General features: G+C 70.8%; 54 protein-coding genes and 3 tRNA genes (1 of these 57 running past the window's edge). 55 read left to right on the top strand and 2 right to left on the bottom strand.

The annotated features are described in order from the left end of the window. The 8 genes from GFJ45_RS01585 to GFJ45_RS01550 all read left to right on the top strand — a co-directional run. A partial coding sequence (locus GFJ45_RS01585; protein WP_228386335.1) for a MaoC/PaaZ C-terminal domain-containing protein occupies positions 1 to 918 on the top strand: 918 nt, incomplete at its 5' end. A 45-nt stretch (positions 919 to 963) separates the two neighbouring features. Then, a tRNA-Thr gene (locus GFJ45_RS01580) sits at positions 964 to 1036 on the top strand. A 38-nt stretch (positions 1037 to 1074) separates the two neighbouring features. Then, positions 1075 to 1148 (top strand) — tRNA-Met (locus GFJ45_RS01575). A 114-nt stretch (positions 1149 to 1262) separates the two neighbouring features. Further along, positions 1263 to 1433, top strand: a complete 171-nt coding sequence (rpmG, locus tag GFJ45_RS01570) for a 50S ribosomal protein L33 (protein ID WP_153393372.1) — start codon at positions 1263 to 1265, stop codon at positions 1431 to 1433. 101 nt (positions 1434 to 1534) lie between these two features. Beyond that, positions 1535 to 1981 carry an FAS1-like dehydratase domain-containing protein gene (locus GFJ45_RS01565; RefSeq protein ID WP_153393369.1) on the top strand — a complete coding sequence of 149 codons (447 nt, stop codon included), beginning with the start codon at positions 1535 to 1537 and terminating at the stop codon, positions 1979 to 1981. Then, a complete protein-coding gene (locus tag GFJ45_RS01560) occupies positions 1981 to 2412 on the top strand; it encodes a MaoC family dehydratase (protein WP_153393366.1) in 432 nt (143 codons plus the stop codon). The genes GFJ45_RS01565 and GFJ45_RS01560 overlap by 1 nt, the downstream gene beginning before the upstream one ends. Beyond that, positions 2405 to 3487: a UDP-N-acetylmuramate dehydrogenase gene (locus GFJ45_RS01555; protein WP_228386333.1), complete on the top strand. Its 1083-nt coding sequence runs from the start codon at positions 2405 to 2407 to the stop codon at positions 3485 to 3487. The genes GFJ45_RS01560 and GFJ45_RS01555 overlap by 8 nt, the downstream gene beginning before the upstream one ends. Positions 3488 to 3569: 82 nt before the next feature. Continuing rightward, positions 3570 to 4571 (top strand): hypothetical protein, encoded by a 1002-nt coding sequence (locus GFJ45_RS01550; RefSeq protein WP_153393363.1) that lies wholly within the window; start codon positions 3570 to 3572, stop codon positions 4569 to 4571. On the opposite strand, the gene GFJ45_RS01545 is transcribed toward GFJ45_RS01550, so the two are convergent. Continuing rightward, positions 4555 to 5604 carry an adenosine deaminase gene (locus GFJ45_RS01545; RefSeq protein ID WP_153393360.1) on the bottom strand — a complete coding sequence of 350 codons (1050 nt, stop codon included), beginning with the start codon at positions 5602 to 5604 and terminating at the stop codon, positions 4555 to 4557. The two genes, GFJ45_RS01550 and GFJ45_RS01545, sit on opposite strands and share 17 nt — an antisense overlap. A 113-nt stretch (positions 5605 to 5717) precedes the next feature. Here GFJ45_RS01545 and argG point away from each other — a divergent pair, with 113 nt between their 5' ends. Continuing rightward, positions 5718 to 7166: an argininosuccinate synthase gene (gene argG / locus GFJ45_RS01540; protein WP_153393357.1), complete on the top strand. Its 1449-nt coding sequence runs from the start codon at positions 5718 to 5720 to the stop codon at positions 7164 to 7166. Positions 7167 to 7200: 34 nt separating this feature from the next. On the opposite strand, the gene GFJ45_RS01535 is transcribed toward argG, so the two are convergent. Further along, positions 7201 to 8421, bottom strand: a complete 1221-nt coding sequence (locus tag GFJ45_RS01535) for a pyridoxal phosphate-dependent aminotransferase (protein WP_153393354.1) — start codon at positions 8419 to 8421, stop codon at positions 7201 to 7203. A 108-nt stretch (positions 8422 to 8529) separates the two neighbouring features. Between GFJ45_RS01535 and GFJ45_RS01530 the strand changes: the two genes are divergently transcribed. The 46 genes from GFJ45_RS01530 to rplQ form a co-directional block, all read left to right on the top strand. Then, positions 8530 to 8602: transfer RNA gene (locus GFJ45_RS01530), tRNA-Trp, on the top strand. A gap of 44 nt (positions 8603 to 8646) precedes the next feature. Next, a complete protein-coding gene (gene secE, locus GFJ45_RS01525; protein ID WP_153393351.1) occupies positions 8647 to 8895 on the top strand; it encodes a preprotein translocase subunit SecE in 249 nt (82 codons plus the stop codon). Positions 8896 to 8989: 94 nt separating this feature from the next. After that, positions 8990 to 9811: a transcription termination/antitermination protein NusG gene (nusG, locus tag GFJ45_RS01520; RefSeq protein WP_153393347.1), complete on the top strand. Its 822-nt coding sequence runs from the start codon at positions 8990 to 8992 to the stop codon at positions 9809 to 9811. Positions 9812 to 9939: 128 nt separating this feature from the next. Next, entirely contained in the window at positions 9940 to 10371 is a 432-nt protein-coding gene (gene rplK, locus GFJ45_RS01515) for a 50S ribosomal protein L11 (RefSeq protein WP_153393344.1), read from the top strand. Positions 10372 to 10462: 91 nt separating this feature from the next. Next, positions 10463 to 11161 (top strand): 50S ribosomal protein L1, encoded by a 699-nt coding sequence (gene rplA, locus GFJ45_RS01510; RefSeq protein WP_153393341.1) that lies wholly within the window; start codon positions 10463 to 10465, stop codon positions 11159 to 11161. 138 nt (positions 11162 to 11299) lie between these two features. Next, positions 11300 to 12232 (top strand): DUF817 domain-containing protein, encoded by a 933-nt coding sequence (locus GFJ45_RS01505; protein WP_153393338.1) that lies wholly within the window; start codon positions 11300 to 11302, stop codon positions 12230 to 12232. A 209-nt stretch (positions 12233 to 12441) separates the two neighbouring features. Beyond that, complete coding sequence (gene rplJ, locus GFJ45_RS01500) at positions 12442 to 13056, top strand: 50S ribosomal protein L10 (protein ID WP_153393335.1); 615 nt, start codon at positions 12442 to 12444, stop codon at positions 13054 to 13056. A 64-nt stretch (positions 13057 to 13120) separates the two neighbouring features. After that, complete coding sequence (gene rplL, locus GFJ45_RS01495) at positions 13121 to 13516, top strand: 50S ribosomal protein L7/L12 (protein ID WP_153393332.1); 396 nt, start codon at positions 13121 to 13123, stop codon at positions 13514 to 13516. A 413-nt stretch (positions 13517 to 13929) separates the two neighbouring features. Beyond that, a complete protein-coding gene (rpoB, locus tag GFJ45_RS01490) occupies positions 13930 to 17415 on the top strand; it encodes a DNA-directed RNA polymerase subunit beta (RefSeq protein WP_153393329.1) in 3486 nt (1161 codons plus the stop codon). 109 nt (positions 17416 to 17524) lie between these two features. Further along, on the top strand, positions 17525 to 21433 hold the full coding sequence (locus tag GFJ45_RS01485) for a DNA-directed RNA polymerase subunit beta' (protein WP_153393326.1): 3909 nt from the start codon (positions 17525 to 17527) through the stop codon (positions 21431 to 21433). A gap of 443 nt (positions 21434 to 21876) precedes the next feature. Next, a complete protein-coding gene (gene rpsL, locus GFJ45_RS01480) occupies positions 21877 to 22251 on the top strand; it encodes a 30S ribosomal protein S12 (RefSeq protein WP_153393324.1) in 375 nt (124 codons plus the stop codon). Further along, positions 22251 to 22721, top strand: coding sequence for a 30S ribosomal protein S7 (gene rpsG, locus GFJ45_RS01475; protein WP_153393322.1), 471 nt, complete (start codon positions 22251 to 22253; stop codon positions 22719 to 22721). The genes rpsL and rpsG overlap by 1 nt, the downstream gene beginning before the upstream one ends. 61 nt (positions 22722 to 22782) lie before the next feature. Then, the gene (fusA, locus tag GFJ45_RS01470) at positions 22783 to 24885 is read left to right on the top strand and encodes an elongation factor G (RefSeq protein WP_153393319.1); all 2103 of its coding nucleotides are present in this window, start codon (positions 22783 to 22785) and stop codon (positions 24883 to 24885) included. Positions 24886 to 25004: 119 nt separating this feature from the next. Continuing rightward, positions 25005 to 26201, top strand: coding sequence for an elongation factor Tu (gene tuf, locus GFJ45_RS01465; RefSeq protein ID WP_153393316.1), 1197 nt, complete (start codon positions 25005 to 25007; stop codon positions 26199 to 26201). Positions 26202 to 26469: 268 nt separating this feature from the next. Continuing rightward, positions 26470 to 27756: an MFS transporter gene (locus GFJ45_RS01460; protein ID WP_228386330.1), complete on the top strand. Its 1287-nt coding sequence runs from the start codon at positions 26470 to 26472 to the stop codon at positions 27754 to 27756. 312 nt (positions 27757 to 28068) lie between these two features. Next, positions 28069 to 28377: a 30S ribosomal protein S10 gene (gene rpsJ, locus GFJ45_RS01455; RefSeq protein ID WP_153393313.1), complete on the top strand. Its 309-nt coding sequence runs from the start codon at positions 28069 to 28071 to the stop codon at positions 28375 to 28377. A gap of 11 nt (positions 28378 to 28388) precedes the next feature. After that, positions 28389 to 29045, top strand: a complete 657-nt coding sequence (rplC, locus tag GFJ45_RS01450; protein ID WP_153393310.1) for a 50S ribosomal protein L3 — start codon at positions 28389 to 28391, stop codon at positions 29043 to 29045. A 4-nt stretch (positions 29046 to 29049) separates the two neighbouring features. Next, positions 29050 to 29709: a 50S ribosomal protein L4 gene (gene rplD / locus GFJ45_RS01445; protein ID WP_153393307.1), complete on the top strand. Its 660-nt coding sequence runs from the start codon at positions 29050 to 29052 to the stop codon at positions 29707 to 29709. Then, complete coding sequence (gene rplW / locus GFJ45_RS01440) at positions 29706 to 30005, top strand: 50S ribosomal protein L23 (RefSeq protein WP_153393304.1); 300 nt, start codon at positions 29706 to 29708, stop codon at positions 30003 to 30005. The genes rplD and rplW overlap by 4 nt, the downstream gene beginning before the upstream one ends. Before the next feature lie 41 nt (positions 30006 to 30046). Then, positions 30047 to 30883, top strand: a complete 837-nt coding sequence (rplB, locus tag GFJ45_RS01435) for a 50S ribosomal protein L2 (RefSeq protein ID WP_153393302.1) — start codon at positions 30047 to 30049, stop codon at positions 30881 to 30883. An 18-nt stretch (positions 30884 to 30901) separates the two neighbouring features. Further along, the gene (gene rpsS / locus GFJ45_RS01430) at positions 30902 to 31183 is read left to right on the top strand and encodes a 30S ribosomal protein S19 (protein ID WP_153393299.1); all 282 of its coding nucleotides are present in this window, start codon (positions 30902 to 30904) and stop codon (positions 31181 to 31183) included. A gap of 61 nt (positions 31184 to 31244) precedes the next feature. Continuing rightward, entirely contained in the window at positions 31245 to 31616 is a 372-nt protein-coding gene (gene rplV / locus GFJ45_RS01425; RefSeq protein ID WP_153393296.1) for a 50S ribosomal protein L22, read from the top strand. Beyond that, positions 31616 to 32452, top strand: a complete 837-nt coding sequence (gene rpsC, locus GFJ45_RS01420; RefSeq protein WP_153393293.1) for a 30S ribosomal protein S3 — start codon at positions 31616 to 31618, stop codon at positions 32450 to 32452. Before rplV ends, rpsC begins: the two co-directional genes overlap by 1 nt. Further along, entirely contained in the window at positions 32452 to 32871 is a 420-nt protein-coding gene (gene rplP / locus GFJ45_RS01415; protein WP_153393290.1) for a 50S ribosomal protein L16, read from the top strand. The genes rpsC and rplP overlap by 1 nt, the downstream gene beginning before the upstream one ends. Then, positions 32871 to 33155 (top strand): 50S ribosomal protein L29, encoded by a 285-nt coding sequence (gene rpmC / locus GFJ45_RS01410; RefSeq protein ID WP_153393287.1) that lies wholly within the window; start codon positions 32871 to 32873, stop codon positions 33153 to 33155. Before rplP ends, rpmC begins: the two co-directional genes overlap by 1 nt. A 1-nt stretch (position 33156) precedes the next feature. Then, complete coding sequence (gene rpsQ / locus GFJ45_RS01405; RefSeq protein WP_153393284.1) at positions 33157 to 33459, top strand: 30S ribosomal protein S17; 303 nt, start codon at positions 33157 to 33159, stop codon at positions 33457 to 33459. 80 nt (positions 33460 to 33539) lie between these two features. Beyond that, complete coding sequence (rplN, locus tag GFJ45_RS01400) at positions 33540 to 33908, top strand: 50S ribosomal protein L14 (RefSeq protein WP_153393280.1); 369 nt, start codon at positions 33540 to 33542, stop codon at positions 33906 to 33908. 2 nt (positions 33909 to 33910) lie between these two features. Beyond that, positions 33911 to 34279, top strand: a complete 369-nt coding sequence (rplX, locus tag GFJ45_RS01395; RefSeq protein WP_153393277.1) for a 50S ribosomal protein L24 — start codon at positions 33911 to 33913, stop codon at positions 34277 to 34279. A 5-nt stretch (positions 34280 to 34284) separates the two neighbouring features. Beyond that, positions 34285 to 34854, top strand: a complete 570-nt coding sequence (rplE, locus tag GFJ45_RS01390; RefSeq protein WP_153393274.1) for a 50S ribosomal protein L5 — start codon at positions 34285 to 34287, stop codon at positions 34852 to 34854. Positions 34855 to 34856: 2 nt separating this feature from the next. After that, entirely contained in the window at positions 34857 to 35042 is a 186-nt protein-coding gene (locus tag GFJ45_RS01385; RefSeq protein ID WP_153393270.1) for a type Z 30S ribosomal protein S14, read from the top strand. A gap of 93 nt (positions 35043 to 35135) precedes the next feature. Further along, positions 35136 to 35534: a 30S ribosomal protein S8 gene (rpsH, locus tag GFJ45_RS01380; RefSeq protein ID WP_153393267.1), complete on the top strand. Its 399-nt coding sequence runs from the start codon at positions 35136 to 35138 to the stop codon at positions 35532 to 35534. 19 nt (positions 35535 to 35553) lie between these two features. Beyond that, entirely contained in the window at positions 35554 to 36093 is a 540-nt protein-coding gene (rplF, locus tag GFJ45_RS01375; RefSeq protein WP_153393264.1) for a 50S ribosomal protein L6, read from the top strand. A 3-nt stretch (positions 36094 to 36096) separates the two neighbouring features. After that, on the top strand, positions 36097 to 36471 hold the full coding sequence (gene rplR / locus GFJ45_RS01370) for a 50S ribosomal protein L18 (RefSeq protein ID WP_153393261.1): 375 nt from the start codon (positions 36097 to 36099) through the stop codon (positions 36469 to 36471). Positions 36472 to 36508: 37 nt separating this feature from the next. Further along, positions 36509 to 37081 carry a 30S ribosomal protein S5 gene (rpsE, locus tag GFJ45_RS01365; protein ID WP_228386328.1) on the top strand — a complete coding sequence of 191 codons (573 nt, stop codon included), beginning with the start codon at positions 36509 to 36511 and terminating at the stop codon, positions 37079 to 37081. After that, entirely contained in the window at positions 37081 to 37263 is a 183-nt protein-coding gene (gene rpmD, locus GFJ45_RS01360) for a 50S ribosomal protein L30 (protein ID WP_153393256.1), read from the top strand. The genes rpsE and rpmD overlap by 1 nt, the downstream gene beginning before the upstream one ends. 2 nt (positions 37264 to 37265) lie before the next feature. After that, positions 37266 to 37751: a 50S ribosomal protein L15 gene (rplO, locus tag GFJ45_RS01355; RefSeq protein WP_153393253.1), complete on the top strand. Its 486-nt coding sequence runs from the start codon at positions 37266 to 37268 to the stop codon at positions 37749 to 37751. A gap of 166 nt (positions 37752 to 37917) precedes the next feature. Beyond that, positions 37918 to 39243 carry a preprotein translocase subunit SecY gene (secY, locus tag GFJ45_RS01350; RefSeq protein ID WP_153393250.1) on the top strand — a complete coding sequence of 442 codons (1326 nt, stop codon included), beginning with the start codon at positions 37918 to 37920 and terminating at the stop codon, positions 39241 to 39243. Next, positions 39243 to 39821, top strand: a complete 579-nt coding sequence (locus GFJ45_RS01345; protein ID WP_153393247.1) for an adenylate kinase — start codon at positions 39243 to 39245, stop codon at positions 39819 to 39821. Before secY ends, GFJ45_RS01345 begins: the two co-directional genes overlap by 1 nt. A gap of 11 nt (positions 39822 to 39832) precedes the next feature. Continuing rightward, positions 39833 to 40696 carry a type I methionyl aminopeptidase gene (map, locus tag GFJ45_RS01340; RefSeq protein WP_153393244.1) on the top strand — a complete coding sequence of 288 codons (864 nt, stop codon included), beginning with the start codon at positions 39833 to 39835 and terminating at the stop codon, positions 40694 to 40696. 195 nt (positions 40697 to 40891) lie between these two features. Continuing rightward, a complete protein-coding gene (gene infA / locus GFJ45_RS01335; RefSeq protein ID WP_153393241.1) occupies positions 40892 to 41113 on the top strand; it encodes a translation initiation factor IF-1 in 222 nt (73 codons plus the stop codon). Between the two features lie 83 nt (positions 41114 to 41196). Next, positions 41197 to 41310 (top strand): 50S ribosomal protein L36, encoded by a 114-nt coding sequence (gene rpmJ / locus GFJ45_RS01330; protein ID WP_153393239.1) that lies wholly within the window; start codon positions 41197 to 41199, stop codon positions 41308 to 41310. Positions 41311 to 41512: 202 nt separating this feature from the next. Next, positions 41513 to 41890, top strand: coding sequence for a 30S ribosomal protein S13 (gene rpsM / locus GFJ45_RS01325; protein WP_153393236.1), 378 nt, complete (start codon positions 41513 to 41515; stop codon positions 41888 to 41890). A 35-nt stretch (positions 41891 to 41925) separates the two neighbouring features. After that, complete coding sequence (rpsK, locus tag GFJ45_RS01320; RefSeq protein WP_153393233.1) at positions 41926 to 42333, top strand: 30S ribosomal protein S11; 408 nt, start codon at positions 41926 to 41928, stop codon at positions 42331 to 42333. A gap of 22 nt (positions 42334 to 42355) precedes the next feature. Next, entirely contained in the window at positions 42356 to 42964 is a 609-nt protein-coding gene (gene rpsD / locus GFJ45_RS01315; protein ID WP_153393230.1) for a 30S ribosomal protein S4, read from the top strand. Between the two features lie 152 nt (positions 42965 to 43116). Next, positions 43117 to 44145, top strand: a complete 1029-nt coding sequence (locus GFJ45_RS01310) for a DNA-directed RNA polymerase subunit alpha (protein WP_153393227.1) — start codon at positions 43117 to 43119, stop codon at positions 44143 to 44145. 23 nt (positions 44146 to 44168) lie between these two features. Then, a protein-coding gene (rplQ, locus tag GFJ45_RS01305) for a 50S ribosomal protein L17 (protein WP_153393224.1) crosses the window boundary here: on the top strand, positions 44169 to 44769 show its 5' portion. It continues 95 nt past the right edge of the window; only the first 601 of its 696 coding nucleotides appear in the window; the start codon lies at positions 44169 to 44171; the stop codon falls past the right edge of the window.

The following is a 44769-nucleotide window of genomic DNA, read 5'->3' as shown; positions in this document are numbered from 1 at the left end:
CCGAACGCGAAGCCGTTGACCAGCACCCGGTCGAACCAGCCCTTGAGGATCGCCGGGACGCTGCCCCGCGGCACCGGCGGCCTGCCGGAGCGCCGGGTGGTCGTCGTGGACCACGCCCAGGACCGGGACCGGCTGGCCGGCTACGACCGGGTGTGCGGCTTCCCGCTGCGCGACCAGGTCCCGCCGACCTGGCTGCACGTGCTGACCTTCCCGCTGCAGCTGCACCTGATGACCGCCGCCGACTTCCCCTACCCGGCGGTCGGCATGGTGCACGTGGCCAACGAGATGTCGTGGCAGCGCCCGGTGACCGCCGACGAGCGGCTCACGCTCTCCTGCTGGGCCGAGGGACCGCGCCCGCACCGCAAGGGCGTCACCGTCGACCTGTGCGGCACCGCCGGCGTCGGGGACGACCTCGCCTGGCAGGGCCGCAGCACCTACCTGGTGCGCGGTGCCCGGATGCCGGACGGCAGCCACGAGGCGGGGCAGCCGGTCGGCGACCCGGCACCGGAGACCACCGCCGAGCCCCCGTCCCCGCTGCCCGACGCGGCTGGTCTGCTGCCCCGGGCCCGGTGGCGGCTGCCCGCGGACCTGGGCCGCCGCTACGCGGCGGTGGCGGGTGACATCAACCCGATCCACCTGCACCCGCTGGCCGCGAGAGCGCTGGGCTTCCCGCGCGCGATCGCGCACGGAATGTGGGCGCACGCGCGGGTGCTGTCCGCTCTGGCCCCGGCGTCACAGCTGCCGGCGGGGCGGGTGCGGGTCGGCTTCCAGGCCCCGTTGCTGCTGCCCGGCACGGCGCAGCTGGCGGCCCGGCCGGACGGGTCGGCGTTCGCCGTGACCTCCGCAGCCGGGGAGCGGACCCACCTGGCCGGGACCCTCCAGCCCGCGGATTTCACGAACCGGCCGCCGGCCGTGTAATGTCTGCGAAGCGCTGCCCGCGGGGGAGCTCCCAGCGGCGGCCCAGCCCCTATAGCTCAGTCGGCAGAGCGTCTCCATGGTAAGGAGAAGGTCAACGGTTCGATTCCGTTTGGGGGCTCTGGTGGTGCCTCGGCCGCGGCCGGGGGCAACCCCCGAGGCGGGGTAGCTCAGATGGTTAGAGCGCACGACTCATAATCGTGAGGTCGCGGGATCGATGCCCGCCCCCGCTACGACCGCGATTCGGTCGCCGACCGCCGATCGCGTACCCTGGTATGTCGCTGCCTGCGCCCCGCGCGGGCGCGGCACGCACCGCACACCCGACCGTCCCGAGAGCAGGTTGCCCCGTGGCTACGAAGAGCGCCGACATCCGCCCGAAGATCACCCTGGCGTGCACGGTCTGCAAGGAGCGCAACTACATCACCAAGAAGAACCGGCGGAACAACCCCGACCGCGTCGAGTTCGCCAAGTTCTGCTCCCGCTGCGGCAAGCACACCGCCCACCGCGAGACCCGCTGAGGCCGGTCCCCGGACCCGCGGAGCGCAAGGCCGCCACCCCCCTGGGTGGCGGCCTTCGTCATGCCCGGACCGGCCGGACCACCCCGCTAGGGTGAGGCGCCATGGGTGTCAACACAGCGTTCCAGGGGCGCAGCTACCCGCCCACCGAGCCGTACCTGGTGGAGCGGTCCCACGTCGCGGCGTTCGCGGACGCGGTCGGGGCCGGCAGCGACCTGCACCGGGACCCGGAGGCGGCCCGGGCGGCCGGCTACGCCGACGTGGTGGCGCCCCCCACCTACGCCGTCGTCGTCGCCCAGCGCTGCGACGCCCAGCTGGTGCAGGACCCCGAGGCCGGGATCGACTTCTCCCGGGTGGTCCACGGCTCGCAGGCGTTCGCCCACCACCGTCCCCTCGTCGCCGGTGACCGGGTCGTCGGCACGCTCCACGTCGACACTGTCCGGGAGGCCGGTGGCCACGCGATGGTCACCACGCGCAGCGAGCTGGCCACGCCCGAGGGGGAGCCGCTGTGCACCGCGACCTCCACGATCGTCGTGAGGGGGCAGTCCTGATGCGCCCCGCCGCCGTCACCGCGGCCGACCTCCAGGCCGGCACCGAGCTCCCCGGCCGAAGCGTGCCCGTGGACCGGCAGCGGCTGCTGGACTACGCCGACGCCAGCGGTGACCAGAACCCGATCCACCAGGACGAGCAGGTCGCCCGCCGGGTGGGGCTGCCCGACGTCATCGCGCACGGCATGTGGACCATGGCCGCCGCCGTCGAGGTGGTCACCGACTGGGTGGGTGACCCCGGCCGGGTGGTGTCCTACCAGACGCGGTTCACCCAGCCGGTGGTCGTGCCCGCCGACGGCGGCGCGCTGGTGGAGGTGACCGGGCGGGTCACCGCCGTGGACCGCCAGGCCGCGCGCGCCACCGTCGAGCTGCAGGTCACCAGCGCCGGGCAGAGGGTGCTGGGCCGGGCGCTCGCCGTGGTCGACCTTGGCTAGGCCGCTGGCGTCGCTGACGACGATGCGGGTCGGCGGGCCGCCCCGCCGGATGCTGCGGGCCGAGACCGAGGAGGACCTGGTCGCCGCCGTCCGGGAGGCCGACGCCGCGGGGGAGCCGCTGCTGGTGCTCGGCGGCGGGTCCAACCTGGTCATCGCCGATGACGGCTTCCCGGGCACCGTCGTGGCGGTGGCCACGACCGGAGTCCACGTGGAGTCGGCCGACGACTGCGGAGGGGTCCTCGTCCGGGTCGCGGCCGGGGAGAGCTGGGATGACCTGGTCGCCCGGGCCGTCGCGGAGAGCTGGTCGGGGGTCGAGGCCCTCAGCGGCATCCCCGGCTCCACCGGCGCCACGCCCGTCCAGAACGTCGGCGCGTACGGCCAGGAGGTCGCCCAGACCATCGCCCGGGTCCGGGTGTGGGACCGGGAGGAGGGGCGGGTGCGCACCCTGGCCAACGCCGACTGCGCCTTCAGCTACCGGCACTCGCTGCTGAAGGAGTCGCTGCTGGCCGGGAGCGGCTACACCCCCCGCTACGTCGTCCTCGACGTGACCTTCCAGCTGCGGCCCACGGCGCTGTCCCAGCCGATCGGCTACGCCGACCTCGCCGCCGGGCTGGCCGTCGAGCTGGGTGAGCGGGTGCCGCTCGCCGACGCCCGGGAGGCGGTGCTGGCACAGCGCCGCCGGCGCGGCATGGTGCTGGAGCCGGCCGACCACGACACCTGGTCGTGCGGCTCCTTCTTCACCAACCCGGTGCTGACCGAGGCGGAGTTCGACCGGCTGCGCCAACGCGCCGCCGCCCGGCTCGGTCCGGAGGTGACGCCGCCGCGGTTCCCCGCCGGCGACGGCCGGGTGAAGACCTCGGCCGCCTGGCTCATCGACCGGGCCGGCTTCGGCAAGGGGCACGGGCTGCCCGGACCGGTGGCGCTGTCCACCAAGCACACCCTCGCCGTCACCAACCGCGGCGCGGCCCGGGCCGAGGACGTGGTCGCGCTGGCGCGGGAGGTCCGTGACGGAGTGGCCGAGGCGCTCGGGGTGCGGCTGGTCAACGAGCCGGTCCTGGTCGGTCTCCGGCTGTGACGGCAGGAACCTCTCGCGTCGCCACCGCGTCCCACGGGTATCCCCAGCGGCAGGACGCCGGGGGTGCACCGAGGAGGTGGCCATGACCGCACGCCAACCGGGCCCCGTGCGCGGGCGCACGTCGGGGCGTCGTGGCAGCACCCGGCCGCCGGCGCTCACCCTGGCGCTGGCGGTCGCCGGAGCACTGGCGCTCGCCGGATGCGGCACGGCGAGCGAACCCGGCACCGATCACGGCGCTGACCCCGGCGGCGACGCCCCGGTGAGCGACACCGGCCCGGGCGGCGGTACCACCGCCACCGCCGGAGCCGGCCTGCCCTCCTGGAGCGCCCGGGACCCCGACCTGCTGCTCACCGGGCACGGACTCGTGCTGCAGCAGGAGGGGCAGCCCCCCGAGCTCTGCGTCGGCGGCGTGGCCGAGTCCTACCCGCCCCAGTGCGGTGGCCCCGAGCTCGTGGGGTTCGAGTGGGCCGACGCGCCCGAGCACGAGTCGGCCTCCGGCGTCACCTGGGGCCACGCCACCGTCGTCGGCACCTTCGACGGCGCGCGGTTCCGCCTCACCGAGCCCGCCAGCCAGGAGCCGCCGGAGAGCCGGGGGGAGCCGGACCAGACCGGGTTCCCGCAGCTGTGCGACGACCCGTTCCGGGACGGGGACGAGGACTGGCGAGGCGGCCCGGGCGCCGAGCAGGCGATGGCCGACCTGGGCCGGGAGCTCGAGGCGCTGGACGGGTACGTGACCTCCTGGGTCTCCAACGGGCACGACCTCTACAACGTCGTCGTCACCGGTGACCCGGAGTCCGCTCACCGGCAGCTGCGCGAGGTCTGGGCCGGTGGGCTGTGCGTCGAGCAGCGCGACCTGCCCACGCAGCAGCAGCTGCGCGCCGGCCAGGCCGAGCTGCAGGCGGTCAGCGACGACCTGGGCGTGCTCAGCAGTGGCGGCGGCGGCGCGGACGGCCTGCTGCACGTGGGTGTGCTGGTGGCTGACGGGCCGACCGTGGCCGCGGTCCGGGAGGCGGTCGCGCCGCACCTGTCGCCCGAGCACGTCGTCGTCGAGGGGGCGCTGCGTCCCGTCACCGGCGAGCGGTGACGGCGTCCGCCGGGCTGGTCAGCCAGTCCTCGATGCCGGCCAGGAGCCGGCGCCGCACCGGCTCCGGTGCGGTGGACCCGTGCACCGAGTCCCGCGCCAGCTCGGCCAGCGCGGCGTCGTCCAGCCCGTGCGCGGCGCGGGCCGCGGCGTACTGGTCGGCCAGCCGGGTGCCGAACAGCAGCGGGTCGTCGGCCGACAGCGCCACCCGCGCCCCCGCGTCCCGCAGCCGGTCCAGCGGCACCTGCGGCAGGGTCGGGTAGACGCCGAGCGCCACGTTGCTTCCCGGGCAGATCTCCAGGGTGATGCCGCGCCGCACCACCTCGGCCAGCAGCTCCGGGTCCTCGACGACGCGCACGCCGTGCCCCAGCCGGTGCGGCTGCAGGTGGTCCAGGACCGTGCGCACGTGGCCGGGGCCGAGCAGCTCCCCGGCGTGCGGCACCAGCGCCAGGCCGGCCCCGGCGGCGATCTGGAAGGCGCGCGCGAACTCCGTGGAGTCGCCGTGCCGCTCGTCGTTGGAGAGCCCGAAGCCGACCACGGCGCCCGGGCCCTCGCCGGCGTACCGCGCCGCCAGCCGGGCCAGCGTCCTGGCCTCCAGCGGGTGGCGCATCCGGCTGGCCGCCACGACCACGGCGACGCCGGTACCCGTGGCCTCGGTCGCGGCGCGGGCCTCGTCCAGCACGATCTCCAGCGCCGGGCTCAGCCCGCCGACGTGCGGGGCGTAGGACGTGGGGTCGACCTGGATCTCCAGCCACCACGACCCCTCGGCGGCGTCGTCCTCGGCGGCCTCCCGCACCACCCGACGCATGTCCTCCTCGCCGCGCACGCAGTGCCGGGCGGCGTCGTAGAGGCGCTGGAACCGGAACCAGCCACGGGTGTCGGTGGCGGTCAGCCGGGGCGGCCACTCCTCGGTGAGCGACCGGGGCAGCCGCAGGCCGTGCCGGTCGGCCAGGTCGCGCAGCGTGCTGATCCGCATCGAGCCGGTGAAGTGCAGGTGCAGGTGCGCCTTGGGCAGCGCGGCCACCGGTCGCGTCATGGCCCAAGTCCTACCACCCCGGCCGGCCGGTGGCAGGCCCCCAGGCTCCGCCCGCCGGTGCTGCCGACCGCCCCAGTTTCGCATAACTATGCGTGACCCCGTATGATTTTCCCGTGTCCAAAGTCCTGACGAACCTGCCTGTCGGTGAGCGGGTCGGGGTCGCCTTCTCCGGCGGCCTCGACACCTCGGTCGCGGTCGCGTGGATGCGCGACAACGGCGCCGTCCCGTGCACCTACACCGCCCACCTCGGCCAGTACGACGAGTCCGACATCGACTCCGTGCCGGACCGCGCCCGCGAGTACGGCGCGGACATCGCGCGCCTGGTCGACTGCCGTCCCGCCCTGGTGGAGGAGGGGTTCGTGGCGCTCGCCTGCGGGGCCTTCCACATCCGTAGCGGCGGCCGCACCTACTTCAACACCACCCCGATCGGCCGGGCCGTGACCGGCACCATGCTGATCCGGGCGATGATGGAGGACGGCGTCGACATCTGGGGCGACGGGTCGACGTACAAGGGCAACGACATCGAGCGGTTCTACCGCTACGGCCTGCTGGCCAACCCGAACCTGCGCATCTACAAGCCGTGGCTGGACGAGGCGTTCGTGCACCAGCTGGGTGGCCGCGACGAGATGAGCCAGTGGCTGCAGGAGCGCAACCTCCCGTACCGGGCCAGCAAGGAGAAGGCCTACTCCACCGACGCCAACATCTGGGGGGCCACCCACGAGGCCAAGACGCTGGAGCACCTGGACACCTCCATCGAGGTGGTCGAGCCGATCATGGGGGTGCCGTTCTGGCGCGAGGACGTGGCCGTCCCGACCGAGGACGTCACGGTCCGGTTCGAGCGCGGCCGGCCGGTCGCGATCAACGGGGACGACTTCGGCGGCGACCCCGTCGCCCTGGTCATGGCCGCCAACGACATCGGCGGCCGCCACGGGCTGGGGATGTCGGACCAGATCGAGAACCGGATCATCGAGGCCAAGTCCCGCGGCATCTACGAGGCGCCCGGGATGGCGCTGCTGCACATCGGCTACGAGCGGCTGGTCAACGCCATCCACAACGAGGACACCGTGGCCGCCTACCACGAGCAGGGTCGGCGGCTGGGCCGGCTGATGTACGAGGGCCGGTGGCTGGACCCGCAGGCGCTCATGATCCGGGAGTCGCTGCAGCGGTGGGTGTCCTCGGCGGTCACCGGCCAGGTCGTGCTCCGGCTACGGCGCGGCGAGGACTACTCGATCGTCGCCACCGAGGGCGCCTCGTTCAGCTACCACCCGGACAAGCTGTCGATGGAGCGGGTCGACCACGCCGCGTTCGGGCCGACCGACCGGATCGGCCAGCTGACCATGCGCAACCTGGACATCGCCGACAGCCGGTCCCGGCTGGAGCAGTACGTCGCCCTGGGCCTGCTCGGCACCGGCGACGGCGCCGAGGCCAATGCCCTGGGCACCGCCAGCACCTCGCTGGTGGGCGAGCTCAGCCCCGGCGGCGCCGACCGGATCACCGCCGGCGGCGTCTCGGCCGAGGACGAGGCGCTGGACCGGGTGGCCATGGAGGCCGGCAACGACTGAGCCCGTCGCCGAGCCGACGCCCGCGGGCCCGGGGTCAGCGGGCCTCGGCGAGCAGCTGCTGGATCCGGCCCACGCCCTCCTCCAGCTCGGAGTCGCCGAGGGCGTAGGACAGCCGCAGGTAGCCGCTGGGCCCGAACGCCTCGCCGGGCACCACGGCCACCTCGACCTCCTCGAGGATGACCTCGGCCAGCTCGACCGAGGTGCGCGGGGTGCGGCCGCGGATGCTCCGGCCCAGCACCCCTTCGACGTTCGGGTAGGCGTAGAACGCCCCGTGCGGGGTCGGGCAGGTGACGCCCTCGATCTGCTGCAGCAGGCCGACCATCGTCTGCCGGCGCCGGTCGAACGCCGCCCGCATCTCGTCCACGACCTCCAGCGAGCCCTGCAGCGCGGCGACGGCAGCGCGCTGGGAGACGTTGGCGACGTTGCTGGTGGCGTGCGACTGCAGGTTCGTGGCGGCCTTGACCACGTCGGCCGGACCGACCATCCAGCCGACCCGCCAGCCGGTCATCGCGTAGGTCTTGGCCACGCCGTTGAGGACGACGCAGCGGTCGGCGAGCTCGGGCACGACGGCCGGCATCGGCGGGGCGCTGGCCCCGTCGTAGAGCAGGTGCTCGTAGATCTCGTCGGTGACCACCCACAGCCCGTGCTCGGCGGCCCAGCGGCCGATCGCGGCCACCTGCTCCGGCGGGTAGACCGAGCCGGTCGGGTTGGAGGGGGAGTTGAACAGCAGCACCTTGGTGCGGTCGGTGCGGGCGGCCTCCAGCTGCTCGACGGTGACCAGGTACTCCTGGTCGGCGCCGGCGAACACCTCGACCGGGGAGCCGCCGGCCAGCTTGATGGCCTCCGGGTACGTGGTCCAGTACGGCGAGGGCAGCAGCACCTCGTCGCCCGGGTCCAGCAGGGCGGCGAAGGTGTTGTAGACCGCCTGCTTGCCGCCGTTGGTGACCAGCACCTGGGCGGGCTCGACCTCGAGGCCGGAGTCGCGCCGGGTCTTCTCGACGATGGCCGACTTCAGCTCGGGCAGGCCGCCGGCCGGAGAGTACCGGTGGTTGACCGGGTCCTGGCAGGCCGCGACGGCGGCGGCGACGATGTAGTCGGGGGTGGGGAAGTCCGGCTCCCCGGCGCCGAAGCCGATGACCGGGCGGCCCTCGGCCTTCAGCGCCTTGGCCTTCGCGGAGACGGCCAGGGTGGCCGACTCGGCGATGGCGCCGACGCGGGTGGACAGGCGGGCAGGGGCTGCGGCTGTCTCAGTCACCCCCTTATTGAATCACCGGCCGGGTTTCGCCAACCTGCCCGCCGTCGCGTAGAGTGGACGCTCGGGTGTTGACGGCACCCATGCTGGCGCCTGCCCACCGGGCGCCGGAGGGCAATAGCTCAATTGGTAGAGCACTGGTCTCCAAAACCAGCGGTTGGGGGTTCGAGTCCCTCTTGCCCTGCGCGACCGGTCCGACCAGGACGACGAGCACGAGGAAGGCAACCCGTGGCGAACACCAGCGCGTCCGGCACCCACGGTGCCGAGCGCTCCCGCACCGGGAGCGGGCAGCCGGCCCGCCCGGGCACCTACATCGCGCAGGTCATGGCCGAGCTGCGCAAGGTTGTCCGTCCGACCCGGCGGGAGCTGGTGACCTACACCATCGTGGTGCTGGTCTTCGTCTCGGTGGTGATGGCCTACGTGTTCGGCCTCGACCAGGTGCTGCAGCAGCTGGTCGGGTTCGTCTTCGCCGGCTGAGCCGCCACCGGGTGGTGACGCCCCCGCGCCGGGGAGCCCGGCGTGCCGGACCGCGCACGCGGTCGAACATCTGCCAGAAGTGAGGAAGTAGGTCATGTCCGAGCAGTGGACCAGCCAGCCCGACGGGGCCGAGGACGAGAGCCTCGCCACCCCCGCGGCCGAGGAGGCTGTCCCCGCCCCCGAGGGCGGCGCCGAGGGCGAGGGCCTGCCGGAGGGGACCGGGCAGGCCGCCGACGAGCCGGCCGGCCCGGCGGACCAGGCCGGGGAGCCCGAGGTCGAGGAGGCCCCGGTCGACCCGGTCGAGGAGTTTCGGGAGACGTTGCGCGGCAAGGTCGGCGACTGGTACGTCGTGCACTCCTACGCCGGCTACGAGAACCGGGTGAAGCAGAACCTGGAGAGCCGGGCGACCAGCCTGCACATGGAGGACTACATCTTCGAGGTGCAGGTCCCCATGGAGGAGGTCACCGAGATCAAGGGCGGCCAGCGCAAGCAGGTCCGGCGGGTCCGGATGCCTGGCTACGTCCTGGTGCGCATGGACCTCACCGACGAGTCCTGGGGCGCGGTGCGGCACACCCCGGGCGTCACCGGCTTCGTCGGTAACGCCCACCAGCCGGTCCCGCTGAGTTTGGACGAGGTCATCTCGATGCTCGCGCCGACGCTGGAGCAGCCGGCCGCCGCGGCAGCCGGCTCCTCCCGGGGCGGCGAGGGCGGCCAGGCCGCGGCCGCGCAGACCGCCGCCCAGGAGGTCGACTTCGAGGTCGGCGAGTCGGTCACCGTCATGGAGGGCCCCTTCGAGACGCTGCCCGCCACGATCTCCGAGATCCTGCCCGAGCAGCAGAAGCTCAAGGTGCTGGTCTCGATCTTCGGCCGGGAGACGCCGGTCGAGCTGTCGTTCAACCAGGTCGCCAAGATCTGACCGCCCGAGGGGCGACCCGCCCCCCGTGCACCCGCCAGCCATCCGTTGAACCTCCCGAGGCTCCGCCTCGGGACTGCAACCGGGTCATCGCCCACGGCGTCGGCCCACACCACGAGAGAAGGACACGCATGCCCCCCAAGAAGAAGGTCGCCGGCTTCATCAAGCTGCAGATCCAGGCCGGCCAGGCCACCCCGGCGCCGCCCGTGGGCCCTGCCCTCGGTCAGCACGGCGTCAACATCATGGAGTTCGTCAAGGCCTACAACGCCGCGACGGAGAACCAGCGCGGCAACGTGATTCCGGTGGAGATCACGGTCTACGAGGACCGCTCCTTCACCTTCATCACCAAGACGCCACCGGCCGCCGAGCTGATCAAGAAGGCCGCCGGCGTCAGCAAGGGCTCCGGGGAGCCGCACAAGACCAAGGTCGGCACGCTCACCCAGGACCAGGTCCGCGAGATCGCCGAGCAGAAGATGGCCGACCTCAACGCCAACACGCTGGACCAGGCCTCCCGCATCGTCGCCGGCACCGCCCGGTCGATGGGTATCACCGTCGAGGCCTGACCGGTCCCGATCCAACCTCCCCCGACCGGGGGAGCGTGGCAGGGCCAAGCGCTGGCCCGTACCACACCTCCACCGCACAGCAAGGAGCATCATGAAGCGCAGCAAGGCCTACCGCACCGCCGCCGCCAAGATCGAGGAGGGCCGGCTCTACGGCCCGGCCGAGGCGGTGCGGCTCGCCAAGGAGACCGCCACCACCACCTACGACGCGACCGTCGAGGTCGCGCTGCGGCTGGGCGTCGACCCCCGCAAGGCCGACCAGCTCGTCCGCGGCACCGTCAACCTCCCGCACGGCACCGGCAAGACCGCCCGGGTCCTCGTCTTCGCCACCGGCGACAAGGCCGAGGCCGCCCGCGAGGCCGGCGCCGACCACGTCGGTTCCGACGACCTCATCGACCGGATCGCCGGCGGCTGGCTGGACTTCGACGCCGTCGTCGCCACCCCCGACCTGATGGGCAAGGTCGGCCGGCTGGGCAAGGTGCTGGGCCCCCGCGGCCTGATGCCGAACCCGAAGACGGGCACCGTGACGATGGACACCGCCAAGGCCGTCTCCGACATCAAGGGCGGCAAGATCGAGTTCCGGGTCGACAAGCACGCCAACCTCCACTTCATCATCGGCAAGGCCTCCTTCGACGAGCAGGCGCTGCTGGAGAACTACACGGTGGCGATGGACGAGATCCTGCGGCTGAAGCCCTCGGCCGCCAAGGGCCGCTACGTCACCAAGGCGACGATGTCGACCTCGATGGGCCCGGGCATCCCGCTGGACACCTCCAGCCGCGCCGCCGCCGCCTGACCCGGCTCCGGGCAGCAGCGGGGCCGTGACCGCCCGCACCGCGCCCCGCCGGTCCTCGGACCGGCGGGGCGTCGTGCTGCCGCGGGCCGGCGGGGCGTCATGCTGCCGTGGGCCGGCGGGACGGCGTAGGTTCATCGGGTGCGTAACGCCCTGACCCGCGTCGAGGCCGGTCTGCGGGCCTGGGCCGACGCCCGGCTGGCCGGCCGGCGCGGCCCGCTGGTGGAGCTGCTCGTGTTCGCGGTCAAGCAGGCCTGGGCCGCGATCTTCGGTGGGCTCCTGCTGGGGCTGTTCCTGCTGCTGCGCCACTACCCTGCGGACGCCGTCGTCAGCCGGCCCGACCTGCTGACCCTGCTCGCCGTGGTCATCCAGCTGGCGATGCTGGTGCTGGGCCTGGAGACGGTGCGCGAGCTGCGGGTGGTGCTGCTGTTCCACGTCGTCGGCACCGTCATGGAGCTGTTCAAGACCGCCGCCGGGTCCTGGGCCTACCCCGCCGAGGGGGTGCTGCGGGTCGGGGAGGTCCCGCTCTACAGCGGGTTCATGTATGCCGCGGTCGGCAGCTACATGGTGCGGGTGCACCGGCTGTTCGACCTGCGGTTCGACCGGTGGCCGCGGCGCTGGCTGACCGCGCTGCTCGCGGCCGCCATCTACGTCAACTTCTTCAGCCACCACTGGTGGTGGGACGCCCGCTGGGTGCTGGTGGCGCTGGTGGCCGTCACCTGGGGGCGGTCGGTGATGCACTACCGGGTGCACGACCGCGCCCACCGGATGCCGGTGCTGGTGTCCTTCCTGCTGGTGGCGCTGGTCATCTGGCTGGCCGAGAACGTCGCCACCTTCGCCGGCGCCTGGTTCTACCCCGGCCAGGAGCTGGCCTGGGAGCTGGTGCACCCGGCGAAGATCTCCTCCTGGTTCCTGCTCATGATCATCTCGGTGGTGCTGGTGACCTGGGTGTACCCGCCACGGGAGAGGGCCGTCGCGGCGGCGGCGCAGGAGGCGACCGGCCAGCAGCCGGCCAGGGGCGAGGCCGGCCCGGCCCCCGCCCGCGATTTGGGCGAAGGCGGGGGCGTGCCGTAGCCTGGGGCCACCAATGACCGCCGGTTGTCGGCGTGCCCACGGGCGCGGCGACCGAAGGTCTCGCCATGAGGCGGGCAGCCTGCGCAGGTGATCCTACGCAATCCGGGCGTGCCGACGTGCGCGCCCGCGAAGCCCCGGAGCGCCTGCGCCGGGGCCTTTCTCATGTTCGGGGCCCGTGCCTGCCGGCACCCACGAACGAAGGAGGCCCCATGGCGACTGCCGAGAAGGCTGCAGCCATTGCCGAGATCGCGGACCGGTTTCGCGGCTCGGGTGCGGCCGTGCTCACCGAGTACCGCGGACTGTCGGTGGCGCAGATCTCCCAGCTGCGCACCAACATCCGCGAGCACGCGTCCTACGCCGTGGTGAAGAACACGCTCACCAAGCGGGCTGCCGCCGAGGCCGGGGTCACCGGCGTCGACGAGCACCTGCAGGGCCCGACGGCCATCGCCTTCGTCACCGGGGACCCGGTCGAGGCGGCCAAGGGGCTGCGTGACTTCGCCAAGGCCAACCCCGCCCTGGTGATCAAGGCCGGCGTCGTCGACGGCAAGCCGATGACGGCAGAGGACCTCACCAAGCTCGCCGACCTGGAGTCCCGCGAGGTCCTGCTGTCCAAGCTGGCAGGCGCGCTGAACGCCTCGCTGAGCAACGCCGCGTCCCTGTTCGCCGCGCCGCTGTCGCAGACCGCGCGCGTCGTCGAGGCGCTGCGGGCCAAGGTCGAGGAGGAGGGCCCGGCGGCCGAGTCCGCCGAGCCCGCCGCGGCCCCGGCCGAGTCGGCTCCCGCCGACGAGTCCACCGACGTCGCCGAGGGTGGCGACGACAGCTGACGCCCCCGGCGTCGGCACACCCCACACACCGCCACTCACGGCACCACAAGGAAGGAACGCCACCATGGCGAAGCTGAGCACCGAAGAGCTCCTTGACGCGTTCAAGGAGATGACCCTGATCGAGCTGTCCGAGTTCGTCAAGGAGTTCGAGGACACCTTCAATGTCACCGCCGCCGCGCCCGTCGCGGTCGCTGGTGCCGCCCCCGCCGCCGGCGGCGGCGACGCCGGTGCGGCCGAGGCCGAGGAGCAGTCCGAGTTCGACGTCGTCCTCGAGTCGGCCGGCGACAAGAAGATCCAGGTCATCAAGGAGGTCCGCGCGCTGACCTCGCTCGGCCTGAAGGACGCCAAGGACCTGGTCGACGGCGCTCCGAAGCCGGTCCTGGAGAAGGTCGACAAGGAGGCCGCCGACAAGGCCAAGGAGGCCCTGGAGGGCGCGGGCGCCACCGTCACCGTCAAGTGACCTCCCCCGGGGCAACGCCCCGGACGGCTCGAGGAGCCACTCTCGCCGCGGGCGGGTCGGGCCAGCAGCAGCTGGACCGGCCCGCCCGCGGTCGTCCGTGACGGACACGCCCGTCCCGGGCTTGACGCGCGGCCCGCGAACGGCGATTCTGTCGGCCGGGCCTGCAGCAGGGCCCGCCCGTCCCGCGGGGGGAGCGGGTCGGCGCGGCGATGCCGCCGCTGGCTGCTGGCGTCCGCTGGAGGGTTTGGCGGATGCGGGCGGCTCGTGTATGCTGTTTCTTTGCGCTGCCCTGTACCCGCCTGCTGCCGCCGATGACGTGTCTATGCCTCCCTCCTGCGCTGGACACGCGTGCGCGCCAGGTGGTGCCGGGTTGCTGACCCTGCCACCTTGTTAGGCCCGTGGAAGGACCATCCTTGGCTGCCTCGCGCACTGCGAAGAAGACTGTGTCCACCGCTCGGACGGCTTCCGGCCGGCTGAGCTTCGCGAAGATCCGCGAACCCCTGGAGGTCCCCGACCTCCTCGCTCTGCAGACGGAGAGCTTCGACTGGCTCCTCGGCAACGAGGCCTGGCAGGCGCGTGTCGCCGCCGCCCAGGCCGAGGGCCGCCAGGACGTGCCGGACCGGTCCGGGCTGGAGGACATCTTCGAGGAGATCTCCCCCATCGAGGACTTCTCCGGCTCCATGTCGCTGTCGTTCCGCGACCACCGCTTCGAGGAGCAGAAGTACTCCATCGAGGAGTGCAAGGAGCGGGACATGACCTACTCCGCCCCGCTGTTCGTCACCGCGGAGTTCATCAACAACACCACCGGTGAGATCAAGAGCCAGACGGTGTTCATGGGCGACTTCCCGCTCATGACCGACCGCGGCACCTTCATCATCAACGGGACCGAGCGCGTCGTGGTCTCCCAGCTGGTCCGCAGCCCGGGCGTCTACTTCGAGCGCTCCCTGGACAAGACCTCCGACAAGGACGTCTTCGGCGCCAAGGTGATCCCCAGCCGCGGTGCCTGGCTGGAGTTCGAGGTCGACAAGCGCGACACCGTCGGCGTCCGTGTCGACCGCAAGCGCAAGCAGTCGGTCACCGTGCTGCTCAAGGCGCTGGGCTGGACCGAGGACCAGATCCTGGCGGAGTTCGGCGACTACGAGTCGATGCGGCTCACCCTGGAGAAGGACCACGTCGCCAACCAGGACGAGGCGCTGCTGGACATCTACCGCAAGCTGCGCCCGGGCGAGCCGCCGACCCGCGAGGCCGCGCAGACGCTGCTGGACAACCTCTACTTCAACCCCAAGCGGTACGACCTGGCCAAGGTGGGCCGGTACAAGATCAACAAGAAGCTGGGCCTGGAGGCCCCGCTGACCGAGTCGGTGCTGGGGGTCGACGACATCGTCGCGACCATCAGGTACCTGGTTGCGCTGCACGCCGGCGAGACCACCGTGCCGTCGGTGCAGGACGGCCAGCAGACCGAGGTGCCGGCCGAGGTCGACGACATCGACCACTTCGGCAACCGCCGGCTGCGTAGCGTCGGTGAGCTGATCCAGAACCAGGTGCGGACCGGGCTGTCCCGGATGGAGCGCGTGGTCCGGGAGCGGATGACGACCCAGGACGTCGAGGCGATCACGCCGCAGACGCTGATCAACATCCGGCCGGTCGTGGCCTCCATCAAGGAGTTCTTCGGGACCAGCCAGCTGTCCCAGTTCATGGACCAGAACAACCCGCTGGCCGGGCTCACCCACAAGCGCCGGCTCTCGGCGCTGGGCCCGGGCGGGCTGTCCCGCGACCGGGCGGGCATGGAGGTGCGGGACGTCCACCCGTCGCACTACGGCCGGATGTGCCCGATCGAGACCCCGGAGGGCCCGAACATCGGCCTGATCGGGTCGCTGGCCTCCTACGGCCGGATCAACGCGTTCGGCTTCGTGGAGACCCCCTACCGCAAGGTCGACAACGGCCGGGTCACCGACGAGGTGGTCTACCTGTCCGCTGACGAGGAGGACCGCCTCGTCATCGCGCAGGCCAACGCCAAGCTGACCGAGGACGGCACCTTCGCGACCGAGCGGGTGCTGGTCCGGGCCCGTGACGGCGAGGCCGTCGACGTGCCGGCCGGCGAGGTCGACTACATGGACGTCTCGGCCCGGCAGATGGTGTCCGCGGCGACCGCGATGATCCCGTTCCTGGAGCACGACGACGCCAACCGCGCGCTGATGGGCGCCAACATGCAGCGCCAGGCGGTGCCGCTGGTGCGGGCGGAGGCGCCGCTGGTGGGCACCGGGATGGAGCACCGCGCCGCGCTGGACTCCGGTGACGTGGTGCGGGCCGAGAAGGCCGGCGTGGTCCAGGAGGCCTCCGCCGACCTGGTCACCGTCGCCAACGACGACGGCACCTACCAGTCCTACCGGCTGGACAAGTTCACCCGGTCCAACCAGGGCAACTGCTACAACCAGCAGGTCCGGGTCGAGGAGGGCCAGCGCCTGGAGGAGGGTGACCTCATCGCCGACGGTCCCTCGACCGACGGGGGCGAGATGGCCCTGGGCCGCAACCTGCTGGTGGCGTTCATGCCGTGGGAGGGCTACAACTACGAGGACGCGATCATCCTCAGCCAGCGGATCGTCCAGGACGACGTGCTCTCCTCGATCCACATCGAGGAGCACGAGATCGACGCCCGCGACACCAAGCTGGGCCCGGAGGAGATCACCCGAGACATCCCCAACGTCTCCGAGGAGGTCCTGGCCGACCTCGACGAGCGCGGCATCATCCGCATCGGCGCCGAGGTCCGCGACGGTGACCTGCTGGTCGGCAAGGTCACGCCCAAGGGCGAGACCGAGCTGACCCCGGAGGAGCGGCTGCTGCGGGCGATCTTCGGCGAGAAGGCGCGGGAGGTCCGCGACACCTCGATGAAGGTCCCGCACGGCGAGACCGGCACCGTCATCGGCGTCAAGGTCTTCGACCGCGAGGAGGGCGACGAGCTCCCCCCCGGCGTCAATCAGCTGGTGCGCGTCTACGTCGCCTCCAAGCGCAAGATCACCGACGGTGACAAGCTCGCCGGCCGGCACGGCAACAAGGGCGTCATCTCCAAGATCGTCCCGGTCGAGGACATGCCGTTCCTCGAGGACGGCACCCCGGTCGACATCGTGCTCAACCCGCTGGGCGTGCCCGGCCGGATGAACATCGGCCAGATCCTGGAGCTGCACCTCGGCTGGGCCGCGGCGCAGGGCTGGGAGATCCAGGGGGAGCCCACCTGGGCGGAGAACTTCTCGGCAGAGGCCCGCTCGGTGCCGCCGGGGACCCGGGTCGCCAGCCCCGTCTTCGACGGTGCGCTGGAGGAGGAGATCGCCGGTCTGCTGGACTCCACCCGTCCCACCGACGACGGCGGCCGGCTGATCGACTCCTCCGGCAAGGCGCGGCTGCTCGACGGCCGCTCCGGCGAGCCGTACCCGGACCCGATCGCCGTGGGCTACATGTACATCCTCAAGCTGCACCACCTGGTGGACGACAAGATCCACGCGCGCAGCACCGGGCCGTACTCGATGATCACCCAGCAGCCGCTGGGCGGTAAGGCCCAGTTCGGTGGCCAGCGCTTCGGCGAGATGGAGGTCTGGGCGCTGGAGGCCTACGGCGCCGCCTACGCGCTGCAGGAGCTGCTGACGATCAAGTCCGACGACGTGACCGGACGGGTCAAGGTCTACGAGTCGATCGTCAAGGGCGACAACGTGCCCGAGCCGGGCATCCCCGAGTCGTTCAAGGTGCTCATCAAGGAGATGCAGTCGCTGTGCCTGAACGTCGAGGTGCTCTCCAGCGACGGCAGCCACATCGACCTGCGCGAGTCCGACCAGGAGGTCTTCCGCGCGGCCGAGGAGCTGGGTATCGACCTGTCGCGGCGGGAGCCGAGCAGCGTCGAGGAAGTCTGAGCGACCGCCCGCCCCGGCGCGGCAGCGGCGGGGCGGGCGGGCCGCTACCTGACCTATCGACCACACACCACATGAGACTTCACGGAATCTCACGGAGAGAAGGACCCACGTGCTCGACGTCAACTTCTTCGACGAGCTGAGGATCGGCCTGGCCACCGCGGAGGACATCCGCCGGTGGAGCCACGGCGAGGTCAAGAAGCCCGAGACCATCAACTACCGGACGCTGAAGCCGGAGAAGGACGGGCTGTTCTGCGAGAAGATCTTCGGTCCCACCCGGGACTGGGAGTGCTACTGCGGAAAGTACAAGCGCGTCCGCTTCAAGGGCATCATCTGCGAGCGCTGCGGCGTCGAGGTGACCCGCGCCGGCGTGCGCCGCGAGCGGATGGGCCACATTGAGCTGGCCGCTCCGGTCACCCACATCTGGTACTTCAAGGGCGTGCCCAGCCGGCTGGGCTACCTGCTGGACCTGGCGCCGAAGGACCTGGAGAAGGTCATCTACTTCGCCGCCTACATGATCACCTGGGTCGACGAGGAGGGCCGGCACGAGGACCTGCCCTCGCTGGAGAACCAGATCCAGGTCGAGCGCAAGGAGCTGGAGAACCGGCGCGACGCCGAGGTGGAGGCCCGCGCCCAGAAGCTCGAGGCCGACCTGGCCGAGCTGGAGGCTGAGGGCGCCAAGGGCGACGCGCGCCGCAAGGTGCGTGACTCGGCCGAGCGCGAGATGAACGCCATCCGCCGCCGGGCCGAGCAGCAGATCGAGCGGCTGGAGCAGGTGTGGGACCGCTTCAAGAACCTCAAGGTGCAGGACCTGGAGGGTGACGAGGTGCTGTACCGCGAGATGCGCGAGCGGTTCGGCATGTACTTCGAGGGCGGCATGGGCGCGGCAGCGCTGCAGAACCGGCTGCAGAACTTCGACCTGGAGGCCGAGGCCGCCTCGCTGCGCGAGGTCATCGCCACCGGCAAGGGCCAGCGCAAGACCCGGGCCATCAAGCGGCTGAAGGTCGTCACGTCTTTCATGAACACCACCAACACCCCGGCCGGGATGGTGCTGGACTGCGTGCCGGTCATCCCGCCGGACCTGCGCCCGATGGTGCAGCTGGACGGTGGCCGCTTCGCGACCTCGGACCTGAACGACCTCTACCGGCGCGTCATCAACCGGAACAACCGCCTCAAGCGGCTGCTGGACCTCGGCGCGCCCGAGATCATCGTCAACAACGAGAAGCGGATGCTGCAGGAGGCCGTGGACAGCCTGTTCGACAACGGCCGCCGCGGCCGGGCGGTGACCGGCCCGGGCAACCGGCCGCTGAAGTCGCTGTCCGACATGCTCAAGGGCAAGCAGGGCCGGTTCCGGCAGAACCTGCTGGGCAAGCGCGTCGACTACTCGGGCCGCTCGGTCATCGTGGTCGGCCCGCAGCTGAAGCTGCACCAGTGCGGCCTGCCCAAGCAGATGGCGCTGGAGCTGTTCAAGCCGTTCGTGATGAAGCGCCTGGTCGACCTCGACCACGCGCAGAACATCAAGTCGGCCAAGCGCATGGTCGAGCGGGGTCGCTCGGTGGTGTGGGACGTGCTCGAGGAGGTCATCAGTGACCACCCCGTGCTGCTGAACCGCGCGCCGACGCTGCACCGCCTCGGCATCCAGGCCTTCGAGCCGCAGCTGGTCGAGGGCAAGGCCATCCAGATCCACCCGCTGGTCTGCACCGCCTTCAACGCCGACTTCGACGGCGACCAGATGGCGGTCCACCTCCCGCTGTCCGCGGAGGCGCAGGCCGAGGCCCGGATCCTGATGCTGTCCAGCAACAACATCCTCAAGCCCGCCGACGGCCGCCCGGTGACCATGCCCACCCAGGACATGGTGATCGGCCTGTACCACCTGACCGCCGAGTCCGGGACGGTGCAGGTCAGCAACGGTGACGGCCAGGCCCACGACCGCAGTTTCGCCTCGGTCGCCGAGGCCCAGATGGCCTTCGACGCCGGGGAGATCAACATCGGCACCCCGATCGTGCTGCGAGTGCGGGACACCGCGCCGCCGCTGGGCCTGGAGCTGCCCGAGGGCGTCGAGGTGGGCGAGGACGGCACCGCCTCGGTGTTCAGCCTGCGCACCACCCTGGGCCGGGCGCTGTTCAACGACGCGCTGCCGCCGGACTACCCGTTCATCAACGACGTGGTGGACAAGAAGCGGCTCTCCGGCGTCGTCAACGACCTGGCCGAGCGCTACACCAAGGTCCAGGTCGCCACGTCGCTGGACGGGCTGAAGGACCTCGGCTTCTACTGGGCGACCCGGTCGGGCACCACGGTGGCGGTCTCGGACGTCTCCACGCCCGAGCGCAAGCCGGCGATCCTGGAGTCCTACGACGCCAAGGCCGCCAAGGTGCAGACCCAGTACGAGCGCGGGCTGATCACCGACGACGAGCGCCGGCAGGAGCTCATCGAGATCTGGACGCAGGCGACCAACGAGGTCGCCAAGGAGCTGGAGACCTCGATGCCGCGGGAGAACACCATCTACCGGATGGTCACCTCCGGGGCCCGAGGCAACTGGTTCCAGCTGCGGCAGATCGCCGGCATGCGCGGACTGATGGCCAACCCCAAGGGTGAGATCATCCCGCGTCCGATCAAGTCCAACTTCCGGGAGGGGCTGTCGGTGCTGGAGTTCTTCATCTCCACCCACGGCGCCCGGAAGGGCCTGGCCGACACCGCGCTGCGGACGGCCGACTCCGGCTACCTGACCCGCCGGCTGGTGGACGTCAGCCAGGACGTGATCGTGCGTGAGGCCGACTGCGGCAGCGACCGCGGCTTCGTCATGCCGATCGCGATCGAGAACGCCGACGGCTCGCTGCGCGAGCACGACGACGTCGAGACCGCGGTCTACGCCCGCACCCTGGCCCAGGACGTCGTCAAGGACGGCGAGGTGCTGGCCGAGGCCGGCCTGGACCTCGGTGACGTGGTCATCGACGGCCTGGTCTCCGCCGGCGTGCGCGAGGTCAAGGTGCGGTCGGTGCTCACCTGCGAATCCCTGGTCGGCACCTGCGCCAAGTGCTACGGCCGGTCGCTGGCCAGCGGCAAGCTGGTCGACATCGGCGAGGCCGTCGGCATCGTCGCCGCCCAGTCGATCGGTGAGCCCGGCACGCAGCTGACGATGCGGACCTTCCACACCGGCGGTGTGGCTGGTGACGACATCACCCAGGGCCTGCCGCGCGTGGTCGAGCTGTTCGAGGCGCGCACGCCCAAGGCGGTCGCCCCGATCGCCGAGGCCACCGGCCGCATCCAGGTGGAGGAGTCCGACCGGACCCGGCGCCTGGTGCTGGTGCCCGACGACGGCTCCGAGGAGCACGCCTACCCGGTCAGCCAGCGGGCCCGCCTGCTGGTGCGCGACGGCGACCACGTCGAGGTCGGGCGGCAGCTGGTGCAGGGCGCCATCGACCCCAAGCAGGTGCTGCGCATCCTCGGCCCGCGGGCCGCGCAGCAGCACCTCGTGGACGAGGTGCAGGGCGTCTACCGGCAGCAGGGCGTGTCGATCCACGACAAGCACATCGAGGTCATCGTGCGGCAGATGCTGCGCCGGATCACCATCATCGAGGCCGGCGACACCGAGCTGCTGCCCGGCGAGCTGGTCGAGCGCGGCCGGTTCGAGATGGAGAACCGTCGCGTGGTCGCCGAGGGCGGCAAGCCGGCCTCCGGTCGCCCGGAGCTGATGGGGATCACCAAGGCCTCGCTGGCCACCGACTCGTGGCTGTCAGCGGCCTCCTTCCAGGAGACCACCCGGGTGCTCACCGAGGCGGCCATGCAGGCCAAGTCGGACCCGCTGCTGGGGCTGAAGGAGAACGTCATCCTCGGCAAGCTGATCCCGGCCGGGACCGGGCTGCCGCGCTACCGCAACCTCACCGTGGAGCCCACGGAGGAGGCCAAGGCGGCCGCCTACGCCGTGCCGGAGTACGGCGAGTTCGAGTACCCGGCCTTCGGGCCGGGCAGCGGCGAGGCCGTGCAGCTGGACGACCTGGCCTTCGGGGAGGAGCGCTACTGAGCGCCCTGCCCGAGCGGACCCGATGACGAGGGCGGGGTCCGGCGCTCCGGCGCCGGCCCCGCCCTCCGTCGTCACCGAAGAATCCGTGGTGGTGAGCCGGCCGGCCGGGACGGACCGGTCGGACCCGGCCCCACCTCCGGGACGATTTGGCCCGCTGCTGGCCGGACCGGTAGTCTTGACCGTTGTGTGTGGCATGCCCACACACCGGCGTGCCCGGCAACTCGCGCGCTCCCGAGGGAGCAGCGGCCGGGCAGCAGCCACCCGCTCCCGCCGGGCGTCCCGGTCGACCACCTCGCGATCTGCAACGGTCCGCGGTGCCGACCCGGGGAGTGCAGGGGGGAGGTCCCCGGACGACCTGAGGGTCCGGCGGGGACGAACACCAAGGAGTGTGACGTCGCCGACGATGGCGGCCCACACGGACAACACCGACTGATGGAGTGTCAGTGCCCACGATCAACCAGCTGGTCCGCAAGGGGCGGCAGGACAAGGTTCAGAAGAAGAACAGTCCTGCCCTCAAGGGGAACCCCCAGCGACGCGGTGTGTGCACCCGCGTCTACACCACCACCCCGAAGAAGCCGAACTCCGCGCTGCGCAAGGTCGCGCGCGTCCGGCTGACCTCGGGCATCGAGGTCACCGCCTACATCCCGGGCGTGGGCCACAACCTGCAGGAGCACTCGATGGTGCTGGTGCGCGGCGGTCGCGTGAAGGACCTGCCCGGCGTGCGCTACAAGATCATCCGCGGCTCCCTCGACACCCAGGGCGTCAAGGGCCGCAACCAGTCCCGGTCCCGGTACGGCGCGAAGAAGGAGAAGAAGTAATGCCTCGCAAGGGCCCTGCTCCCAAGCGCCCGCTGATCTCGGACCCCGTCTACGGGTCCCCGCTGGTCACCCAGCTGGTCAACAAGATCCTGCAGGACGGCAAGAAGTCCGTCGCCGAGCGGATCGTCTACGGCGCCCTCGAGGGCTGCCGCGCCAAGACCGGCACCGACCCGGTGCAGACCCTCAAGCGCGCGCTGGACAACGTCAAGCCGTCGCTGGAGGTCAAGAGCCGCCGCGTCGGTGGTGCGACCTACCAGGTCCCCATCGAGGTCAAGCCCGGCCGCGGCACCACGCTGTCGCTGCGCTGGCTGGTCGGCTACGCCCGGCAGCGTCGTGAGAAGACGATGACCGAGCGCCTGATGAACGAGATCCTCGACGCCAGCAACGGCCTGGGCGCCGCGGTCAAGCGCCGCGAGGACACCCACAAGATGGCCGAGGCCAACAAGGCGTTCGCCCACTACCGCTGGTGACGACGGGCCCCGCCCCCACGTCAGCGACCCACGTAACGCGACTGAGCAGAGAAGAGAGACTGTGGCACTCGACGTCCTCACGGACCTGAGGAAGGTCCGCAACATCGGCATCATGGCTCACATCGATGCCGGCAAGACGACGACCACCGAGCGGGTCCTGTTCTACACCGGGATCAACTACAAGATCGGCGAGACCCACGACGGGGCCTCGACGATGGACTGGATGGAGCAGGAGCAGGAGCGCGGCATCACCATCACGTCGGCCGCGACGACCTGCTTCTGGAAGGACATCCAGATCAACATCATCGACACCCCCGGGCACGTCGACTTCACCGTCGAGGTGGAGCGGTCGCTGCGGGTGCTCGACGGTGCGGTGGCCGTCTTCGACGGCAAGGAGGGCGTCGAGCCCCAGTCCGAGACCGTGTGGCGCCAGGCCGACACCTACAACGTGCCGCGGGTCTGCTTCGTCAACAAGATGGACAAGCTGGGCGCTGACTTCTACTTCACCGTCCAGACCATCAAGGACCGGCTCGGGGCCACCCCGCTGGTGGTCCAGCTGCCCATCGGCGCCGAGAACGACTTCATCGGCGTCGTCGACCTGGTCCGGATGCGGGCGCTGACCTGGCGCGGCGAGGTCAAGAAGGGCGAGGACTACGCCGTCGAGGAGATCCCGGCCGACCTGCAGGAGAAGGCCGAGCAGTACCGCGAGCAGCTCATCGAGCAGGTCGCGGAGTCCGACGACGAGCTGATGGAGAAGTACCTCGGCGGCGAGGAGCTGACCGAGGAGGAGCTGGTCGCCGGCATCCGGCGGCTCACCGTCAACTCCGAGGCCTACCCGGTGCTGTGCGGCTCGGCGTTCAAGAACAAGGGTGTCCAGCCGATGCTGGATGCGGTGGTCAGCTACCTGCCCTCGCCGCTGGACGTGCCCCCGATGGTCGGGCACGACCCCAAGGACGAGAGCGTGGAGCTGAGCCGCAAGCCCTCCGCCGACGAGCCGTTCTCGGCGCTGGCCTACAAGGTCGCCACCCACCCGTTCTTCGGCACGCTCACCTACGTGCGCGTCTACTCGGGCCGGGTGCAGGCCGGCACCCAGGTCATGAACTCGACCAAGGGCAAGAAGGAGCGCATCGGCAAGCTGTTCCAGATGCACTCCAACAAGGAGAACCCGGTGGACTTCGCCACCGCCGGGCACATCTACGCCTTCATCGGGCTCAAGGACACCACCACCGGTGACACGCTCTCGGACATGAACCAGCAGATCGTGCTGGAGTCGATGAACTTCCCGGAGCCGGTCATCCACGTGGCGATCGAGCCCAAGACCAAGAGCGACCAGGAGAAGCTCTCCACCGCCATCCAGAAGCTGGCCCAGGAGGACCCCACCTTCACCGTCCGACTGGACGAGGAGACCGGCCAGACCGTCATCGGCGGGATGGGCGAGCTGCACCTGGACATCCTGGTCGACCGGATGAAGCGCGAGTTCAAGGTCGAGGCCAACGTGGGCGCCCCGCAGGTCGCCTACCGCGAGACCATCCGCAAGCCGGTCGAGAAGTACGACTACACCCACAAGAAGCAGACCGGCGGGTCCGGCCAGTTCGCCAAGGTGCAGGTCACCTTCGAGCCGCTGGACACCAGCGAGGGCCAGCTCTACGAGTTCGCCAACGTGGTCACTGGTGGCCGGGTCCCCAAGGAGTACATCCCCAGCGTGGACCAGGGCATCCAGGAGGCGATGCAGCTGGGCGTGATCGCCGGCTATCCGCTGGTGGGCATCAAGGCCACCCTTGTCGACGGCGCCTACCACGACGTCGACTCCTCCGAGATGGCGTTCAAGATCGCCGGCTCGATGGTCCTCAAGGAGGCCGTCCGCAAGGCCAGCCCCGTGCTGCTCGAGCCGATGATGTCCGTCGAGGTGCGCACGCCCGAGGAGTACATGGGCGACGTCATCGGCGACATCAATGCCCGTCGTGGACACATTCAGTCCATGGAGGAGGTCAGCGGCGCCAAGGTCGTCCGAGCCCTGGTGCCGCTGTCGGAGATGTTCGGGTACGTTGGCGACCTGCGGTCCAAGACCCAGGGTCGAGCCAACTACACGATGCAGTTCGACTCCTACGCCGAGGTTCCCAAGAACGTCGCCGAGGAGATCGTCAAGAAGATCCGTGGTGAGTGACAGCGGTAGACTCACCGCGGTGACCACAGACTCGATCCAGTAACCAGACCGACGTCGTCGCCCACGCCCGAGGGTATCCATGGGGGCGACACGCACAACCAGTCCCGAGGAGGACACCAGTGGCTAAGGCCAAGTTCGAACGGAGCAAGCCGCACGTCAACATCGGCACGATCGGTCACATCGACCACGGCAAGACGACGCTGACGGCTGCCATCTCCAAGGTCCTGCACGACAAGCTGCCGGAGCTCAACCAGGCGTCTCCGTTCGACTCGATCGACAAGGCGCCCGAGGAGAAGCAGCGCGGCATCACCATCTCCATCGCGCACATCGAGTACCAGACCGAGAGCCGGCACTACGCCCACGTCGACTGCCCCGGTCACGCGGACTACGTGAAGAACATGATCACGGGTGCCGCGCAGATGGACGGTGCGATCCTCGTGGTGGCCGCCACCGACGGCCCCATGCCGCAGACCAAGGAGCACGTCCTGCTGGCCCGCCAGGTCGGCGTCCCCTACATCGTGGTCGCGCTGAACAAGGCGGACATGGTCGACGACGAGGAGATCATGGAGCTCGTGGAGATGGAGGTCCGCGAGCTGCTGTCCTCCTACGAGTTCCCGGGTGACGACCTGCCGGTCGTGCAGGTCTCGGCGCTCAAGGCCCTCGAGGGCGACCCGCAGTGGTCCGAGAAGCTGATGGAGCTGCTCACCGCGGTCGACGAGTACATCCCCGAGCCGCAGCGCGACACCGACAAGCCGTTCCTGATGCCGGTGGAGGACGTCTTCACCATCACCGGCCGCGGCACCGTCGTCACCGGCCGCATCGAGCGCGGTGTGCTGAAGGTCAACGAGGACGTCGAGATCGTCGGCATCCACGAGGGCCCCGCCACCAAGACCACCGTCACCGGCATCGAGATGTTCCGCAAGCTGCTCGACGAGGGCCGCGCGGGCGAGAACGTCGGCCTGCTGCTGCGTGGCGTCAAGCGCGAGGACGTCGAGCGCGGCCAGGTGGTCTGCAAGCCGGGGTCGATCACCCCGCACACCGAGTTCGAGGCCAGCGTCTACATCCTGTCCAAGGACGAGGGCGGCCGGCACACGCCGTTCTACGACAACTACCGTCCGCAGTTCTACTTCCGGACCACGGACGTGACCGGCGTCGTGCACCTGCCCGAGGGCACCGAGATGGTCATGCCCGGCGACAACACCGAGATGCGCGTCGAGCTGATCCAGCCGATCGCCATGGAGGAGGGCCTGCAGTTCGCCATCCGCGAGGGTGGCCGGACCGTGGGCGCCGGGCGGGTCACCAAGATCATCAAGTGACCCCTCCCCGGGGCTGACCCGGGACCCACGCACGGGACCGAGCCCCCGCAGCCGACCGGCTGCGGGGGCTCGGTCGTTCCCGCTGCCCGGTCGCGGCCGGGGGCGCAGCCGGGCGCCGCCGCCGCTACGCTGGGCGGCCGGAGGAGCCCTCGCGGGGGAGCGAGGCTCCTCACCGAACCATGGCCCGAGGGCGTGCTGTGGCCCACCACCGCACCGACCCGTCTGCGAGGCCCTTGCCGTGTCCTGGACGCTCCGTCCCCGACCGCCCGTGCCCGCCACCGAGGCGCCGCCCGGCCGGCCGCCCGGTGCGCGGGAGCCCGGTGGCTTCTACGGGTGGCACGTGGTGGCGCTGGCCGCGGTGGCGCTGGCGATGACCGGTCCCGGTCAGACGGCCGGGGTCTCGGTCTTCATCGACCCGTTGGTGCGCGACCTCGGCGTCAGCCGGGAGACCATCTCCACCGCCTACCTCGTCGGCACCCTCGCGGGCACCCTCGTGGTGCCGTCCGTGGGCCGGCTGCTGGACCGGTGGGGCGTGCGCCGCACCATGCTGCTCATCGGGGCCCTGTTCGGGGCGGTGCTGGTCGCCTCCGCCACGGTCGCCGGCGTGGTCGGCGTCACGCTGGCCTTCGTCGGGATCCGCTCCCTGGGTCAGGGCGCGCTCGGGCTGTCGGCGACGACCGCCGCCGCCCGCTGGTTCGAGCGGCGGCGCGGCACCGCGATGGGCGTCGTGTCGGCTGCCGGGACCTGCGGGATCGCGCTGACCCCGCTGCTGGCCGACCTGCTCATCGCCGCCCGAGGGTGGCGCGTGGCCTGGGTGGTGCTGGGGCTGCTGGTGTGGGTGGTTGTGCTGCCGCTGGCGCGCTGGGGGCTGCGGGACGACCCCCGCGACCTGGGGCAGGTGCCCGACGGCCGCCCGGTTCCGGGGCAGCAGCCGGTCGAGCCGTGGGGGATGACGCGGCGCGAGGCGGTGCGGCAGCCGTGGTTCTGGGTGATCGTCGCCGGCGTCGCCGTCTCCGGGATGTTGTTCACGGCGGTGGCCTTCCACCAGGTGAGCCTGCTGGGGGAGCGGGGACTGAGCTCGACCGAGGCCGCGGCCAACTTCCTGCCGCAGTCGGTGGCCGGGGTGGTGGCCACGCTGGCCGCCGGCCGCATGATCGACCGGCTGAACCCGCGCTGGGTGGTGGTCTCCTCGATGCTGGTGCACGTGCTGGCCCTGGGGTGGGCCACCATGGTGAGCCCGGGCTGGAGCGCGGTCGGCTTCGGTGTCGCCATCGGCTCCGGTGGCGCGATGATCCGCGCCACCGAGGCCGCCGCCGTGCCGCACTACTTCGGCGTGCTGCACATCGGCGCGCTCCGGGGCGTGGTGGCCGCCGTCAGTGTCGGCTCCACCGCGTTCGGGCCGCTGCTGTTCGCCGCGGCGCACGGGGCGACCGGCAGCTACGCCCAGGTCCTCTGGCTCAGCACGCTGCTCCCGCTGGCGGTCGCCGCCGCGGCGGTCGCCGTGCGCCCGCCACGGGCTCGATTTGGGTCTGTCGAGGAGCGCGTGGCACACTAGAGCGGTTGCTTGACGCGCGGTGCCGTCCCCATGGCGGTGCCGCGGCCGATCGGGACCCACCGACACCGGTGGGACGCACCGGGGATTACCCCCGGGGCGGGTCGGGACCGGACGCTCGCGCGGCCGTCCCGAGGTTCTCGTGGCAGCGCAAGCCCCGGCCTCCCGCCGGGCTCGGACACCACGCCCAGATCGAAGCGGACCTGCGGTGTGCCTGGGGACAGGGCGACACGCCCGACCTCGGGGGTCAGAGCCCGCGCCGCAGGGCGCCGGGACTAACAGGCAGATGGACGACGAGAGAGAGTCAGACAAGCGATGGCGGGACAGAAGATCCGCATCCGGCTGAAGTCGTATGACCACGAGGTCATCGACAGCTCGGCGCGCAAGATCGTCGACACGGTGACCCGTGCCGGCGCGACCGTGGTCGGCCCGGTGCCGCTGCCGACGGAGAAGAACGTCTTCACTGTCATCCGGTCGCCTCACAAGTACAAGGACAGCCGCGAGGCCTTCGAGATGCGGACGCACAAGCGTCTCATCGACATCGTCGACCCGACCCCCAAGGCGGTCGACTCGTTGATGCGTCTCGACCTGCCCGCTGACGTCAACATCGAGATCAAGCTGTAAGGGCACCACCAATGACTGCTACCACTGAGCGCAGCGTCAAGGGAGTCCTCGGCGAGAAGCTCGGCATGACCCAGGTGTGGGACGCCGACAACCGCCTGGTCCCCGTGACCGTCATCAAGGCCGGCCCCTGCGTGGTCACCCAGGTCCGCAGCGACGAGAAGGACGGCTACAACGCCATCCAGATCGGCTTCGGGCAGGTCGACCCGCGCAAGGCGACCAAGCCGCTGAAGGGCCACTTCGAGGCCGCCGGCGTGACCCCGCGGCGTCACGTCGCCGAGGTGCGCACCAGCGACGCCGGCGACTACCAGCCGGGCCAGGAGCTGACCGCGGAGACCTTCGAGGCCGGGCAGACCGTCGACGTCACCGGCACCTCCAAGGGCAAGGGCTTCGCCGGGACCATGAAGCGGCACGGCTACGCCGGTGTCGGGGCCTCCCACGGCGCCCACCGCAACCACCGCAAGCCGGGCTCGATCGGTGGCGCGGCCACCCCGGGCCGGGTCTTCCGCGGGCACCGCATGGCCGGCCGGATGGGCGGCGTGCGTCACACCACCCAGAACCTCACGATCCACGCCGTGGACGCCGAGAAGGGCCTGCTGCTGGTCAAGGGCGCCGTCCCGGGGCCGCGCGGCAGCGTCCTGCTGGTCCGCACGGCGGCGAAGGGGGCCTGACGCCATGACGACCATCACCATCACCCAGCCCACCGGCGGCTCCGCCGGCACCGTCGAGCTGCCCGCCGAGATCTTCGACGTGCAGACCAACGTGCCGCTGATCCACCAGGTGGTCGTGGCCCAGCTCGCGGCCGCTCGGCAGGGCACGCACGCCACCAAGACCCGCGGCGACGTCCGCGGCGGTGGCCGCAAGCCCTACCGCCAGAAGGGCACCGGCCGCGCCCGGCAGGGCTCGGTGCGGGCGCCGCAGTTCGCCGGCGGTGGCACCGTCCACGGCCCGCAGCCGCGCAGCTACAGCCAGCGGACCCCGAAGAAGATGAAGGCCGCCGCACTGCGCGGTGCGCTGTCGGACCGGGCCCGCAACGGCCGCATCCACTGCCTGTCCAGCGTGGTCGAGGGCGAGAACCCCTCGACCAAGACCGCCGCCCAGCTGCTGGGCTCGCTCACCGAGCGGGCCAACCTGCTGGTCGTGCTCGACCGCGGCGACGAGCTGGCCCTGAAGAGCCTGCGCAACCTGGCGGACGTGCACGTGCTGTTCGTCGACCAGCTCAACACCTACGACGTGCTCTGCGCCGACGACGTGGTCTTCACCCAGCCGGCGCTGACCGCCTTCATCGAGGGCCGGCAGGCCGGCGAGCGGCAGACCGAGGAGGAGACCAAGTGAGCGCCACCACCGCCAAGGACCCGCGCGACGTGCTGCTGAAGCCGGTCGTCTCCGAGAAGTCCTACAACCTGCTGGACCAGGGCAAGTACACGTTCCTGGTGGACCCGCGGGCCAACAAGGCCGAGATCAAGCACGCCGTCGAGGACATCTTCGGCGTCAAGGTCTCCTCGGTGCACACGATGAACCGGCCCGGCAAGGCCCGCCGCACCCGGTTCGGCACCGGCCGCCGCAAGGACACCAAGCGGGCGATCGTCACGCTCCGTGAAGGCACCATCGACATCTTCGGCACGCTCTGAGCCGGTAGTCGAGACGACGAGAACCGAGGACTGTAACCACCATGGCAATCCGTAAGCACAAGCCGACAACGCCGGGCCGTCGCGGCTCGAGCGTGGCCGACTTCGTCGAGGTGACCCGCACCACGCCGGAGAAGTCGCTGGTTCGCCCGCTGTCCAAGTCCGGTGGCCGGAACGCCTCCGGTCGGATCACCACCCGGCACATCGGTGGTGGCCACAAGCGGGCCTACCGCGTCATCGACTTCCGCCGCGCGGACAAGGACGGCGTGCCGGCCAAGGTCGCCCACATCGAGTACGACCCCAACCGGACCGCCCGCATCGCGCTGCTGCACTACGCCGACGGCGAGAAGCGCTACATCATCGCGCCGAACCGGCTGCGGCAGGGTGCCACCGTCGAGAACGGCCCGTCCGCCGACATCAAGCCCGGCAACAACCTGCCGCTGCGCAACATCCCCACCGGCACCGTGGTGCACGCCATCGAGCTGCGCCCGGGCGGCGGGGCCAAGATCGCCCGGTCCGCGGGTGCGCGCGTGCAGCTGGTCGCCAAGGACGGTCCGAACGCCCAGCTGCGGATGCCCTCGGGCGAGATCCGCAACGTGGACGCCCGGTGCCGCGCCACCATCGGCGAGGTCGGCAACGCCGAGCAGACCAACATCAACTGGGGCAAGGCCGGCCGGTCGCGCTGGAAGGGGCGTCGCCCCACGGTCCGCGGTGTCGTCATGAACCCGGTCGACCACCCGCACGGTGGTGGCGAGGGCCGCACCTCCGGTGGTCGCCACCCGGTCAGCCCCTGGGGCCAGCCGGAGGGCCGTACCCGTCGTCCGAACAAGCCGAGCGACAAGCAGATCGTGCGTCGCCGCCGCACCGGCAAGAAGCGCTGAGTAGGGAGCTAGCGAAGCATGCCTCGTAGCCTCAAGAAGGGCCCCTTCGTCGACGACCACCTCGTCAAGAAGGTGGACGCCCAGAACGAAGCCGGCACCAAGTCCGTCATCAAGACCTGGTCCCGGCGGTCCATGATCACCCCCGAGATGCTCGGCCACACGCTGGCCGTGCACGACGGCCGCAAGCACGTCCCGGTCTTCGTGACCGAGTCGATGGTCGGCCACAAGCTCGGTGAGTTCGCCCCGACCCGGACCTTCAAGGGTCACGAGAAGGACGACCGGAAGGGCCGCCGCCGTTGAGGCGGCCGGCCGAGACGAGCCGATACATCCGATGAGTTCGCACGAAAGTAAAGGGACAGCGATGGAAGCCAAGGCGCAGGCGCGGTACGTCCGTGTCACGCCCATGAAGGCCCGCCGCGTCGTGGACCTGATCCGTGGCAAGCGCGTGACCGACGCCGTGGCGATGATGCAGTTCGCCCCACAGGCGGCTAGCGAGCCGGTGCTCAAGGTGCTGAACAGCGCCGTGGCCAACGCGCGCTACCAGGCCGACCAGACCGCGGAGGCCTTCGACGAGCGTGACCTGGTGATCACCGGCGCGTACGTCGACGAGGGCCCGACCATGAAGCGGTTCCGGCCGCGCGCCCAGGGCCGCGCCGCCCGCATCCTCAAGCGGACCAGCCACATCACCGTGCTGGTCGGCGCCCAGCAGACCGTCAAGGGAGGTGCCCGCTAATGGGGCAGAAGATCAACCCGAACGGCTACCGCCTGGGGATCACGACCGAGCACAGCAGCCGGTGGTTCGCCGACTCGACCAAGCCGGGACAGCGCTACCGCGACTACGTCAAGGAAGACGTGGCGATCCGGGAGCTGCTCTCCACCGGGATGGACCGCGCCGGCATCTCCAGGGTGGAGATCGAGCGCACCCGCGACCGGGTCCGGGTCGACATCCACACCGCCCGGCCGGGCATCGTCATCGGCCGCCGCGGCGCGGAGGCCGACCGGATCCGCAGCGAGCTGGAGAAGCTCACCGGCAAGCAGGTGCAGCTGAACATCCTCGAGGTCAAGAACCCCGAGGTGGACGCCCAGCTGGTCGCCCAGGGCATCGCCGAGCAGCTCGCCGCGCGAGTGACGTTCCGTCGGGCGATGCGCAAGGGCCTGCAGACCGCGCTGCGCGCCGGAGCCAAGGGCATCCGGATCCAGTGCTCCGGTCGACTGGGCGGGGCCGAGATGTCCCGTTCGGAGTTCTACCGCGAGGGCCGGGTGCCGCTGCACACGCTGCGCGCCAACATCGACTACGGCTTCTACGAGGCCCGCACCACCTTCGGCCGCATCGGCGTGAAGGTGTGGATCTACAAGGGTGACCTCACCGCCCGGGAGCTCGCCCGCGAGCAGGCCTCCCAGGCCCCGTCCCGTCCCGGCCGGCGCCGTGACGGCGACCGGCCCAGCCGTGGCGGCCGGCGCGGTGAGCGTCGCGGTGGTCAGCAGCAGACCGACGCGCCGGCCCTGGAGGCCCAGGAGCCCGCGGCCGAGGGCGCCTCCGTGAGCAGCACAGAGGGAGAGCAGTCCTGATGTTGATTCCCCGTCGAGTCAAGTACCGCAAGCAGCACCACCCCACCCGGGGCGGCACCGCCAAGGGCGGCACGACCATCGCCTTCGGTGACTACGGGATCCAGGCGCTGGAGCCGTCGTACGTCACCAACCGGCAGATCGAGTCCGCGCGAATCGCGATGACCCGTTACATCAAGCGTGGCGGGAAGGTGTGGATCAACATCTACCCGGACCGCCCGCTGACCAAGAAGCCCGCCGAGACCCGGATGGGCTCCGGCAAGGGCTCCCCGGAGTGGTGGGTCGCGAACGTCAAGCCGGGCCGGGTGATGTTCGAGCTGTCCGGCGTGTCCGAGGAGATCGCGCGGGAGGCCATGCGCCTGGCCATGCACAAGCTGCCGATGAAGTGCCGCTTCGTCGCGCGTGAGGGTGGTGAGAACTGATGGCGGTCGGAAGCAAGAACCTGACCCCCGAGCAGCTGCGCGGCCTGGAGGACCAGCCCCTGCGGGACGCGCTGGCCGAGGCCAAGAAGGAGCTGTTCAACCTCCGGTTCCAGTCGGCCACGGGCCAGCTGGAGAACCACGGCCGGCTGCGCGCGGTCCGCAAGGACATCGCCCGCATCTACACCGAGATGCGCGAGCGCGAGCTCGGGATCGGCCGTCCGGGGACCGCGGCTGCCGCTGAGGAGCCGAGCACGACCGAGACCGAGACCGAGAAGGTGGGCTGACATGAGCGAGAACACCGCCGAGGTGACCGAGGAGGCCACCGGCTCGTCCGCCGCGCGCAACTACCGCAAGACCCGGCAGGGCTACGTGGTGAGCGACAAGATGGACAAGACCGTGGTCGTCCTCGTGGAGGACCGCGTCAAGCACGCCCTCTACGGCAAGGTGATGCGCCGCAGCCACAAGGTGAAGGCGCACGACGAGGGCAACGCCGCCGGGATCGGCGACCGCGTGCTGATCATGGAGACCCGTCCGCTGTCGGCGACCAAGCGCTGGCGCGTGGTGGAGATCCTCGAGAAGGCCAAGTAAGCAACCAACCCACAACGTTCGGCAAGGCTCGCCCGGCTCACGGGCCGGGCGAGAACCCGCTCGACGACAGGAGTTCGACAGTGATCCAGCAGGAGTCGCGACTGCGTGTCGCGGACAACACCGGGGCGAAGGAGATCCTGTGCATCCGCGTGCTCGGTGGCTCCGGGCGCCGGTACGCGGGCATCGGTGACACCATCGTCGCGACCGTCAAGGACGCGATCCCCGGCGGCAACGTCAAGAAGGGCGACGTCGTCAAGGCCGTCATCGTGCGCACCCGCAAGGAGCGTCGCCGCCCGGACGGTTCCTACATCCGCTTCGACGAGAACGCCGCGGTCATCCTCCGCAACGACGGTGACCCCCGCGGGACCCGCATCTTCGGCCCGGTGGGCCGGGAGCTGCGCGAGAAGCGGTTCATGAAGATCGTCTCGCTCGCCCCGGAGGTGATCTGAGCATGGCACGCAGCAAGATCCGCAAGAACGACCTGGTGCAGGTGATCTCCGGCCGCCGCCAGTCCAAGGGCGGCGACCTGGGCAAGCAGGGCCGCGTCATCGAGGTAAACCGGGAGACCAACCGGGTGCTCGTTGAGGGCGTCAACCGGGTCACCAAGCACACCCGTGCTGGTGGCCAGCGCGGCGTCAACACCGGCGGCATCCAGGTCACCGAGGCGCCGATCCACGTGAGCAACGTGGCGGTCGTCGACCCCGAGACCAAGAAGCCGACCCGGATCCGCACCCGGGTGGAGACGCAGACGGACGACCGCACCGGTCGTCAGAAGACGCAGCGCACCCGCGTCGCGGTGCGCTCGGGTAAGGACCTGTGAACACGATGACCACTGCCACCACCGAGTCCACCATGCCGCGGCTGAAGGCTCGCTACCGCGAGGAGATCCGCGCGGCGCTGAGCAGCGAGTTCGGCTACCGCAACCCGATGCAGGTGCCGGGCCTTGTCAAGGTCACCGTCAACATGGGTGTCGGCGAGGCCGCGCGCGACAGCAAGCTCATCGAGGGCGCCATCCGCGACCTGGCCACCATCACCGGCCAGAAGCCGGCCGTGACCCGGGCCCGCAAGTCGATCGCGCAGTTCAAGCTGCGCGAGGGCATGCCGATCGGCGCGCACACCACGCTGCGCGGCGACCGGATGTGGGAGTTCCTGGACCGGCTGCTGTCGCTGGCGCTGCCGCGGATCCGTGACTTCCGCGGGCTGTCGCCCCGGCAGTTCGACGGCCACGGCAACTACACCTTCGGCCTGAATGAGCAGTCCATGTTCCTCGAGGTCGACCAGGACCGGCTCGACCGCGTCCGGGGGATGGACATCACCGTGGTCACCACGGCGAACACCGACGACGAGGGTCGCGCGCTGCTGCGCCACCTCGGCTTCCCGTTCAAGGAGAACTGATCGTGGCCAAGACCGCTCTTGTCCAGAAGGCCAACCGCAAGCCGAAGTTCAAGGTCCGCGCCTACACCCGCTGCCAGCGGTGCGGCCGGCCGCACTCGGTCTACCGCAAGTTCGGCCTGTGCCGCATCTGCCTGCGGGAGCTGGCGCACCGGGGCGAGCTGCCCGGCGTGACCAAGTCCAGCTGGTGAGCCGGCTACCCATCGACCACCCACGAAGCACTACATCGCAGGTCGACCCGGTCCGCCGGGTTGAAACCGCGGTGAGGAAGGGCCGTTAGCCCAATGACAATGACCGACCCGATCGCGGACATGCTGACCCGCATCCGCAACGCCAACTCGGCGCACAAGGACGAGGTCAGCATGCCGTTCTCGAAGCTGAAGTCCCACATCGCCGAGATCCTGCAGGCCGAGGGCTACATCGCCGGCTGGAGCGTCGAGGACGCCGAGGTGGGCAAGACGCTGCGGATCGACCTCAAGTACGGGCCGAACCGCGAGCGCTCCATCGCCGGTGTGCGCCGGGTGTCCAAGCCCGGGCTGCGGGTGTACGCGAAGTCGACGAACCTGCCGCGCGTGCTCGGCGGGCTGGGTGTGGCGATCATCTCCACCTCCTCCGGCCTGCTGACCGACCGCCAGGCCAACGAGAAGGGCGTGGGCGGGGAAGTCCTCGCCTACGTCTGGTGAGCAGGAAGGAGCAATAGGCATGTCCCGCATCGGAAAGCTTCCTGTCACCGTGCCCTCCGGCGTGGAGGTCACCATCGACGGCCAGACCGTCGCGGTCAAGGGCCCCAAGGGCCAGCTGCAGACGACCGTGGCCGAGCCGATCACCGTCGCCAAGAACGACGAGGGCGCCATCGAGGTGTCCCGTCCCGACGACGAGCGCGAGTCCAAGTCGCTGCACGGCCTGAGCCGCACCCTGGTCGCCAACATGGTCCAGGGCGTCACCGAGGGCTACACCAAGCGGCTGGAGATCCACGGCACCGGCTACCGGGTGCTGGCCCGCGGCAGCGACCTCGAGTTCGCGCTGGGCTACTCCCACCCGGTCCTGGTCAAGGCCCCGGAGGGCATCACCTTCCAGGTGGAGAACCCCACCCGGTTCTCCGTCACGGGCATCGACAAGCAGCAGGTCGGCGAGGTGGCGGCCAACATTCGTAAGCTGCGCCGCCCCGACCCCTACAAGGGCAAGGGCGTGCGCTACGAAGGCGAGCGCATCCGCCGCAAGGTCGGAAAGGCTGGTAAGTAAGCCATGGCAATGATCGTCAAGCGTGCCAAGGGCAAGAACGCGTCCCGGGCGCGCCGCCACCTGCGGCTGCGCAAGAAGATCTCCGGGACCGCAGAGCGCCCCCGTCTGGTGGTGAACCGCTCCTCGCGGCACGTCTTCGTCCAGCTGGTCGACGACACTGCCAGCCGCACCCTGGCCTCGGCCTCCACCATGGAGCCGGACCTGCGCGGGCTGGCGGCCGACAAGACCGCCAAGGCGCGCCGCGTCGGCGAGCTGCTGGCCGAGCGCGCCACGGCGACCGGCGTCTCCGCGGCCGTCTTCGACCGGGGTGGCAACCGCTACGCCGGACGGGTCGCCGCGATCGCCGAGGGCGCCCGAGAGGGAGGGCTGTCCCTGTGACCACCACCACCGTCTACCCGAAGAAGAGGATCCTCTGATGGCTGATCGGGACAACCGTCGCAGCCGCGACCGTCGCGGAGGCCGCGACGAGGAGCGAAACCAGTACCTCGAGCGCGTGGTCACCATCAACCGCGTCGCCAAGGTCGTCAAGGGTGGTCGTCGCTTCAGCTTCACCGCGCTGGTCGTGGTGGGCGATGGCGACGGCACCGTCGGTGTCGGCTACGGCAAGGCCAAGGAGGTCCCCTCGGCGATCTCCAAGGGCGTGGAGATGGCGAAGAAGAACTTCTTCCGCGTGCCGCGTGTCGGCGGCACCATCCCGCACCCGGTGCAGGGCGAGGACGCCGCCGGCGTCGTGCTGCTGCGCCCGGCCAGCGCCGGTACCGGTGTCATCGCCGGTGGCCCGGTGCGTGCGGTCCTGGAGTGCGCCGGCATCCACGACGTGCTGAGCAAGTCGCTGGGCTCGGACAACGCGATCAACATCGTCCACGCCACCATCGCCGCCCTGAAGGGTCTGGAGCGGCCGGAGGCCGTTGCCGCCCGTCGCGGGCTGCCGCTGGAGGACGTGGCCCCCGCGGCGATGCTGCGGGCCCGTGCCGAGGCGGGTGCCTGATGGCGCAGCTGAAGGTGACCCAGACCCGTTCGATCATCGGCGCCAAGGTCCAGCACCGCGAGACGCTGCGCTCGCTGGGGCTCAAGCGCGTCGGTGACAGCGTCGTGAAGGAGGACCGCCCCGAGTTCCGGGGGATGGTCCGTGCGGTCGCCCACATGGTGACCGTCGAGGAGGTTGACTGACCATGGCTGACACCACTGCCAAGACCGAGCGCCGGGCGGGGTCCGGTGCGCTGAAGCCGCACCACCTGCGTCCCGCGCCCGGCGCCAAGACCGCGCGCACCCGCGTCGGTCGCGGCGAGGGCGGCCGCAAGGGCAAGACCGCCGGCCGCGGCACCAAGGGCACCAAGGCCCGCTACCAGGTGTCGGCGGCCTTCGAGGGCGGCCAGACCCCGCTGCACATGCGGCTGCCCAAGCTGCGTGGCTTCACCAATAGGTTCCGCACCGAGTACCAGGTCGTGAACCTGGACCGGCTCGCCGAGCTCTACCCCGACGGCGGCGAGGTCACCGTCGCGGACCTGGTCGCCAAGGGCGCGGTCCGCAAGGGCCAGCCGGTCAAGGTGCTCGGCACCGGTGAGCTGTCCGCAGCGCTCACCGTGACCGCCGACAAGTTCTCGGCCTCCGCCAGGGAGAAGATCGAGGCGGCCGGGGGCACGGCCACCCAGGCCTGAGGCCCAGGGCCGGCGCGCCCGCCGTGACCACGCCCCGGGACGCCACCACGGCGGCCCGGGGCGTCGTCGTCCCGGACGCTCACGGGTCGCCGACCCGGCGAGTGTTATCGTCACCCGGTTGCCGCATCACCCGCGTCACCGGGGCCCATCCAGGGAGGATCCGCCAGTGCTTTCCGCCTTCGGGCGAGCGTTCAAGACGCCCGATCTTCGCAGGAAGATCCTGTTCACGCTCGCGATCATGGCCCTGTTCCGGCTGGGGTCGCACATCCCCGCCCCGGGCATCGACTACGGCCTGGTTCAGCAGTGCCAGGACATGGCTCAGTCGACCAACTCCGCGCTGGGCATGATCAACCTCTTCAGCGGCGGCGCGCTGCTCCAGCTGTCGATCTTCGCGCTGGGCATCATGCCCTACATCACCGCGGCGATCATCACCCAGCTGCTCACCGTCGTCATCCCGCGGTTCGAGGCCCTCAAGAAGGAGGGCCAGGCCGGGCAGACCAAGATGACCCAGTACACGCGGTACATGACGATCGGGCTCGCCGTGCTGCAGGCCTCCACCCTGGTGACCTTCGCGCGCAACCCCTCCACGCTGTTCGGGCCCACCTGCTCGTCGGTGATGCCGGACGACTCGGTCCCGGCGGTGCTGCTCATCGTGCTCACGATGACCGCCGGCACCGGCCTGATCATGTGGCTGGGCGAGCAGATCACCGAGCGGGGCGTCGGCAACGGCATGTCGCTGCTGATCTTCACCGCCATCGCGGCCGGCTTCCCCGGATCGCTGGCGGTCATCCAGCAGCAGTCCTGGCTGACCTTCGCCCTCGTCATGGCGCTGGGCCTGGTGATCGTCACCATCGTCGTCTTCGTCGAGCAGTGCCAGCGCAGGGTCCCGGTGCAGTACGCCAAGCGGATGATCGGCCGCCGCCAGTACGGCGGGACCTCCACCTACATCCCGCTGAAGCTGAACATGGCCAACGTCATCCCCATCATCTTCGCCAGCTCGATCCTGATGCTGCCGACGATGGTGGCCCAGTTCAACACCCCCGCGGACGGTACCGCCCCGCCGCAGTGGGTCACCTGGGTCAACACCTACCTGGGGATGGGGATCACCGGCCAGGACACCCACTGGGTGTACATGCTGGTCTACGTCACGCTGATCCTGTTCTTCACGTTCTTCTACGTGTCGGTGACCTTCAACCCGGTGGACGTGGCGGACAACATGAAGAAGTACGGCGGCTTCATCCCCGGCATCCGCGCCGGACGGCCGACGGCGGAGTACCTCGACTACGTGCTCACCCGCGTCACGACGGTCGGTGCGATCTACCTGGCGATCCTGTCGCTGATCCCGCTGATCGCCTTTAACATGCTCGGCACCACCCAGGACTTCCCCTTCGGCGGGGCCTCCATCCTGATCATCGTGGGTGTCGGCCTGCAGACCATCAAGCAGATCGAGTCCCAGCTCCAGCAGCACGACTACGAAGGGTTCCTCCGCTGATGCGCATCGTCATCCTCGGGCCGCCCGGGGCCGGCAAAGGCACCCAGGCCGCCGCCATCGCCGAGTCGCGCTCCATCCCCGCCATCTCCACCGGCGACATCTTCCGGGCCAACATCAAGAACGAGACCGAGCTCGGCCAGCAGGTCAAGGAGATCCTCGCCTCCGGTGGCTACGTGCCCGACGAGGTCACCAACGCCATCGTGCGGGACCGGCTGGTGCAGGACGACGCCCGGCACGGGTTCCTCCTGGACGGCTATCCCCGCACCCCCGGCCAGGTCGAGGCCCTGGACGAGATGCTCGCCGAGCAGGGAGTGGTCCTGGACGTGGTGCTCGAGCTGACCGTCGACACCGACGAGGTCGTGCAGCGGCTGCAGCAGCGGGCCCGGGACCAGGGCCGGGCCGACGACACCGAGGAGGTCATCCGCGAGCGGATGGCGATCTACGTCGAGGAGACCGCCCCGCTGGCCAGCATCTACCGCGAGCGCGGCCTGCTGCGCCAGGTGGACGGCATGGGCACGGTCGAGGAGGTCCGCGAGCGGATCTCGGCCGCGCTGGACCGCGACCGCCCGCAGCGCTGAACGGCCCCGCCATGTCCTTCCTGCGCCGTGACCGCATCGAGGCCAAGAGCCACGACCAGCTGCTGCTGATGCGCCAGGCCGGTCTCGTGGTGGCCCGCACCCTGGACCTGGTCGTCGCCGAGGCCCGGGCGGGCACCACCACCGGCGAGCTGGACCGGATGGCCGAGGAGCACATCCGCGACAGCGGAGCGGTCCCCTCCTTCAAGGGCTACCACGGCTTCCCCGGCTCGCTGTGCGTCAGCGTCAACGAGGAGGTCGTGCACGGGATCCCCGGTGACCGGGAGCTGCACGACGGGGACCTGGTCTCCATCGACTGCGGCGCGATCGTGCAGGGCTGGCACGGGGACTCCGCCAGGTCGCTGGTCGTCGGCGGCCGCGCGGCCCCCCGCCCGGAGGATTTGGCGCTGATGGACGACACCGAGGCCGCGATGTGGGCCGGCATCGCCGCGCTGCGCGCGGGCGGACGGCTGCACGCCGTGGGGGAGCAGGTGGAGGCCGCCGCCACCGCGGCGCAGGAGCGCCGCCAGGCCGAGGGCCTGCCGCTCAGCTACGGGATCGTGGAGGACTACGTGGGCCACGGCATCGGCCGGGAGATGCACATGGACCCGCACGTGCCCAACTTCGCCGTCACCAGCAAGGGACCAACCGTGCCGGCCGGGGCGACGCTGGCGATCGAGCCGATGCTCACCCTCGGCACCATCGAGACCCGCACCCTCGAGGACGACTGGACCGTCGTCACCAGCGACGGGACCCGCGCCGCCCACTGGGAGCACACCGTGGCGGTCACCGCCGGGGGGCTGTGGGTGCTCACCGCCGTGGACGGCGGGCAGCAGCCGCTGGCCGCGATCGGCGCCGCCTTCGCCCCGGCCGGCTGAGGTCGGCCGCTACACCTCCGGCGGGCGCCAGGTCAAGGACCTGGATTGGTGTCGGGTGGCGCCCGTGGCGTAGACTGTCGTGTCGGTCATGTGCGGGTTCGCCCAGTGCGACGCCCGGCCGGGCCGACATCGTGCACGCAACCTTGGAGTCGACACCCTCACCACGGGTGACGGCTGCTCAGAAATGTGGAGGACATGGCGAAGAAGGACGGCGTCATTGAGATCGAGGGCACCGTGGTGGAGGCCCTCCCGAACGCGAACTTCCGGGTCGAGCTGACCAACGGTCACACCGTGCTGGCTCACATCTCCGGGAAGATGCGTCAGCACTACATCCGGATCCTCCCCGAGGACCGGGTCGTGGTGGAGCTCAGCCCGTACGACCTCACTCGCGGCCGGATCGTCTTCCGCTACCGCTGAGCAGCCCGGGGACCCGCGCCCCGGACTGCCGCGTGCACACCCAGACCCTGACCACCCAGAGATCGAGAGACGGCAGCGAACGCATGAAGGTTCAGCCGAGCGTCAAGAAGATCTGCGACAAGTGCAAGGTGATCCGCCGGCACGGCCGGATCATGGTGATCTGCGACAACCTGCGCCACAAGCAGCGCCAGGGCTGAGCAGCTCCCGACCAGCACGCGTCGCGGATCCTCGCGAGCGCCATACCTGAAGAGAAGCAGGCAGCACCCGCCCCCCGACAGGCGGGACGTCACCCTCGGCACGGAGGCCGAGGACCGCACGGGCCCCCGGGCCCCCGGGCCCACCAGAGGACGCGGACCGGTGCTGCACCAGACCTCCGCACGACAACAGGAGAACCGCCAGATGGCACGTCTCATCGGAGTCGACCTGCCGCGCGAGAAGCGCGTCGAGGTCGGCCTCACCTACATCTTCGGCGTGGGACGCACCCGCGCGAAGGAGACGCTGGAACAGGCCGGGGTCGACCCGTCCACCCGCGTCAAGGACCTGACGGACGAGCAGCTCATCGCGCTGCGTGACCACCTCGAGGGCAACTACCGCCTCGAGGGTGACCTGCGCCGTGAGGTCGCGGCCGACATCCGCCGCAAGGTGGAGATCGGCAGCTACCAGGGCCTGCGGCACCGCCGCGGACTGCCCGTGCACGGCCAGCGGACCAAGACCAACGCGCGCACCCGCAAGGGCCCCAAGCGCACCGTCGCCGGCAAGAAGAAGGCCGGCCGGTAAGGCCGGCGCTGCCCCGATTCGTCAGGAGTAACTGAATGCCCCCCAAGAGCCGTAGCACGGCCAGCACCCGCAAGGTGCGCCGCAAGGAGAAGAAGAACGTCGCCTACGGGCAGGCTCACATCAAGAGCACGTTCAGCAACACCATCGTGTCCATCACCGACCCGTCCGGCGCGGTGATCGCCTGGGCCTCCTCGGGCCAGGTCGGGTTCAAGGGCTCGCGCAAGTCCACCCCGTACGCCGCCCAGATGGCCGCCGAGGCCGCCGCCCGCCGCGCCATGGAGCACGGCATGCGCAAGGTCGACGTGTTCGTCAAGGGCCCGGGCTCGGGCCGGGAGACCGCGATCCGTTCGCTGACCGCGGCCGGCCTGGAGGTCGGCGCGATCCAGGACGTCACCCCGCAGGCCCACAACGGCGTTCGCCCGCCGAAGAAGCGTCGAGTCTGAGCGCGGGAAGGTAGAGGAAGACATGGCTCGTTACACCGGACCCATCACCAAGAAGTCCCGCCGCCTGAAGACCGACCTGGTCGGCGGCGACAAGAACTTCGACCTGCGTCCGTTCCCGCCCGGCCAGCACGGCCGGCGCCGGACCCAGGAGAAGGAGTACCTCACCCAGCTGCAGGAGAAGCAGAAGGCCCGCTTCACCTACGGGGTGATGGAGAAGCAGTTCCGCCGCTACTACGAGGAGGCGGCCCGCCGCCCCGGCCAGACCGGTCACAACCTGCTGACCATCCTGGAGTCCCGGCTGGACAACGTCGTCTACCGCGCCGGCCTGGCCCGCACCCGCCGGGCCGCCCGGCAGCTGGTCACCCACGGCCACTTCATGGTCAACGGCAAGCGCGTGGACGTCCCGTCCTACCGGGTGGAGGCCTACGACATCATCGAGGTCCGGCCGCAGTCGGTCGAGCTGTTCCCGTTCGAGCTGGCGCGGCAGACCTACGGCGACCGCCCGGTCCCGGCCTGGATGAAGGTCGTGCCCGGCTCGCTGCGGATCCTGATCCACCAGCAGCCCACCCGGGAGCAGATCGACACGATCCTCACCGAGCAGCTGATCGTCGAGCTCTACTCCAAGAACTGACCATCCGGTAGCGGCGCGCCCACCTCAGCTGGGTGGGCGCGCCGCTACCGCACCACCGGCGGCGCGGACCGAGCCGCCGCCGGTCGGCGGGACATGGTCCCGTCAGCTCACGAGGCGTCATATGGCGGGCGCCCGTGGAAAGGAAGAACACCGTGCTGATCGCTCAGCGTCCCACCCTCTCCGAGGAGGTCGTCTCCGACTCCCGGTCCCGGTTCTCCATCGAGCCGCTGGAGCCGGGCTTCGGCTACACCCTCGGCAACTCGCTGCGCCGGACCCTGCTGTCCAGCATCCCCGGCGCCGCCGTCACCAGCATCCGCATCGACGGCGTGCTCCACGAGTTCTCCACGATCCCTGGGGTCAAGGAGGACGTCACCGAGATCATCCTCAACCTCAAGGACCTGGTCGTCTCCAGCGAGCACGACGAGCCGGTCGTGATGTACCTGCGCAAGCAGGGCGCCGGCGCCGTCACCGCCGCTGACATCGCCCCGCCGGCCGGGGTGGAGGTCCACAACCCGGACCTGCACGTCGCCACGCTGAACGACTCCGGCAAGGTGGAGATGGAGCTCACCGTCGAGCGCGGTCGCGGCTACGTCTCCGCCCAGCAGAACAAGTCGGCCGAGCAGGAGATCGGGCGCATCCCGGTCGACTCCATCTACTCGCCGGTGCTGTCGGTGACCTACAAGGTCGAGGCGACCCGTGTCGAGCAGCGCACCGACTTCGACAAGCTGATCGTCGACGTCGAGACCAAGAACTCGATGGCGCCGCGGGACGCGCTGGCCTCGGCCGGCAAGACCCTGGTCGAGCTGTTCGGCCTGGCCCGTGAGCTCAACGTCGAGGCCGAGGGCATCGAGGTCGGCCCGTCGGCCGGCGACGCGGCGCTCGCCTCCGACCTGGCGCTGCCCATCGAGGACCTGGACCTGACCGTCCGCTCCTACAACTGCCTCAAGCGCGAGGGCATCCACACCGTGGGTGAGCTGGTGGGCCGCAGCGAGGCCGACCTGCTCGACATCCGCAACTTCGGTGCCAAGTCGATCGACGAGGTCAAGGAGAAGCTGGCCGAGATGGGCCTGGCCCTCAAGGACAGCCCGCCCGGGTTCGACCCGAGCCAGGCGGACTACCGCGAGGACCCGGTCGCGGAGGACGAGGGCGACGCCGCCTTCGCCGAGGACGAGCAGTACTGACCGTTCGCTAGGAGATACGACCCATGCCTACCCCGAAGAAGGGCCCGCGCCTCGGCGGCGGTCCGGCGCACGAGCGCCTGATGCTGTCCAACCTCGCCACCGCCCTGTTCGAGCACGACCGCATCACCACCACCGAGGCCAAGGCCAAGCGCCTGCGGCCGCTGGCCGAGCGGCTGGTCACCTTCGCCAAGCGCGGCGACCTGCACAACCGTCGCAAGGTGCTGGCGATCGTGCGCGACAAGGCAGCGGTGCACCGGCTGTTCACTGAGATCGCGCCGGACATGTCCGAGCGCAACGGCGGCTACACCCGCATCACCAAGGTCGCGCCGCGCAAGGGCGACAACGCCCCGATGGCCGTGATCGAGCTGGTGCGTGAGCCGGTCGCCCGCAAGCAGGTCGTGCAGCAGGCCGAGGGCGCCACCCGGCGCTCCTCCCGCGACCAGTCCTCCGAGGAGTCCCGGGAGGAGGCCAACGCGGCCGCGGCCGCGCAGGCCGCCGAGGCCGAGGGGCTGACCGCCGAGGAGGAGCAGGCCGCCGAGGACACCAGCGACGTGGCCGCCCCGGCCGAGACCGTCGAGGTCAACGAGGAGCCGACCGAGGACGAGGACGTCACCGAGGCTGCCA

The sequence above is a fragment of the Ornithinicoccus halotolerans genome (genome assembly GCF_009602535.1).
Classification (GTDB): Bacteria; Actinomycetota; Actinomycetes; order Actinomycetales; family Dermatophilaceae; genus Ornithinicoccus; species Ornithinicoccus halotolerans.
This window is presented reverse-complemented; position numbering and strand designations above follow the sequence as displayed.

Coding starts and splice junctions, on each gene's coding strand:
- GFJ45_RS01565 (WP_153393369.1), top strand. CDS start 1,535: ATGGGTGTCAACACAGCGTTCCAGGGGCGCAGCTACCCGCCCACCGAG.
- GFJ45_RS01560 (WP_153393366.1), top strand. CDS start 1,981: ATGCGCCCCGCCGCCGTCACCGCGGCCGACCTCCAGGCCGGCACCGAG.
- GFJ45_RS01550 (WP_153393363.1), top strand. CDS start 3,570: ATGACCGCACGCCAACCGGGCCCCGTGCGCGGGCGCACGTCGGGGCGT.
- GFJ45_RS01545 (WP_153393360.1), bottom strand. CDS start 5,604: ATGACGCGACCGGTGGCCGCGCTGCCCAAGGCGCACCTGCACCTGCAC.
- nusG (WP_153393347.1), top strand. CDS start 8,990: ATGTCCGAGCAGTGGACCAGCCAGCCCGACGGGGCCGAGGACGAGAGC.
- rplK (WP_153393344.1), top strand. CDS start 9,940: ATGCCCCCCAAGAAGAAGGTCGCCGGCTTCATCAAGCTGCAGATCCAG.
- rplA (WP_153393341.1), top strand. CDS start 10,463: ATGAAGCGCAGCAAGGCCTACCGCACCGCCGCCGCCAAGATCGAGGAG.
- rplJ (WP_153393335.1), top strand. CDS start 12,442: ATGGCGACTGCCGAGAAGGCTGCAGCCATTGCCGAGATCGCGGACCGG.
- rplL (WP_153393332.1), top strand. CDS start 13,121: ATGGCGAAGCTGAGCACCGAAGAGCTCCTTGACGCGTTCAAGGAGATG.
- rpsG (WP_153393322.1), top strand. CDS start 22,251: ATGCCTCGCAAGGGCCCTGCTCCCAAGCGCCCGCTGATCTCGGACCCC.
- rpsJ (WP_153393313.1), top strand. CDS start 28,069: ATGGCGGGACAGAAGATCCGCATCCGGCTGAAGTCGTATGACCACGAG.
- rplC (WP_153393310.1), top strand. CDS start 28,389: ATGACTGCTACCACTGAGCGCAGCGTCAAGGGAGTCCTCGGCGAGAAG.
- rplD (WP_153393307.1), top strand. CDS start 29,050: ATGACGACCATCACCATCACCCAGCCCACCGGCGGCTCCGCCGGCACC.
- rplB (WP_153393302.1), top strand. CDS start 30,047: ATGGCAATCCGTAAGCACAAGCCGACAACGCCGGGCCGTCGCGGCTCG.
- rpsS (WP_153393299.1), top strand. CDS start 30,902: ATGCCTCGTAGCCTCAAGAAGGGCCCCTTCGTCGACGACCACCTCGTC.
- rplV (WP_153393296.1), top strand. CDS start 31,245: ATGGAAGCCAAGGCGCAGGCGCGGTACGTCCGTGTCACGCCCATGAAG.
- rpsC (WP_153393293.1), top strand. CDS start 31,616: ATGGGGCAGAAGATCAACCCGAACGGCTACCGCCTGGGGATCACGACC.
- rplP (WP_153393290.1), top strand. CDS start 32,452: ATGTTGATTCCCCGTCGAGTCAAGTACCGCAAGCAGCACCACCCCACC.
- rpmC (WP_153393287.1), top strand. CDS start 32,871: ATGGCGGTCGGAAGCAAGAACCTGACCCCCGAGCAGCTGCGCGGCCTG.
- rpsQ (WP_153393284.1), top strand. CDS start 33,157: ATGAGCGAGAACACCGCCGAGGTGACCGAGGAGGCCACCGGCTCGTCC.
- rplX (WP_153393277.1), top strand. CDS start 33,911: ATGGCACGCAGCAAGATCCGCAAGAACGACCTGGTGCAGGTGATCTCC.
- rplE (WP_153393274.1), top strand. CDS start 34,285: ATGACCACTGCCACCACCGAGTCCACCATGCCGCGGCTGAAGGCTCGC.
- rpsH (WP_153393267.1), top strand. CDS start 35,136: ATGACAATGACCGACCCGATCGCGGACATGCTGACCCGCATCCGCAAC.
- rplF (WP_153393264.1), top strand. CDS start 35,554: ATGTCCCGCATCGGAAAGCTTCCTGTCACCGTGCCCTCCGGCGTGGAG.
- rplR (WP_153393261.1), top strand. CDS start 36,097: ATGGCAATGATCGTCAAGCGTGCCAAGGGCAAGAACGCGTCCCGGGCG.
- rpsE (WP_228386328.1), top strand. CDS start 36,509: ATGGCTGATCGGGACAACCGTCGCAGCCGCGACCGTCGCGGAGGCCGC.
- rpmD (WP_153393256.1), top strand. CDS start 37,081: ATGGCGCAGCTGAAGGTGACCCAGACCCGTTCGATCATCGGCGCCAAG.
- rplO (WP_153393253.1), top strand. CDS start 37,266: ATGGCTGACACCACTGCCAAGACCGAGCGCCGGGCGGGGTCCGGTGCG.
- GFJ45_RS01345 (WP_153393247.1), top strand. CDS start 39,243: ATGCGCATCGTCATCCTCGGGCCGCCCGGGGCCGGCAAAGGCACCCAG.
- map (WP_153393244.1), top strand. CDS start 39,833: ATGTCCTTCCTGCGCCGTGACCGCATCGAGGCCAAGAGCCACGACCAG.
- infA (WP_153393241.1), top strand. CDS start 40,892: ATGGCGAAGAAGGACGGCGTCATTGAGATCGAGGGCACCGTGGTGGAG.
- rpmJ (WP_153393239.1), top strand. CDS start 41,197: ATGAAGGTTCAGCCGAGCGTCAAGAAGATCTGCGACAAGTGCAAGGTG.
- rpsM (WP_153393236.1), top strand. CDS start 41,513: ATGGCACGTCTCATCGGAGTCGACCTGCCGCGCGAGAAGCGCGTCGAG.
- rpsK (WP_153393233.1), top strand. CDS start 41,926: ATGCCCCCCAAGAGCCGTAGCACGGCCAGCACCCGCAAGGTGCGCCGC.
- rpsD (WP_153393230.1), top strand. CDS start 42,356: ATGGCTCGTTACACCGGACCCATCACCAAGAAGTCCCGCCGCCTGAAG.